Origin of the sequence: Chelatococcus sp. HY11 (assembly GCF_018398335.1) — a bacterium.
Taxonomy (GTDB): Bacteria; Pseudomonadota; Alphaproteobacteria; order Rhizobiales; family Beijerinckiaceae; genus Chelatococcus.
On the sequence record NZ_JAHBRX010000001.1, the window covers coordinates 1,766,680 to 1,824,350 of the forward strand.

At 63.9% G+C, this 57,671-nt stretch carries 49 protein-coding genes and 1 tRNA gene (2 of these 50 only partly in view); 24 read left to right on the plus strand and 26 right to left on the minus strand.

The genetic code is table 11. From position 1 onward, the window contains the following. The 6 genes from KIO74_RS08230 to KIO74_RS08255 all read right to left on the minus strand — a co-directional run. Positions 1 to 655: the beginning of a calcium-binding protein gene (locus KIO74_RS08230; protein ID WP_213331548.1), read on the minus strand. It extends 686 nt beyond the left edge of the window; the window shows 655 of its 1,341 coding nt (coding positions 1-655); it begins with the start codon at positions 653 to 655; the stop codon falls past the left edge of the window. Between the two features lie 154 nt (positions 656 to 809). Beyond that, positions 810 to 2,033: a calcium-binding protein gene (locus KIO74_RS32440; RefSeq protein WP_213331549.1), complete on the minus strand. Its 1,224-nt coding sequence runs from the start codon at positions 2,031 to 2,033 to the stop codon at positions 810 to 812. Positions 2,034 to 2,285: 252 nt separating this feature from the next. Then, on the minus strand, positions 2,286 to 3,551 hold the full coding sequence (locus KIO74_RS08240) for a calcium-binding protein (protein WP_213331550.1): 1,266 nt from the start codon (positions 3,549 to 3,551) through the stop codon (positions 2,286 to 2,288). Between the two features lie 308 nt (positions 3,552 to 3,859). Beyond that, on the minus strand, positions 3,860 to 4,393 hold the full coding sequence (locus KIO74_RS08245; protein ID WP_213331551.1) for a DUF2059 domain-containing protein: 534 nt from the start codon (positions 4,391 to 4,393) through the stop codon (positions 3,860 to 3,862). Positions 4,394 to 4,399: 6 nt separating this feature from the next. Beyond that, positions 4,400 to 5,125: a ribose-5-phosphate isomerase RpiA gene (gene rpiA, locus KIO74_RS08250; protein WP_213331552.1), complete on the minus strand. Its 726-nt coding sequence runs from the start codon at positions 5,123 to 5,125 to the stop codon at positions 4,400 to 4,402. Then, positions 5,122 to 6,570 (minus strand): NAD-dependent succinate-semialdehyde dehydrogenase, encoded by a 1,449-nt coding sequence (locus KIO74_RS08255; protein ID WP_213331553.1) that lies wholly within the window; start codon positions 6,568 to 6,570, stop codon positions 5,122 to 5,124. The genes rpiA and KIO74_RS08255 overlap by 4 nt, the downstream gene beginning before the upstream one ends. 206 nt (positions 6,571 to 6,776) lie before the next feature. On the opposite strand from KIO74_RS08255, the gene KIO74_RS08260 reads away from it, so the two are divergent. Next, positions 6,777 to 7,010, plus strand: coding sequence for a hypothetical protein (locus KIO74_RS08260; RefSeq protein ID WP_213331554.1), 234 nt, complete (start codon positions 6,777 to 6,779; stop codon positions 7,008 to 7,010). A 26-nt stretch (positions 7,011 to 7,036) separates the two neighbouring features. Here the strand turns inward: KIO74_RS08260 and KIO74_RS08265 are convergent, their stop codons facing one another. Then, positions 7,037 to 7,468 (minus strand): hypothetical protein, encoded by a 432-nt coding sequence (locus KIO74_RS08265; RefSeq protein ID WP_213331555.1) that lies wholly within the window; start codon positions 7,466 to 7,468, stop codon positions 7,037 to 7,039. Positions 7,469 to 7,693: 225 nt separating this feature from the next. Between KIO74_RS08265 and gph the strand changes: the two genes are divergently transcribed. Then, positions 7,694 to 8,395, plus strand: a complete 702-nt coding sequence (gene gph / locus KIO74_RS08270) for a phosphoglycolate phosphatase (protein ID WP_213331556.1) — start codon at positions 7,694 to 7,696, stop codon at positions 8,393 to 8,395. A gap of 45 nt (positions 8,396 to 8,440) precedes the next feature. On the opposite strand, the gene KIO74_RS08275 is transcribed toward gph, so the two are convergent. Then, positions 8,441 to 10,468, minus strand: coding sequence for a hypothetical protein (locus KIO74_RS08275; protein WP_213331557.1), 2,028 nt, complete (start codon positions 10,466 to 10,468; stop codon positions 8,441 to 8,443). A gap of 343 nt (positions 10,469 to 10,811) precedes the next feature. On the opposite strand from KIO74_RS08275, the gene KIO74_RS08280 reads away from it, so the two are divergent. After that, positions 10,812 to 10,886, plus strand: a tRNA-Val gene (locus tag KIO74_RS08280). Between the two features lie 559 nt (positions 10,887 to 11,445). On the opposite strand, the gene KIO74_RS08285 is transcribed toward KIO74_RS08280, so the two are convergent. The 4 genes from KIO74_RS08285 to KIO74_RS08300 all read right to left on the minus strand — a co-directional run bounded on the left by KIO74_RS08285 (position 11,446) and on the right by KIO74_RS08300 (position 14,918). Next, a complete protein-coding gene (locus KIO74_RS08285; RefSeq protein ID WP_213331558.1) occupies positions 11,446 to 12,252 on the minus strand; it encodes an NAD-dependent epimerase/dehydratase family protein in 807 nt (268 codons plus the stop codon). 26 nt (positions 12,253 to 12,278) lie between these two features. Then, a complete protein-coding gene (locus KIO74_RS08290; RefSeq protein ID WP_213331559.1) occupies positions 12,279 to 13,175 on the minus strand; it encodes an ABC transporter permease in 897 nt (298 codons plus the stop codon). After that, positions 13,172 to 14,113 carry an ABC transporter permease gene (locus KIO74_RS08295; protein ID WP_213331560.1) on the minus strand — a complete coding sequence of 314 codons (942 nt, stop codon included), beginning with the start codon at positions 14,111 to 14,113 and terminating at the stop codon, positions 13,172 to 13,174. The genes KIO74_RS08290 and KIO74_RS08295 overlap by 4 nt, the downstream gene beginning before the upstream one ends. A 61-nt stretch (positions 14,114 to 14,174) precedes the next feature. Then, entirely contained in the window at positions 14,175 to 14,918 is a 744-nt protein-coding gene (locus KIO74_RS08300) for a FadR/GntR family transcriptional regulator (RefSeq protein ID WP_213331561.1), read from the minus strand. Between the two features lie 184 nt (positions 14,919 to 15,102). Here KIO74_RS08300 and KIO74_RS08305 point away from each other — a divergent pair, with 184 nt between their 5' ends. The 7 genes from KIO74_RS08305 (at position 15,103) to KIO74_RS08335 (ending at position 22,449) form a co-directional block, all read left to right on the plus strand. Beyond that, positions 15,103 to 16,638, plus strand: a complete 1,536-nt coding sequence (locus KIO74_RS08305; RefSeq protein ID WP_213331562.1) for an ABC transporter substrate-binding protein — start codon at positions 15,103 to 15,105, stop codon at positions 16,636 to 16,638. 87 nt (positions 16,639 to 16,725) lie between these two features. Next, positions 16,726 to 17,496, plus strand: a complete 771-nt coding sequence (locus KIO74_RS08310; protein ID WP_213331563.1) for an RraA family protein — start codon at positions 16,726 to 16,728, stop codon at positions 17,494 to 17,496. Beyond that, positions 17,493 to 18,683 (plus strand): enolase C-terminal domain-like protein, encoded by a 1,191-nt coding sequence (locus KIO74_RS08315; RefSeq protein WP_213331564.1) that lies wholly within the window; start codon positions 17,493 to 17,495, stop codon positions 18,681 to 18,683. Before KIO74_RS08310 ends, KIO74_RS08315 begins: the two co-directional genes overlap by 4 nt. Beyond that, complete coding sequence (locus tag KIO74_RS08320; protein ID WP_213331565.1) at positions 18,622 to 19,857, plus strand: AGE family epimerase/isomerase; 1,236 nt, start codon at positions 18,622 to 18,624, stop codon at positions 19,855 to 19,857. Before KIO74_RS08315 ends, KIO74_RS08320 begins: the two co-directional genes overlap by 62 nt. After that, entirely contained in the window at positions 19,854 to 20,912 is a 1,059-nt protein-coding gene (locus KIO74_RS08325; RefSeq protein WP_213331566.1) for an Ldh family oxidoreductase, read from the plus strand. The genes KIO74_RS08320 and KIO74_RS08325 overlap by 4 nt, the downstream gene beginning before the upstream one ends. 111 nt (positions 20,913 to 21,023) lie before the next feature. Next, positions 21,024 to 21,515, plus strand: a complete 492-nt coding sequence (locus KIO74_RS08330) for a hypothetical protein (protein ID WP_213331567.1) — start codon at positions 21,024 to 21,026, stop codon at positions 21,513 to 21,515. A gap of 355 nt (positions 21,516 to 21,870) precedes the next feature. Next, the gene (locus KIO74_RS08335) at positions 21,871 to 22,449 is read left to right on the plus strand and encodes a L,D-transpeptidase family protein (RefSeq protein ID WP_213331568.1); all 579 of its coding nucleotides are present in this window, start codon (positions 21,871 to 21,873) and stop codon (positions 22,447 to 22,449) included. Positions 22,450 to 22,592: 143 nt separating this feature from the next. Here the strand turns inward: KIO74_RS08335 and KIO74_RS08340 are convergent, their stop codons facing one another. Beyond that, positions 22,593 to 22,985, minus strand: coding sequence for a gamma-butyrobetaine hydroxylase family protein (locus KIO74_RS08340; RefSeq protein WP_213331569.1), 393 nt, complete (start codon positions 22,983 to 22,985; stop codon positions 22,593 to 22,595). Between the two features lie 158 nt (positions 22,986 to 23,143). On the opposite strand from KIO74_RS08340, the gene moaA reads away from it, so the two are divergent. The 3 genes from moaA (at position 23,144) to KIO74_RS08355 (ending at position 26,960) form a co-directional block, all read left to right on the plus strand. After that, on the plus strand, positions 23,144 to 24,172 hold the full coding sequence (gene moaA, locus KIO74_RS08345) for a GTP 3',8-cyclase MoaA (protein ID WP_213331570.1): 1,029 nt from the start codon (positions 23,144 to 23,146) through the stop codon (positions 24,170 to 24,172). Positions 24,173 to 24,506: 334 nt separating this feature from the next. Further along, complete coding sequence (locus KIO74_RS08350) at positions 24,507 to 25,103, plus strand: TRAP transporter small permease subunit (RefSeq protein WP_213331571.1); 597 nt, start codon at positions 24,507 to 24,509, stop codon at positions 25,101 to 25,103. A gap of 30 nt (positions 25,104 to 25,133) precedes the next feature. Beyond that, a complete protein-coding gene (locus KIO74_RS08355; RefSeq protein ID WP_213331572.1) occupies positions 25,134 to 26,960 on the plus strand; it encodes a TRAP transporter large permease in 1,827 nt (608 codons plus the stop codon). 192 nt (positions 26,961 to 27,152) lie between these two features. Here KIO74_RS08355 and KIO74_RS08360 read toward each other — a convergent pair whose 3' ends face one another. The 4 genes from KIO74_RS08360 to cobT all read right to left on the minus strand — a co-directional run bounded on the left by KIO74_RS08360 (position 27,153) and on the right by cobT (position 31,431). After that, positions 27,153 to 28,244: a TRAP transporter substrate-binding protein gene (locus KIO74_RS08360; protein WP_213331573.1), complete on the minus strand. Its 1,092-nt coding sequence runs from the start codon at positions 28,242 to 28,244 to the stop codon at positions 27,153 to 27,155. Positions 28,245 to 28,431: 187 nt separating this feature from the next. Then, positions 28,432 to 29,580 carry an Mrp/NBP35 family ATP-binding protein gene (locus tag KIO74_RS08365; RefSeq protein ID WP_213331574.1) on the minus strand — a complete coding sequence of 383 codons (1,149 nt, stop codon included), beginning with the start codon at positions 29,578 to 29,580 and terminating at the stop codon, positions 28,432 to 28,434. A gap of 283 nt (positions 29,581 to 29,863) precedes the next feature. Further along, on the minus strand, positions 29,864 to 30,298 hold the full coding sequence (locus KIO74_RS08370) for a thermonuclease family protein (protein WP_213331575.1): 435 nt from the start codon (positions 30,296 to 30,298) through the stop codon (positions 29,864 to 29,866). 98 nt (positions 30,299 to 30,396) lie between these two features. Beyond that, the gene (cobT, locus tag KIO74_RS08375) at positions 30,397 to 31,431 is read right to left on the minus strand and encodes a nicotinate-nucleotide--dimethylbenzimidazole phosphoribosyltransferase (RefSeq protein ID WP_213331576.1); all 1,035 of its coding nucleotides are present in this window, start codon (positions 31,429 to 31,431) and stop codon (positions 30,397 to 30,399) included. A gap of 134 nt (positions 31,432 to 31,565) precedes the next feature. Here cobT and KIO74_RS08380 point away from each other — a divergent pair, with 134 nt between their 5' ends. Both KIO74_RS08380 and KIO74_RS08385 read left to right on the plus strand, forming a co-directional pair. Continuing rightward, positions 31,566 to 32,411, plus strand: a complete 846-nt coding sequence (locus KIO74_RS08380) for an adenosylcobinamide-GDP ribazoletransferase (protein ID WP_213331577.1) — start codon at positions 31,566 to 31,568, stop codon at positions 32,409 to 32,411. Between the two features lie 63 nt (positions 32,412 to 32,474). Further along, a complete protein-coding gene (locus tag KIO74_RS08385; RefSeq protein WP_213331578.1) occupies positions 32,475 to 33,170 on the plus strand; it encodes a retropepsin-like aspartic protease family protein in 696 nt (231 codons plus the stop codon). A gap of 105 nt (positions 33,171 to 33,275) precedes the next feature. Here the strand turns inward: KIO74_RS08385 and dusA are convergent, their stop codons facing one another. Continuing rightward, positions 33,276 to 34,307 (minus strand): tRNA dihydrouridine(20/20a) synthase DusA, encoded by a 1,032-nt coding sequence (dusA, locus tag KIO74_RS08390; protein WP_213334586.1) that lies wholly within the window; start codon positions 34,305 to 34,307, stop codon positions 33,276 to 33,278. 220 nt (positions 34,308 to 34,527) lie between these two features. Between dusA and KIO74_RS08395 the strand changes: the two genes are divergently transcribed. Then, positions 34,528 to 35,271, plus strand: a complete 744-nt coding sequence (locus KIO74_RS08395) for an SDR family oxidoreductase (RefSeq protein ID WP_213331579.1) — start codon at positions 34,528 to 34,530, stop codon at positions 35,269 to 35,271. Positions 35,272 to 35,322: 51 nt separating this feature from the next. Beyond that, complete coding sequence (locus tag KIO74_RS08400; RefSeq protein WP_213334588.1) at positions 35,323 to 36,162, plus strand: aminoglycoside phosphotransferase family protein; 840 nt, start codon at positions 35,323 to 35,325, stop codon at positions 36,160 to 36,162. 13 nt (positions 36,163 to 36,175) lie between these two features. On the opposite strand, the gene KIO74_RS08405 is transcribed toward KIO74_RS08400, so the two are convergent. From KIO74_RS08405 to KIO74_RS08420, 4 genes are all read right to left on the minus strand, one after another. After that, positions 36,176 to 37,165, minus strand: coding sequence for an LLM class flavin-dependent oxidoreductase (locus KIO74_RS08405; RefSeq protein ID WP_213331580.1), 990 nt, complete (start codon positions 37,163 to 37,165; stop codon positions 36,176 to 36,178). A gap of 252 nt (positions 37,166 to 37,417) precedes the next feature. Next, on the minus strand, positions 37,418 to 38,020 hold the full coding sequence (locus tag KIO74_RS08410; protein ID WP_213331581.1) for a Dps family protein: 603 nt from the start codon (positions 38,018 to 38,020) through the stop codon (positions 37,418 to 37,420). Between the two features lie 319 nt (positions 38,021 to 38,339). Next, complete coding sequence (locus KIO74_RS08415; RefSeq protein ID WP_213331582.1) at positions 38,340 to 39,149, minus strand: LOG family protein; 810 nt, start codon at positions 39,147 to 39,149, stop codon at positions 38,340 to 38,342. A gap of 12 nt (positions 39,150 to 39,161) precedes the next feature. Continuing rightward, complete coding sequence (locus KIO74_RS08420; RefSeq protein ID WP_213331583.1) at positions 39,162 to 39,734, minus strand: GNAT family N-acetyltransferase; 573 nt, start codon at positions 39,732 to 39,734, stop codon at positions 39,162 to 39,164. Positions 39,735 to 40,063: 329 nt separating this feature from the next. Here KIO74_RS08420 and KIO74_RS08425 point away from each other — a divergent pair, with 329 nt between their 5' ends. Continuing rightward, the gene (locus tag KIO74_RS08425) at positions 40,064 to 40,696 is read left to right on the plus strand and encodes an energy transducer TonB (protein WP_213331584.1); all 633 of its coding nucleotides are present in this window, start codon (positions 40,064 to 40,066) and stop codon (positions 40,694 to 40,696) included. A gap of 211 nt (positions 40,697 to 40,907) precedes the next feature. Here KIO74_RS08425 and putA read toward each other — a convergent pair whose 3' ends face one another. After that, entirely contained in the window at positions 40,908 to 44,807 is a 3,900-nt protein-coding gene (gene putA, locus KIO74_RS08430) for a trifunctional transcriptional regulator/proline dehydrogenase/L-glutamate gamma-semialdehyde dehydrogenase (RefSeq protein ID WP_213331585.1), read from the minus strand. Positions 44,808 to 45,010: 203 nt separating this feature from the next. Here putA and KIO74_RS08435 point away from each other — a divergent pair, with 203 nt between their 5' ends. From KIO74_RS08435 to KIO74_RS08450, 4 genes are read left to right on the plus strand one after another with little or no spacing between them, the layout of a single operon-like run. Further along, complete coding sequence (locus KIO74_RS08435; RefSeq protein WP_249730907.1) at positions 45,011 to 45,745, plus strand: SDR family NAD(P)-dependent oxidoreductase; 735 nt, start codon at positions 45,011 to 45,013, stop codon at positions 45,743 to 45,745. Beyond that, a complete protein-coding gene (locus KIO74_RS08440; protein WP_213331587.1) occupies positions 45,742 to 46,260 on the plus strand; it encodes a MarR family winged helix-turn-helix transcriptional regulator in 519 nt (172 codons plus the stop codon). Before KIO74_RS08435 ends, KIO74_RS08440 begins: the two co-directional genes overlap by 4 nt. Continuing rightward, on the plus strand, positions 46,257 to 47,108 hold the full coding sequence (locus tag KIO74_RS08445) for an enoyl-CoA hydratase family protein (protein ID WP_213331588.1): 852 nt from the start codon (positions 46,257 to 46,259) through the stop codon (positions 47,106 to 47,108). The genes KIO74_RS08440 and KIO74_RS08445 overlap by 4 nt, the downstream gene beginning before the upstream one ends. Before the next feature lies 1 nt (position 47,109). Further along, positions 47,110 to 48,285, plus strand: a complete 1,176-nt coding sequence (locus KIO74_RS08450) for an acyl-CoA dehydrogenase family protein (protein ID WP_213331589.1) — start codon at positions 47,110 to 47,112, stop codon at positions 48,283 to 48,285. A 159-nt stretch (positions 48,286 to 48,444) separates the two neighbouring features. Here KIO74_RS08450 and KIO74_RS08455 read toward each other — a convergent pair whose 3' ends face one another. After that, positions 48,445 to 50,814, minus strand: a complete 2,370-nt coding sequence (locus KIO74_RS08455; protein WP_213331590.1) for an oxidoreductase — start codon at positions 50,812 to 50,814, stop codon at positions 48,445 to 48,447. Between the two features lie 366 nt (positions 50,815 to 51,180). Between KIO74_RS08455 and KIO74_RS08460 the strand changes: the two genes are divergently transcribed. Beyond that, on the plus strand, positions 51,181 to 52,677 hold the full coding sequence (locus KIO74_RS08460) for a cryptochrome/photolyase family protein (RefSeq protein WP_213331591.1): 1,497 nt from the start codon (positions 51,181 to 51,183) through the stop codon (positions 52,675 to 52,677). On the opposite strand, the gene KIO74_RS08465 is transcribed toward KIO74_RS08460, so the two are convergent. Continuing rightward, positions 52,674 to 53,555 (minus strand): LysR family transcriptional regulator, encoded by an 882-nt coding sequence (locus KIO74_RS08465; protein ID WP_213331592.1) that lies wholly within the window; start codon positions 53,553 to 53,555, stop codon positions 52,674 to 52,676. The genes KIO74_RS08460 and KIO74_RS08465 overlap by 4 nt on opposite strands. A gap of 307 nt (positions 53,556 to 53,862) precedes the next feature. Here KIO74_RS08465 and KIO74_RS08470 point away from each other — a divergent pair, with 307 nt between their 5' ends. Continuing rightward, positions 53,863 to 55,359: a CoA-acylating methylmalonate-semialdehyde dehydrogenase gene (locus KIO74_RS08470; protein ID WP_213331593.1), complete on the plus strand. Its 1,497-nt coding sequence runs from the start codon at positions 53,863 to 53,865 to the stop codon at positions 55,357 to 55,359. Between the two features lie 325 nt (positions 55,360 to 55,684). Here the strand turns inward: KIO74_RS08470 and gcvP are convergent, their stop codons facing one another. Next, on the minus strand, positions 55,685 to 57,671 hold the 3' portion of the coding sequence (gene gcvP, locus KIO74_RS08475; protein WP_213331594.1) for an aminomethyl-transferring glycine dehydrogenase. The gene runs 887 nt beyond the window's last position; the window shows 1,987 of its 2,874 coding nt (coding positions 888-2,874); its start codon lies beyond the right edge, outside the window; it ends in the stop codon at positions 55,685 to 55,687.

Consider the following 57,671-nt stretch of genomic DNA (forward strand, 5'->3'; position numbering starts at 1 on the left):
TCAGCGAGTCACCGCTCAGAATGACGCTGCCCGAGATTGAGGTCTTCACCTCGAGGTGCTCGATGTCGTTGATTACGAAGCGGCTATTACTGTTTGCGATGTCCACTTCGGCATGGTCGTCCGGTCCCGACATATCGTTGAATTTGACGGTCGTGGGGTGTGCCGTGCCGTATAAGGCCAGATTCAGTCCCTTGGGGATATTTTCGAAGGTGACTGGCGCCGCGATTTCATCGACGGAGAGCCGGTCCGCATCCCGCATGTCGGCAAAATCGACGATGACTTCGCCAGGCCGCGACGCCTGATTGTCCGCCGGCACCGCGGCCGTTGACACCCTGATGAACTCGCACTGCTCGCTGCGCGGCTTGGCCTTGTTGCCACGGATCGTGAGTTCAAGCGTGTCGAATGTGCTCTCGGTGCAGGTAATCGCCTCTTCACGCGCCGCAGCGTCCGATGGCACGGTGGCGGCGAAGATCTGTCCCATCAACATCAAGGGTTTGCTTTCGTCAATGGCAGGGCCGTCATCGCGACTATTGCCGCGTCCCGCCCAACGCTCCTCTTCCGAGGGGGCCTGATCGGCCGAGCTTCCCAAATTTACCGTGTCATGTCCGCCTGAGGCCATTTCACTGTCAAGCAGTTCTCGAAGTGTTTCGCTCATAGCGTTACTCCTTGCCGGATACAATTTCATGGATCCACAACAATGGAATTAACGCGTGTATCAGTCCGCGTGGAACATTAATACCAGCATATACGCCTATAATATATCAAATCATGCCAAATATTATAATCTCGAAATTCGGGAAATATAATCATCAAAACTGAATGTTATTTTCCGTCAATTCAACGACACCAAGCAAGCGAACTACCGTCTGATCGGTGTTGTTGATGATAACGTAGGTATCGGATTCCCAGTGGAGCGCTGTCACTGCGTCGATTGCCATCACCGAACGTAGGGCAGCGGCAGCACTTTCGAGTGAAACGACGCTGACGCCCGTCTCGCCTACCCGTTTCAACATATCATCCACATCGACCAATCGCCCGCGCTGCGGGAATGCGAGCCGTAGACAATCGCCGGCCTCGGGGTCGAAGTCGAAGACGGTTGTCATACTGTATGGACGCTGCGATGGCAGGACCGAATCGCCAGGTTTTTGAATAACGACACTGTCGCGACCGGCGCCCGTCGTGATCACGTTGCGCCCAGCGCCAGCGACGATAACATCGTTGCCGGCACCCGCATCGACGATATCATTGCCCGCTCCCAGCACGATAATGTCGGATGCGGGACCGGTCGCGATGGCGACATCTCCCGGTCCCGTGAGCGTGAAACTGTTACCCGCGTAGCCTCCGAGCACCCCAATGGGACGCTGTTGTTCCGCTGACACCGAGATCGGACCGACGGCTCGCGATGCGAAAATGGCGTCAAGATGCTCCATCGCGCGGTCGGTGATGGAGAGATCCAGCTCCCGGCTGCCTTCGATCGTCAGGCTCCTGATACCGTCGCCGTCGAGCCTCAGTAACGAGGGCCCTTCGGCATGAAGTCGGACATCCGAAGCCCCATCTATCGCAATAGGGGCACGGATCAGCGAGACGACGATCGCGAGCTCGCGTTGTTGTTCCTCTGGCTTCAACGTCACATGAACCGGCTGGTTCGTGCCATCGAACACGAGGCGAACGCCTGGTGGCACATTGGCCAGTGACAAGGCGCTTGGGAACCGTCCAACCTTGAGCGTGAAGTCGCCGTCGCTGCCGCCCAGGTCCAGCGTCGTTTCTTTTTCTCTGTTCTTGAACCAGAAGAAGAGAAATTTCTTACCCTGGTAGATCCCGGTGCCGTACAGATTGACTTCTCGGCACCCTTCGATTGCCGGCTTCACGTATCCAAAAGGCAATCGCAGATCGAGATCGTCGTAGAGCCCAGGGACGCAAGCCAGGCGTACTGGGGGCCCGGGCATTTCGTTCTGAAACACGGCAGTGTAGGGACTTCCGCGGTAGAAATGATTCACATCGAATATTTTCAGGCTTTCGCTGTTCCCGAACACAACGTCCTCGCATCCATATTTTACTTGACCCCCCCCCCCCCGCCGTACGCACTCATCGCCACCATCCCTCCCTTCATGCTGAACGACCTATGCCGTTTCGGCTGCTTGGGATTGAAGGCGAGATGCGCGTGACCGCGAGCCGCCGGGCCCCGCAGAGAAATGCAAGCCCGAGCGGAGCGACAATAAGACGATCTTCAGATGTGAGACATTCCGACGGCAGTGGCTTGGCAATCAGCCGCCAGGGGATAACGACTATCCGAAGCTTATCGCCTCAGGTTGTATCTCGACTATACCGACCATCTGAACAACCGTCTGCTCTGGATCCTTGACGATAACGTAGGTCATATCCCCCCAGACGAGAGTCGTGACTTCATTAATTTCCATATGCGCGCGCATGGCCGCGACAGCGTTGTCGAGCGTTCCAGCCAAACCGGCACCGGCTTTTTCGCGAAGCCGCAAATTCGCCTGCTCATCGAGCAGACGCCCGCCAGGCAGGAAAGCTAAACGCAAGCTGTCATCGGCCGGATCAAAATCCATGACTGTGGTGAGCATTTTCGCCTTGACGCTGGCGAGTACAGAGTTCTCAGGCCGCTCGATCAGGACGAGATCGTTGCCTTTACCCGTCCACACGAAATTGCGGCCGGCACCGAGTGAGACAACGTCGTCGCCGCCACCAGTCCAAATGTAGTCATTACCGGCGCCCGTGCGGATGACATCATCGGCATCCCCGGTTTCGAGGGTGACATTGCCCTCCCCGCGAAGACCTATCGTATTCGGGCCTAGCGAGCCCGCCATCGTCAGAGGTCGCGTCTGCTCCCAGGAGAATCTGAGCGGACCCGAGAAGCGAGCGGCCGAGATGCCCTCGAGCCACTCCATTCCCTCTTTGTGGATTGAAAGATCCAGATCTCTGGCACCGTCAATCGAGAGGAAATTCAAACTGCCCCCATCCAGCGTGATTCTGGACGGGGACAACACGAGCATGCGCGCGTCGCGAATACCACCTAGAGCGACGGTTTGGTTTATGCCCGCGACCACAATATCGAGCACATTATCCGCGTCTCCGGCTTTTACCTGCACGTTTACTCGCTGCGTTGTGCCGGCAAGCGCAATCCGTGTAGAGGTCGATACATTCTGAAGTGTCAACTCGCTCGGATAATGCGCAACCTTGAGAGTTTCCACTCCCATGCTTGCTCCAAGATCGAGGGTTGTCGATTTCTTCGGAGGAGCAGCCCAGAAATAGGGCTGGTCTCCCGACAGCGACCAAAATAGAGGGCGACCCGCATTTTGCTCACGCCCCGTGCCCGCGACGCTAACTTCCCTACATCCAGAAATGACCGGTTTGACGACACCATATGGCAGATGAACATCAACATCTGTATATAAGCCGGCCATACAGGTGATATTCGCAGGAAATCTCTGATATTCGCTACTAATGACCGAAACTAATCGACCATATTTTGCGCCATATCCTTGATTATATACTTTTGAATTCACGCTACCCTCGAGCGAATAGAGCATATATCAGCACGATATACCAATACAGCTACCATCGCAGCCTCACATGGCGCGCTTCCGGGTGCAGCAAAAGACAGGCAAACAACGCAAACGGTCAATGCATGAAGCGCGAGCAGCCGCGCGAAGGCGCGGCTGCGGCGATTTCAACTCTGTCGCGACAAACAGCATCATCCTGCAAGGCGCCGGTTGTCATACCCAACACGCCTTGCCCGATAAAGCATCACCTGCAAACCGGAGGATGCAGTTATGCCAGGTCGCCTTATTCTACTTAACTCTTGACACGGAAGCCCCGCATCTCCGGCTGAATTACTTCAGAGCGCGTGCCCCTTCTTCTGCAGCTCCGCGCGGACGCGCTCCAGCACGAAATCTGCGGTATCGTTGGCCCATTCACGCATGGCATCGAAAATGTCGTTGAGCAGCAAAGGCTGCACCTCGACATATTTCTTACCCGCGGGAGAGGCGAAGAAGGTGTTGATCTGCTGCAGGTCGGCCTCGCCAAGACGTGTCGCCAGCATCCGTGCGGAATTCGTGATCAGCTCCTGCTTGCGAGCCTCGATCTCGGGCCTGATCTGCACAAGCGCGGCATCGATATCCTTAGCCAGTTCAGGCCGTGTCACGAACAGCTGCTTGATCTGCTCGCCAAAGGTCGGCACGAGCGCTTCGAACGAGCGCGCCATGCCCGAACCGATGATAACCTCTTGCGCGACGGCAATCTGGCTTGCCGTTGGTTGCGGGGCAGACTGGGCGGGGGCCTGCTGTCCCGGTTGCTGGGCGACAGCCGCCGTGGCGGTTGTCAGCGCCAAGGCCAGCGCGGCGAACGAAATGCGGCTGAAAGCGCGTATCATGATTGTCTAACTCCTTGGCACCATGCGCGTTTTTGTGAGATCCCCATAAGTGGAGATGCCGTTGGGCGACGCAACGATCGCGCCAGTCGCCAAGCCCAGGAACAGCCCGTGGTCCACAACACCAGGAACGACGAGCAAAGCTTGGCTAAGTCTCTCGGGCTCGGAAATGGCGCCGAATGACCCGTCAAGGATATAATGCCCGCCATCCGTGATGAAGGGAGATCCATCGGCCTGCTTGCGCAGCCGAAGATCGCCACGACAACCGGCACCGGCCGCGGCATCACGGACGGCTGCTGTCGTTGAAACGAGCCCGAATGGCACGACCTCGATCGGCAGCGGGAAGCGGCCAAGCACGGCAACGCGCTTGCTATCATCGGCGATCACGATCATGCGCGCGCTTGCCGCCGCCACGATCTTTTCGCGCAGCAGAGCGCCGCCACCGCCTTTGATCAGGCGCAGATCCTCGTCGATCTCGTCGGCACCATCGACGGTCAGGTCGAGCTCAGGCGTCGCATCGAGATCCGACAAGTGGATGCCTTCAGCCTCGGCTTGAACGCGCGTGCGCTCCGAAGTCGGCACGCCGATCACCTTCAAGCCGCCGCGCACCCGCTCTCCCAGAAGAGCGACAAAGTGCTTCGCCGTGGAACCTGTGCCGAGGCCGAGGCGCATGCCGTCCTCCACCAGGGCGACAGCCTGCGCCGCGGCCTGCCGCTTGGCGTCCTCGGTGCTCACTTGTCGAGCCCCGCGAGCAGCATGTATTTCAGCTCGGTGTATTCCTCGATGCCGTGGCGCGAGCCTTCACGGCCGATCCCGGATTCCTTGACACCCCCGAACGGGGCGACTTCGGTTGAGATGAGGCCCGAATTCACGCCGACGATGCCGTATTCCAAGGCCTCCGCGACACGGAAGATGCGGCCGATGTCGCGCGAGAAGAAATAGGCGGCAAGGCCGAACTCGGTATCGTTGGACTGTGCGATCACGTCCGCCTCCGTCTCGAAGCGGAAGACCGGCGCAAGCGGACCGAAGGTCTCTTCGCGCGCGATTACCATGTCCTTCTTCACATTGGTGAGCACCGTCGGCTCGAAGAAGGTATGCCCCAGCGCGTGGCGCTTGCCGCCGACGCGGACCTCCGCGCCCTTGGACAAGGCATCGGCGATATGCTCCTCGACCTTTGAGACGGCCGCGGCGGTGATCAGCGGGCCCTGCTCGATGCCGCCCTGAGTGCCGTCGCCCACTTTGAGCGCGCCGACGCGCGCCGTGAGCTTTTCCACGAAGGCGTCATGAATACCCGCCTGCACATAGAGCCGGTTCGCGCAGACGCAGGTCTGGCCCATGTTGCGGAACTTCGAGGCCATGGCTCCCTCGACGGCTGCATCGACATCCGCGTCGTCGAAGACGATGAAGGGGGCATTGCCGCCGAGTTCCAGGCCCACCTTCTTCACGGTGGAGGCCGCCTGACGCATCAGGAGCTTGCCCACCTCCGTGGAACCGGTGAAGCTGATGAGCTTCACCAGCGGATGCTCGGTCATCACCTTGCCGATGTCCCGCGCGGAACCCGTGACGATGTTGAGAACGCCGGCGGGCAGGCCCGCGCGTTCGGCGAGGACGCCAAGCGCCAGCGCGGTCAGCGGCGTCTCGCCAGCGGGCTTGACCACGGCCGTGCAGCCGGCGGCCAGCGCCGGGCCAACCTTGCGGGTGATCATGGCCGCCGGGAAATTCCACGGTGTAATCGCCGCGATGACGCCGACCGGCTGGCGGATGACGACCATGCGCGCATTCGGCCACGGCGAGGGAATGGTCTCGCCATAGAGGCGCTTGGCCTCTTCGGCGTAAAATTCGATGAAAGCTGCGGCGTAGTCGATCTCGCCGCGCGCCTCCGCAAGGGGCTTGCCCTGCTCGGAGGTCATGATGAGCGCGAGATCGTCGCGGTTGGCGATGATGAGATCGAACCAGCGACGCAGGATGCCGGCCCGCTCCTTGGCGGTGCGCTTGGCCCATCCTGCCTGCGCTGCGCCAGCTGCCTCGACGGCCTTTGTCGTCTCCTCAGCCCCGAAATGCGGCACCTTGGCGATGGTGGTGCCGTTTACCGGATTGGTAACGGGAGTTTGCGCCTCACCGACCCAGGCACCGTTGATGAAACAGGCTTCGACAAGAAGGGATGAATCTTTGAGCTGCATGGCGAAGCCTCCCTGATCTTCAGAAAACGAGCCCGTCCTCTAGCATGCGCTGTCCGGCACGCAAAGCGCCGCCGTTGCTTCTCGAGCGGGAGAACAGAAATGAGAAGCCTTCCCACAGGCCGTCTCCTCGGCTCTCGGGAACCAACGCGGCCCTGGGCGGTTACCGTGGCATCAGTCAACACGGACCAGCACAACGGACCTGAACGATGAGCGGCTTTGCCCTGACGTCAAACTACGCCTGCGAAACCTGCGATTGTTCAGCCATCATGCTCCCCGAAAACCTAACCGACCACAGCGCCGTCAGGTGTTCGGGCTGCGGTGAGGAGCTTGGCGAATGGGGCGCGTTCAAGGCGATGACGCGCCGGATCATCATGGACGAAGTCGAGCGTGGGGCTTGCGACCCACGGGCCGCCGGCGTCGATATGGCAATGAAAATCTGAGCTCGCCGACCACCGGCCGCGCGCGATCAGCGTGGGCTCTGCCCCTCGGATTGGGAAGACGGGGGAGCGATAGCCGGACCGCTTGTCGTTGTGGCCTGAGGCGTACAGACCACCTGCTCGTTGAACACGTAGCAGACGCTCATCTCTCCCGTGCGGAAATTGACCCGGAAGACGCCGCCTTCGCGCTCGTGCCGTGACGAAACCAGGCCGTATTCGCCCGGAGCCTGCTTGCCAGCGCCTTCACCGGGAGCATAGCAGAAGGTTACGCCGATTGTACCTTCCTTCAGGCCGTACTGGCAGGCGCCGACCTCCCCCGTGACACGATCGATCCGATAGACGCGGTTGAGATCGGTCTGCGGCGCCGGGACGAATTCAAAGGGAGCCGCGCCCGCCAAGGCGATCCCGGCGAAAAGGCCGACGCCGATGCGCTTCGCAAGCAAGAACGGTGATGTGATCATAGGCGCTTCCTGACGCGTGCAGTCCAATTTCAGTTGAGACAATGGCGTTCCGATCACCGGCACCGGAGCCGAATCGCTTCGCCCACTGTATCATTCTCCGCTCGACCATTCCCATGACCATCGGCATCGATCCAGCCGCCAGGCCATCGCATGGCCGGCCCCGTTCGTCCTTGTCCGACACATGCGCCCTTGCACGAGGCCTCTGTTTTCGGCTAGCTGCGCGGCATGCACACGCTCACGCCCCGCGTTCTGGCTTTCGACCTCGACGGCACGTTGGCCGACACCGCGCCCGACCTCATCGGGACGCTCAATGTCATCCTCGCCCGAGAGGGCTTACCGCCCCTGCCCCTCGAACAGGCGCGCGATCTCATCGGCGCCGGCGCGCGCGCGCTGCTCGAGCGCGGCCTTGCGGCCAGCGGCCGCACCGCGAGCCCGCAGGAACTCGAGCGGCTTTTCTCGAATTTCGTCGCCCACTACAGCGAGCATATCGCCGATATGAGTCATCTGTTCCCCGGCGTCGAGGCATCTCTCAAGCGCTTCAGCGACGCGGGCTGGGTGCTCGCGGTCTGCACCAACAAGTTCGAGTCGCAATCCATCAAGCTTCTGGAGTTGCTTGGTGTGGCTGATCGCTTTGCCGCTATCTGCGGGCGGGATACGTTCGACGTGTTCAAGCCAGACCCCCGCCACCTGACCGAGACCATCGCGCGGGCCGGCGGCGACCCGGCGACGGCGGTGATGGTCGGCGACTCGCTCACCGACATCAGAACCGCCAGAGCCGCGGGCATTCCCGTCATCGCCGTTCCCTTCGGATATACCGAGGTGCCTGTCGACCAGCTCGGCCCCGATCGCATCATCCACCATTTCGATGAGCTCTGGGACGCGGTCGCCAGCCTGCCGGCGCGGGTGAACCCGTCTCCTATCGCCTGACTGTCGGCAGAGCGGACCGACCAGGGCCACACAATGTACGCCTCGTCACTGGCCTGATGTCGCCGCCGCTCCCGGCGGCGCCAGCTCGAACCGCACATTGCGCAGAAACATGCCGAGCTCGCGGGTGTCGGTATTGCTGCGGTCGAAGACCAGTGGGATGCGTGGATTGGCGATCGCCAAACGGACGATGACATTGCCATCCGGCCGCAAGAGACGTGCCGGCACATCGACGGAGAACCATCGCGGGTCGCCACGGTCGATCGCCCAGTGCGCCAAGGCCTCACCGTTGACCGTGACCGCGACGGAAGTGGGCGGTTGCCCCGCAGGTACAAAGGCCTGACTTTCCATCTCGACCCTGAGGCCTTGCCCCTCGGGCACATTGACGTTGAAGGCAAGAGATGCTTGTCCGCCGTTCGTCCATCGTCCGGTCAGCTCAGCCTCATCCCAGGAATCGAAGGTGAAGAAGCGCCCCCTGGATTCGACAACAGATAGAGTCTCGCCGATTTGCGTCGCCTCGGGCACGAGGGGCAGCGCCAGTGTGCACGCATGCGACCATCGGCCGAACCAACACGGCAAGCCAAAGTTGAGATGTTGGCTCACCTTAACCGCTGCGCGTTCAAGCAAGGTGACATCCACCGCGAAGTGCATGAAGGCGGGCCCGGAGGGAAAATGACGCAGCGGGAGGATCACGAAGCCACCCGGATAGGGCATCGCCTTGTAGTCACCGAACACCCAATAGCGCTTCCCCTGATAGATGGCATGCGGCCCGTTGTAGAAGCTAAGCCATGTGCCAATGGCCGGAACCGCCAGTCCCTCATGAATGCCGACCAGCCCCTCGGGAAAGTCGATCAAACGCGGCTCCCGGACCGAGGCCTCGAAGTTGCCTACGGCTTGGATGGAGGCGCGCCAACCGAAAAGAAACACGACCAATATGGCGGCCATCGCTCCAACCGCCAGACTTTGTCGCATTGGTTTCGCGAAGAGTTCACGAAACAGCATCACACTGTATATACCAAATATAACTAGCGTCCATTTAAAATAATGATAGTTTCCATAGTGCCATAGCCCACCCGGAAGCAGGTCCCTGTATGTCAAGTACAGAATAAAGTATGCGACAGTCGCACTGACGACAATCAGGTGGCGGAATCTCGCAGCCGCCCCTGCCGCCACCATGACGCAGGCGGCCATGCCGGCAAAACCGGAGATGATCCAGGGAAAACGTTCCGCCAGCCCCCTTCCGAGGGCGTCGGGAAAGAGCGGGTACGGGCTGATGACCAAGGTGACCCAACGCATGGGCAAAAGGCGCCATTCAAAGCCTATGCGGTCGCTCATCTTCACATAGTCGCTCAGGTAAAATCCGTGGATCAGCAGATAGGGGGTCGCAAGGAGCACAACGGCTAGAAGGCTCCCCACAACGCCCCCAAGAACAAAGTTGATCACTGAACGGAAAGGCCTGCGCTGCCATAGGAGGCTGACACATGCGGTCGCGCCGGCCATACCCAGCACAACGAGCGCATCGACAGGACGCGCGGCGGCGATCAGGGAGCCGGCAGTTCCCGCGATAGCACCGAGAACGAAGGGATGCTCCCCACTCACGACTTTCACGACGGCCCACAGGCACAGCAGCACCAGCGGCACCGCGAGCGTTGTCGTCCAAGGTATCACCCAGGCATTAAGGCTGATGGAATACGCAACGTTCGTTGCAAAGAAAGTCAGCCATCCGGCGATACGCGCCCAGCGCCAGTTCGGCACGAGGGCGGCAAGCAAGGCTCCGGACAGCCAAAGCGCCGCGAGCAAGCAAAGCAAATTGGGGATCAGAAAAGGATTTGCCGGCGTCAGATGGACGAATGGCACGCCAACCAGCGAGTAGCCTGGCAAATACCAATGATTTCCAGCCTCCAGATTGCCCTGCGAAAATGCGAGGGTGGACTGCAGATACTTCCACTGATCATGCCAGGCCCACCAGCCACTTCCCTCCACAGGCAGGCGCGGCTTTATCGGGCTGTGGCGGTAGGCAGCGAGATAAATGAAGACGGTCGCGAATGCCGATAGCGTGAAAACAGCAATATCCATCCGCCGGGCATCTCGAAATATCCACCCGCCGAAACGAGCCAATTTTCGAACGGTCTCGCGAAATTCCACGATGCATCCTTAGAATATGATCGGCGCGCCTGGCCGCCCGCGCGCCAACGCCTCCCGTCTCAATGCTTCAAAGATCGATCGGATGGCAAGATGCATTGAACCGAATAACGATACTCCGCGTTGCGCGCGGGTCGAACCGCAAACTTGGCCATAGCGCTGACCCTACCACTTGCCGCGCCCCACCGGCATGTGAGCGCCCTCATCTTTTTGTCACGCGTCGGATCATAGGGCTTGCCTTCGGCCTGCGCCTGTGCTTTTGGTGTCGCCTATTGATGGGTGCGTAGCTCAGCGGGAGAGCACTGCCTTCACACGGCAGGGGTCACAGGTTCAATCCCTGTCGCACCCACCATCAAAATCAATGACTTAAAAAGAAACAGACAGTGATCTTTGTGCAAATTGCACACGAGGTTCACGACTTCATACTACATGCTCCCTTTCCGTTCACGGCATGACCCTTCAGGTGGGCGAAGGGGAGCTGGATGACGCGGGGGGATCGGCTTGCGAGACGATTTCTCCCGCGCAACGCGCATGACCGACCGTATCCAAGTGGTCGCCGAGATTGTAAGAGCCGCTCTACGTCCGTGCCAGTTTCATAGAATCAGACGGGCTTTTCGCCGGGACTGATCGGATACGACTTCAGCAAGGATTCTTGGTTGCTGGAAGCGTTGCGGCCATGGCCGAGCAGTGGGGCGCCGCGATACACGATACGGCCGCCAGGCCGGGCCGGACCTGTCCCATCGCCTGCGCGCGCTCATCACGGCAAGCTTCACGCCGCCGGGGTGCATCCAGGAAACTATGGCGGTCCGGGTCACATTCGCCGGCACGGCAGGCTGGTCGCCGCCGCTAGCCGCCCTCTATCGCGCGTGCGACTAGCGGACCGGCGTCAGACGTCCTGTCGCGGACCTGCCCTAGCGCTCCCTGAACTCGCTTGCGGCGAAGCTCGCGCCCTGGAAGCGTCGCGCAATGGCTTCCTCCTCATCAGGCTGCGCGAGGATCGCCTCGGCGAAAACGTCGGCGCTGTCCTGCGGGCGATAGCCGAGGGCCTCAGCGCGATCATTGCGCCACCAGCTGCGCGCGTTGGCCGACACCCCGTAGACAATCTCATAGCCGAGATCGGACGCCTCGAGCGCCAGCGCCGTAAGCTGGACCATGTCGCGCGGGCTGATCCAGGTGGACAAGGTGCGCCGGTCGTAGGGGGCCTCGCTCATGGTGCCGATGCGCAGGCACATGGCTTCAAGCCCGAATTTGTCGTGGTAGAGCCGGCAGGCCGCCTCGCCGAAGGCCTTGCTGAGGCCATAGCCGCAATCGGGCCGCGGCAAGACCGTCTCGTCGATGACGTCATCGCGGCCGTAGAAGCCGACCGCATGATGGCTGGACGCATAGACGAAGCGCCTCACGCCATGCCGGCGGGCCGCCTCCAGAAGATCATGGGTCGCGGCGATATTCGCGGGGAGGATCGCCTGCCAGTCACCAATGCGCGCGACGCCCGCGAGATGAACGATGGCGTCGATGCCGCGCACCGCCGCATCGACGGCGGCGTGATCGCAGATATCGGCCTGGACCAGCGTCTCGCCCGATCGGGCAACGCCGAGATCGGCGCGGTCGAGCAGGCGCAGCCCGTAGCGTCCGGCCAGTCCCTCCCGCAGCACGCGCCCGATCTTGCCGGCCGCCCCCGTGATGAGCACCTCGCGCGGTCGCGCAACAGCCGTGGTCATGTCTCGCAATCCCCGTCGGGCAAGGGTCAATCGTTCAGCCGCTCGTCGAGCGCGTCGCGCAGGGCATCGCCGAGAAAATTCAGCGCCAGCACGGTGAAGAAGATGGCGAGGCCGGGAAAGACGCCCATCCACCAAGCGTCCCAGTACTGCATCGACATGGCGAGCATCGAGCCCCAGGTCGGGGTCGGCGGCTGCACGCCGAGCCCGAGAAATGAAAGGGCGCTTTCGGTCACAAGCGCGGCGGACGCCTTGAGCGAGGCATAGACGATGACGTTGCTCTGAACGTTCGGCCAGATGTGGCGGGCCAGAACACGCAGGTTGGACATGCCGATCGATTCCGCCGCTTGGACGAATTCCGCGTCGCGCAGCACGAGCACCTGCCCTCGCACCAGCCGCGCGAAACCCGGCACATTGACGATGGCGATGGCGATGACCGCGTTGATCAGGTCCGGTCCGAGCGTCGCGACGATGGCGAGCGCCAGGATCATCATGGGGAAGGCCAGCAGGCCGTCCATGATCCGCATGACCATGTCGTCGTACCAGCCGCCGAAATAGCCAGTCGTCAGGCCGATGACGACGCCGAACACCAGCGCCAGGGCGATCGACAGGCCCATGACCTGGAGCGAGGCCGTCGCGCCATAGATGATCCGCGACAGGATATCGCGGCCGAGCTCGTCGGTGCCGAACCAATGCGCTGCGCTCGGCGGCTCGAGCAAGGCTTCATAGTCGATCGCGGTGGGATCATAAGGGCTGATCCATGGCGCGCTGACGGCGCAGACCAGGAGCACGGTCAGCAGCACCACGGCGACGCGCCCGAGGCGATGGCGCCAGATGGTGCGCAGCGTATGGAGGAAAAAGCCGCGGGAGGCGCCGGGCGCCGAAGACGCGAGGCTGTTCGGCGAAGCCGTGGTGATGGCGCTCATAGCTGCACCCGCTTGTCGAGCAGGGCGTAGCTCAGGTCCGTCAGGATATTGATGACCAGCACGCCCACAACCACCACGAGAATGGCCCCCTGCACGACCGGGAAGTCGCGCTCGAAAATGCCGTCGACGATCATCCGTCCAAGCCCCGGCAGCGAGAAGACCGTTTCCGTGACCACCGCCCCGCCGATCAAGGCGCCCATCTGCAGGCCGATGACGGTGACGACAGGCATCATGGCGTTGCGCAGGGCGTGGCGAACGATGACGCGCCGCTCTCCGGCGCCCTTGGCGCGCGCCGTGCGAATGAAGTCCTGAAGCAGGACACCCAGCATGGCGGCGCGCGTCTGCCGCATCACCAGTGCAGCCTGTGCCGTACCGATGGTGATCGCCGGCATGAGCATGAGCTTGAGATTGGCGAGGGGATCGACGTGAAACGGCACGTAACCCGACGGAGGCAGCCAGCCAAGGCGGATGGAAAAGAACATGATGAGCAGGATTCCGACCCAGAAATAAGGAATCGCCATGCTCGACATGGCCACCGCGCTGACCGCGGTGTCGATCCAGCTGTTGCGTTTCAAGGCGGCGAGGATGCCGAGGGGGACACCGATGACGAGCGACAGCGCGACGGCGAGAAGCGTCAGCTCGAAGGTCACCGGGATGCGGGCGGCCAACATCTGCGCGACAGGCTCCCGCGTCTTGAGCGAGCGGCCGAGATCACCTGTCGCGGCGCGGCCGAGCCATTTGGCGAACTGCACGACAACGGGCTGGTCAAGACCGAGCTCGCTGCGCAGCTCCGCACGCTCCTTGGCGGTGGCATGCTCGCCCAGCATGCTCGCTGTCGGATCGCCCGGGAGCATCAGGGTCGTGGAAAATACGACGATGCACATGACGAGCAGGACCGGCACGAGCTGGACGAGACGCCGCACGATGAATGAAGACATGAGCGTTTCCCATCAAACGGCGGCTTATGCCTGCCGAATTATTCTAGATGCCGAAGCAGCCTCAGGCGGCGGAACCAGCCTTGTCCGCCTCCTCGCGCGCCAGCACGGAGAGGATGGCGGGTTCGGTCGCATCAAAATGCTTCTGCATGGCCTCGGCAGCCGCCCTCGGGTCCCGCGTCTCCATCGCTTCCAATATGGCGGCATGGCGACGGAAGGTCTCGTCCGGCTCACGGACATGCCGCTGGCTGTGCAGCTTGCGCATGCTTTCCTCGATCGGCACGCCGAGCGCCTGGAACAGGTTCGTGACGAGCGTGTTGCGGCTGGCCCGCACGAGAAGCAGATGGAACCGCGCATTGGCGGGAATCCAGACCTCTGAATTCGTACGGTTCTTGTCCATCACCGCCACGATGCCGCGCAACTCATCCAGTTCCTCGTCGCTGATGAACTGCGCGGCCAAGCTCGCCGTATAGGTCTCAAGCGCGCGGCGCAGGCCGACCACCTCGCGCAAGCCGCCCGACATGGTCCTGACGGCGAAGAGAAAATACTGGGCCAACGGTTCCGGCCCCTGCTCGCGGATCGTTGTCGGACGGCCATGCCGGATATCGACAACGCCCATCTCCGCGAGGCGCTGCAAAGCTTCCCGAACGACCGACTTGCTGACGGAAAAGCGGCGCGCCAGCTCCGCCTCCGATGGCAGCTCGTCGCCGGGCTTCAATTCGCCGTTGTAGATCAACCCTGTGATGCGATCGACAAGAACGGCTGAAAGCCGCGGCCGCAAAAGGCTCTCCCCAACAAAATCAACCATTCGCACCGTCTTCCCAGGATCGATCCGCAAGAGATCTGATGAGTTGATGTCTGAACTCCGTTGACAGAAATATGCTGAGCATCTTACTAAAGGTCAACGCAAAAAATGGACCGCAGACAAGCGGGCGTGACGGCTCCCTGGCATGGGAACCGATGTCATTCCTTTGAGAAGTGGGGAGGAGCGCATGGAGCGCGTAAAAACGATTGTGCTTTCAACGGCCTTGGCGTGTGTTCTGGCAATGCCGGCGCTGGCTGACGATACGCCGAAGCGGGGTGGAACGCTGACGCAGGCCGTCGACCTGGAGCCCGCGACGCTTGACCCGATCTACGGCAACGCGCCGGGCAAGGATCGGGCCGTCTACACGCAAATGCTGGAAAATCTGTTTGTTCAGGATGATGCCGGCAACTTCGTCCCCCAGCTGGCGACGAGCTGGGAGATTGCGCCTGACCAGAAGTCCATCATTTTCAAGCTGCGCGATGGTGTCGTCTTCCACGACGGAACGCCCTTCAACGCCGAGGCGGTGAAATTTAACCTCGACCGTGTGATCGACCCCGCGCAGAAGGCGCGCGCGCGGCAATTCGTAGGCGACATGGCGTCCATCGAGGTGATTGATCCGCTCACGGTGAAGGTGAATTTCTCCGCGCCGTCCGGCTCGGTCCTGGCCGGCCTCGCCAATGAAGCTGGCATGATCTCCTCACCGACTGCGGTGAAGGCCAAGGGGGCCGACTACGCCCGCAGCCCGGTCGGCACAGGCCCCTTCCGCTTCGTGAGCTGGACAGGCGGTGATCGTATCGCGGTCGAGCGCTTCGACAAATACTGGGGCAAGGACGACAAGGGCCAGCAACTGCCTTATCTCGACGCCGTCGTTACCCGCTTCATTCCCAACACGACGGTCAAGATCGTCGAACTGCGCTCCGGCAACGTGCAGCTGGGCGACCTCGTCCAGGTAAAGGACTACGGGCAGATCGAGCGTGACGGCAATACGGAGCTCGTCCCGAACCACGTCGGTACGGCGCAGTATATGTCGTTCAACCTGACGAAGCCGCCCTTCAACAATCCCGACCTGCGCCGCGCGGTTGCCCATGGCATCAATCGCCAGACCATGGAGCGCGTGGTCTCGCGCGGGGAAGGCGTCATCGCGCCCACCTTCGAGCCGCCGAGCTCATGGGCCTTCCCGGCCGAGTTGCAGCCCCACGCCCACGATCTCGCCAAGGCCAAGGAATACTATAAGAAATCCGGACATAGCGGCCCGATTACGCTTGCCATCATCCAACGCGACCCCGACACGCAGATCGCGCAGATCATCCAGTCGCAGCTCAAGGATGTGGGCATCACCGTGAATATCGAGACGATGGAACGGCAGGCCTGGCTCGACAAGATCCTGAGCTACAACTACGACATGGCCTTGCAGCGGGCCAATACGCCACGCGTCGATCCCGACATGAGCTTCAGCACCTATTACAGCCGCAATGCCGGGTCGAACTATGCCGGCATCAAGGATGAGAAGGTCTTCAATGATGTCGCCGCCGCGCGCGGGACGACGAATCTTGAAGAACGCAAGAAGCTTTACAGCGATATCCAGAAGCAGTTGTTGGATGAGTATTACCAGACATTCTTCTTCTGGCGCGCCAACAAGGACGTAAAGCGCAAGAATATCAAGGGCGTGCGGCGCGAGCTCAGCGGCAACTGGCTGGTTGATCGCGCCTGGATCGCCAACTGACAACCGTTTCGTGGCCGGCGGTGTCGCTCCCCGCGCCGCCGCCCTCCAATCTTCAAACAAGGCTCTCCAGAACAAAGCGAGTAACGCATGGATAGCACCACCTCCCCCGGTGGCCTCGACCTGGCTACACGAGAGCGGCTGTCGCAGGTAACGACCGCAACCTTGACGACGCTGCTGCTGAGGCGCGGCTTCAGGAACACGTTCATGCGCAAGGTGCAGCCCGTCGCGCCCGGCAAGCCACGCATGGTCGGGCTCGCATCGACCATGCGCCTCATCCCCAATCGGGAAGACCTGACCAATATCTTCGACCGCGATAACCGGCGCGACCTGCAGCGGGTGATGGTGGAAACCATTCCGGCCGGGCATGTGCTGGTCGTCGATTCGCGCGGCGATGCGGAGGCGGCATCCTGCGGCGAGATCCTGATGATGCGCATGATGGTGCGTGGTGTCGCGGGCGTCGTCACCGATGGCGGCTTCCGCGACTCGCCCTCCATCGGCCAGCTCGCGATCCCGACATTCCACGCCGCGCCCGCCGCGCCACCCATCATGGTCAAGCACCATCCGGTGGAGATCAATTGTCCCATCGCCTGCGGCGGCGTCAGCGTCTTTCCCGGTGATGTGATCGTCGGTGACGACGAAGGCGTCGTGGTCTTGCCCCGCGCAGAGGCCGATCAGATCGCGATCGAAGCAGTCGAGAAGGAAGCCGTCGAGGAGTTCATCGCCATGTGCGTGCTCGCGGGTGAGCCGATCGTCGACATTTACCCGCCGACATCGGCCGTCCACGAACGTTTCAACCGTTGGGTCGCAGCGGGCCGCCCCGCTGAAGGCCATGCCATAGTCACGGAGCCTGCCGAATGAAGATCGTCGACCTCAAGGCGCGATGCGTCGCCATTCCGACCAATGCCCAGCTCAGGAGCAACACGGGGGTTCATCCCGGATACTTCATGCGCACGATCATCGAGCTCGTCACCGATGAGGGCATCGTCGGGCTCGGCGAAGTTGGCGGCGGCGACCAGCGCGGCGCGCTCGCCAAGCTGAAGGACAGGCTCATCGGCCTCAACCCGTTCAATACAGAGTTGATCAAGGCCAAGATCCTGCGCAATACCTACTTCCAATCGAACGCCCGCATCTATGCGGCGATCGAGATCGCCTGCCTCGACATCCAGGGCAAGGTCGCCGGAGTGCCCGTGCACGACCTGATGGGCGGGCGCGTCCGCGACGCGGTGCCCTTCATCGGCTATCTGTTCTGGCGCTACGACAGGCCAGGCGGCGGCGACGACACGACGGCGGAGGACGTGGCGGCCCATTGCGTTGAGCTCGCCGAGACGCTCGGCGTGCGCGCCATGAAGCTGAAGGCCGGCGTGATGGAACCACGCGAGGAAGCGCGCGTGCTGGAACTCTGCCGCGACAGGCTTGGCGACGAGTTCGGCCTGCGGATCGACCCCAACGGCACCTGGTCGGTGGGCACCGCCGTGCGCATCGGCAAACGCCTGGAAGCGCTCGATATAGAATATTTCGAGGACCCTTCCTGGGGGCTCGAGGGCAATGCGGCCGTCCGCAAACAGATCCGCGTACCGATCGGCACCAACATGTATCCCGCGCGCTTCGATGACCTCGGGCCGGGCATCCGCATGGGCGCCGCGGATGTCATCCTCACCGACCTGCACTATTGGGAGGGGCCGCGCGGCGTGAAGGATCTCTGCGCCGTGTGCAAGGCCTTCAGCCTCGGCGTGGCCATGCACAGCGGCTGCGAATTCGGCATCGAGCTCGCCGCCATGCTGCACACCGCGGCCACGATCCCCGAGATGATCTACGCCGGGGATGCGCATTATCACTATCTCACCGACGACATCATCGCAGGTGGGTTGATGCCATACAGGAACGGATCCATCGCGGTTCCAACCGGTCCTGGGCTCGGTGTGGAACTTGATCCGGAGAAAATGGACAAGTACGAGCGCTATTACGAAGAAAAAGGCGACTACTATGCCCGTTTCCGCACCGATCCACGCCGTCCCGACTGGCACCCCGTCATCGGAGGACGTTGATACCGCCCTTGCTCGCCTGCGGGACTGGGCCTTCGAGGTGCTTATCCCATTCTGGAGCGAAGCCGGCGTCACGGATGCCGGCTATTTCTTTGAAGATCTGGACTTTTCCGGACGCCCCTGCCCCATCGAAGCGCTCCATACGCGCGTCCAGGCCCGGCAGGTCTATACCTTCGCGCATGCGGCGCTCCTCACGGGCAATGATCACTATCGCCACCTTGCCGTCAGGGGTTTCGAGGCCACGGCCGGCCTGCTCTGGGACAAAGACCATGGGGGATGGCTGCGTAGCGTGACGCCAGGCGGCCGCCCGATCGATCCGCGCTGTGACGCCTATGACCAGTGTTTTGCCCTGCTCGCGCTTGCATGGTTGCACCGTCTCGGCGAGCCGAGGGCCGAAGAATGGATCGAGAAGTCTCTCGCCGCACTCCACCAGCGCCTGTCGGCGCCGCGTCATGGCGGCTACTCTGAGTTCGCGCCGAGCCCCACCGGCGCGCCCTTGCCTCGGCGCCAGAACCCGCACATGCATCTCATGGAGTCGTTCCTCGCCCTCGAAGAGGCCGGCTTCACTGCCGCAGCTCCCCTGTCCGACGCGATCGTCGACCTGTTCCTGACGCTGATCGAGCGCGATGGCGCCATCGGCGAGTATTTCGCTGAGAATTGGGAGCCCGCGGCTGGAGAGGCAGGCCGCATCCGTGAGCCGGGCCATCAATTCGAATGGGCGTGGCTTCTCATCGTCTACGCAGACATAAGGCATTCGCGACGCGCGGCGGACGGCGCCCATCGCCTCGCTACCTATGGCTGGAGGCACGGCTTCGATGGCGAAGACGGCCATGTTCCGGCTCTCATCGAGGCTCACGACCCGACAGGCGCCCCACTCCGCGACAGCAAGCTGCTCTGGCCACAAACCGAGGCGATCAAATATTTCGTCCGGCGCCGTCAGAACGGCGACGGGGCGATTGACGACAGCGCGCCCGAGCTTGCGAGGCTGGTCACAAGCCTCTTCGATCACTTCGTCATCGCCGATGGTCCACTCTGGCGAAACCAGATCAGTCGTGGTGGCACGCTCCTCGCGCAGACCGTTCCCACACGGCTGCTCTATCACATCATGACCTGTGTCGGTGTCATCTGCGATGCGGCGGCGGCGCGCCATGCCAGAAGCGAAGGTATTGAACGATGACCATGGATACGGCGGCGACGTCAGATCGTTATGACGCGGCAACCCTCGAAAAGGTCGTGAGCCTTCTCCTCACGCGCGGCGGCGCCTCCACGATCAACGCGGAGATGGTCGCGCGTCATCTTGTCGAAGCCGAGTTCATGGGCCATGCCTCCCATGGCATCCGGCTGACGGGCATGTATGTGGAAAGGCTGCTGACAGGCGAGGTCGAGGGCGCGACGAGCCCGCGCATCGCCCACGATGCCGGCGCGGTGGTGCGTATCGACGGCCGGCGGGCGTTCGGACAGGTTGTCGGGGAATTCGCCGCCCATCTCGGCGCGGAGCGCGCCAAGGCCCACGGCATCAGCATGGTTGCCGTGGCCCATTCCGGCCATCTCGGCCGCAACGGACGTTGGCCTGAGATCGCCGCGCGTGCCGGCATCGCCTCGCTGCATTTCGCCCATGGGCGCGGTGGTGCCGCCCCCGTCGCGCCCTTCGGCGCGCGCGAGGGAAAACTCCGGACCAACCCCATCGCCATGGGTGCGCCGTTGCGTCCGGGGGAGGACCTGATCCTAGATTTCGCCGTGGCCGAGGTTTCGGGCAATACTGTCAAGCTCGCGCTGGAACGGGGCGAAAAGCTACCGACGGCCTGCCTCATCGGTCCCGACGGCCTGCCGACCGACGACCCCAGCGTTTTCCAGAAGGCCGGCGCACTGATGGCCTTCGGCGGATTCAAGGGCTACGGTCTCGCCGTTTTCGCCGAAGTCTTCGCCGGCTTCATCGCCGGCGATCCCTCGGATCCCGTGCCCACCAACAGCCTGCTCTCCATCTATTTCGATCCGGCCACGCTGAAGGACGAGGCGACATACCAGTCCGGCCTGGACGAACTCTTCGCCGCGGTGCGCGGCGCGGCGCCGATCGATCCCGATCGGCCTGTCGTTCTGCCCGGCGATCGCAGCCGCGCGCTTCACGCGCGCAACAGCCGGGATGGCATCGGCATTGACGCCGTCCGACCGGTCGTTCTCAAGGTCGCCGACAGGCTCGGCTGCCGTGTCCAGATCGAAGCCCTGCTCGGGTGAGTAAAGCGCCTGGGAGCGAAGATCAGTGGCGGACGCTTTTTCGCCGTGAATATCCCTCACTTTTTCGGGATGGCTCAGGACTGTTTGGGCGAAGGCTGCGGAAAACGTGACATGAAAATCGCTCGCGGAGCGCTGACCGGAATTATTCTGCTTGTTGGGTCCCTCGGCCTTAGCGGCTGCGTGTCCGGGAGCGCGGGCCCCGTCTACTACTCCGGTGGCGCCGGCTATTACAGCGGCTCCTGGGTGGACTATGGCTATGCGCCGCCCCCGGTGGTCTATCCCGTTCGCTATTATCCCCGCTATGCCTATGGCCCACCGCGCGTATATCCCGGCGGGCCGGGCTACGGCCCTTGGGGAGGCTATCGCGGGCCACGCTATGTGGGACCCGGACCAGGGCGTCCACCTGGTTTTCGCGGCCCGGGCTATCGCCCACCCGGCGCATACGGGCGCCCGGTGATGGGCGGTCGCCCACCTATGGCCGGACGGCCTCCCATGGCCGGGAGACCTCCCATGGCTGGCCGCCCTCCGATGGGCGCCAGACCTGCAATGTACGGCCGCCCGCCCATGGGTGGCCAACCACCTTTTCCCGGCGCGCAACCTTGAGGGCAACAGGTAGCTCGCCAACGGAACGGCCGGGTGCGAAGGGGATGTCCACCTAATCGGATCCGCGTCAACTATCCTGATACCGGCCATCGACGATGGCCGGCAGTCGGCGTTAGGAGACTGAAGAAGGGCCCGGCAACACCTCAAGTCGTCGCGATCGACGGGGATCAGGATAAGACCGGTACTGTGGCCCGCCTGTCACGCTCGCGGCGATCACGCTGGTGTGAGCAAAATATACCGCCGATCCCTGTTGCAGCTTACGCATTCTTTAGACAAGTTGCCGCCTGATAATCACCTAAATTGGAACAGGTGGTCGCCGGATTCGTCTCCTGCGACATCGAACTTCGAGGCCAACATGAGTGCGAAGCTTGCAGCTTTCGCGGGCGTTTTTTGTGCCGCCATTCTCGCCACCCCCGCAAGCGCCTACCAAATCGACCCGCTGACGCGGCAGCCACTTGGTGTACAGCCGGAAAGCTTCCGGCCGCAGGCATCGGCGATCCCGCGCGAGATCGTCAGCTATACGGGCCCCCACGGACCGGGCACCATCGTCGTTTCGACGTCGGAACGGCGGCTCTATCTGGTGCAGCCAGGTGGCACCGCGATCCGTTATGGCGTCGGCGTGGGCCGCCCCGGCTTCACCTGGGGTGGAACCAAGACAGTAACCCAGAAGCGCGAATGGCCGGGCTGGACGCCTCCGCCGCAGATGCTGAAGCGGCGCCCGGATCTGCCACGCCACATGGCTGGCGGTCCGGACAACCCGCTTGGCGCGCGCGCGCTCTATCTTGGCTCGACGCTCTACCGCATCCACGGCTCCAACGAGCCCGACTCCATCGGTCAGGCCGTATCGTCCGGATGCTTCCGCATGATGAACGAAGACGTCATCGACCTCTATGGTCGCGTGCGCGTCGGTACGCGCGTCGTCGTTCAGCGTTGACGCAAGGGCGGGGGTCCCCGCTCTCTTCACAATGACAAGCCGGCCAGCTCATCGCTTACGCTCCATCGAGCGGCGCGTCGAGCCGGCCGGCTTTCTCGTTTGATGCATTGAGCTCTCGACCACTCCCTTACCAAGGGAGTGGTCTACCCTCGAACCGTCGGCTCGCGCTTCAGCCCTTTGCTGTCAAGCTCGTCGAGATAAGCTGACCATATCCCGGGCTGTCGGGCGCCAAGCTCGTGCAGGTATCCCCAGGTGTAAATGCCGCTGTCGTGCATGTCGTCAAAGATGGGACGCACGGCATAATGGCCCATCCGCTCGATCGACAGGATGGTGACGTTGATCTTGCCGCCCACCGTTTTACGCTCGCTCGGCGAATGTCCCCGGACTTCGGCCGATGGGCTCTTGACCCTGAGATATTCTGCGCTCAACGCGAATGTCTGGCCGTCGTCAAAGGTGATCGTCAGGGTGCGCCTGTCTGACGAGAGGCGCAATTCCGTGGGCCAGGGGGCCTCATCCTTGGCGTTGTCCAACGTCATCTCCTGCTCGCCTCGACTGTCTCGATAGCTTTTAGGCGGTCGCGACGCAAAGCGTAAGCCTTGTCCTCGCGACCAGTCACACCTTCATATGATTGGCATTCTCGTGCTGAAGAGGCCATGTTACAGCCTATGTATCGTAACCGACTGACGTCTTTGTCATGCTGATGCCGCCACAACGCCTGGATAGCACGGGCCCCTTCATTGACCCCTTCGGGCGCGCGATCACCTATCTCCGGGTATCGGTGACCGACCGTTGCGACTTGCGCTGTGTCTATTGCATGGCGGAGGACATGCATTTCCTGCCGAAGCGCGACTTGCTTTCGCTCGAGGAACTCGACCGGCTGTGCAGCGCCTTTGTGCGGCGTGGCGTACGCAAGCTCCGCATTACGGGCGGCGAACCGCTGGTCAGGCGCGATATTCTCAGCCTGTTCCAGTCGCTCTCGCGCCATCTCGACGCCGGCGATCTCGATGAACTGACACTGACCACCAACGGAACCCAGCTCGCCCGGCATGCCGAGGCTCTGGCGGCCTGCGGTGTGCGGCGGATCAACGTGTCTCTCGACACGCTCGATCCCGCGAAATTCCGCACCATCACGCGTTGGGGCGATCTGAACCGCGTTTTCGAGGGACTGGCGGCGGCGCGCGCCGCGGGCCTCGCGATCAAGATCAACACCGTCGCGCTCAAGGGCGTGAACGATCAGGAAATTCCTGATCTCGTCGCATGGGCCCATGGACAGGGCATGGATCTCACCTTGATCGAGGTGATGCCGCTCGGTGAGATCGAGCCCGGCCGCATTGACCAGTTCCTGCCGCTGTCGCTCGTCAGGGCCGGGCTCAAGCAGCGCTACACCCTGGAGGATCTGGACGATCGCACAGGCGGCCCCGCACGTTACGTCAAACTGCGCGAAACGGGCGGCCGGCTCGGCTTCATCACGCCCATGACGCATAATTTCTGCGAGAGCTGCAACCGTGTGCGCGTCACCTGCACCGGTACGCTCTACATGTGCCTCGGCCAGGAGGATGCCGCCGACCTGCGGGCGCCCTTGCGCGCCAGCGAAAGCGACGCGCTGCTCGAACAGGCGATCGCCGAGGCGATCACACGCAAACCGAAGGGCCACGATTTCGTCATCGACCGCCGGAGCGCCCGCCCAGCCGTCGGCCGCCACATGAGCGTGACAGGCGGCTAAGCGCGCGGTTTACGACCAAAGTCTAGAGAGCCCCACGACGACGGATGCGCTATTCGCCTTCCCGGTCGCCAGAGCGTTGCTTGTCTGCAATCTGGCGATAGGCTACGCACAGTTTCTGGTCATCGGGCTGCATCTCTATGGCATCTAAATTCTGTATTGTCCCGAACCAACGCGGCATCAGCGCCACCTGCTGCAATGCTAGATGCATGCGAGGATGAGCGCTGTGGCATGGATAGTGTCGTCCGGGTCATTGCAACCATGACCCTCACCATGCCAGCATCATTGCAGCAGTAACCGCTGTCCAAGAAGAAACTCGTTTCGAGGGAGGTTGGACGTGTCCGCACTTCTGGCAATCAGCCGGATCATTGACGCCATCAACACACGCATCGGCAAATGGTGCGCGTGGCTCATCCTGGCGGCCATCGTCGTCTCCGCGCTCAACGCCATCGTGCGCAAGCTTTTCGATACGTCATCGAATGCATGGCTCGAACTGCAATGGGTGCTCTTCGGCGTCGTGTTCCTGATGTGCGCGCCTTGGACGTTGATCGCCAACGAACACATCCGCATCGACATCGTCAACGGCCAGCTCTCAAAACGCGCGCGCGACTGGATCGATATCGTCGGCCATGTCTTCTTTCTCTTACCCTTCACGATTGTCATGATCGTCACGACGGCGCCCTTTGCCGAGCGCTCCTGGCTGATCAACGAACAGTCATCGAGTGCAGGCGGCCTGCCCCAGTGGCCGGCGAAATTTCTGATACTGATCGGCTTCGTTCTGCTGTTTTTTCAGGCCATTTCAGAACTCATCAAGCGCATCGCCATCATGCGCGGTCTCATGGACGATCCCCACGCCGGAAGTAGCGGTCAGGCGGAGGCGGAGGTCGAACGTCTCCTTGAGAACGTCGACCCCAATTCCCCATCGCGCCCCTGATCGACGCCAACGCGTTCCGGAGACTGTCTGATGACCGCCTTCATCATCCACAATATGGCGCCGATCATGTTCGCGGCGCTCGTTGTCTTGCTGCTGCTCGGCTATCCCGTCGCTTTCGCGCTGGCCGCCAATGGCCTGATCTTCGGCTTCATCGGCATCGAACTGGGGCTGTTCAACCCCAACTTTCTGCAAGCGCTGCCAGAGCGCATCTATGGCACCATGAACAACGAGGTGCTGCTGGCCATCCCGTTCTTCACCTTCATGGGACTGATCCTTGAACGATCGGGCATGGCGGAAGACCTGCTCGACACGATCGGGCAGTTGTTCGGGAAGATCCGTGGCGGCCTGGCTTACGCGGTGGTCTTCGTTGGAGCGCTTCTCGCCGCGACAACGGGCGTGGTCGCTGCCTCCGTCATCTCGATGGGCCTCATCTCACTCCCCATCATGCTGCGCTACGGCTATGATCGCCGGGTGGCCAGCGGAGTCATCGCCGCATCCGGCACATTGGCGCAGATCATCCCGCCCTCGCTCGTGCTGATCGTGATGGCCGACCAGCTCGGTCGGTCGGTCGGCGACATGTATGAGGGCGCCTTCATCCCCGGCCTCGTCCTGTCACTCCTCTACGCGGGCTACATCTGGCTCGTCTCCATGATTTATCCCAACAGCGCGCCGGGCTTGCCGGACGAGGCCATCGGCCATCGCGAGGACAACGGCGATCGCGGCGTCTGGCAGGTCGGCGCCCTCGTCGCCTTCTCGGGGCTCGCCGCCTATTACGTCATGCGCCAGACGGAGGTTCGCGCCGGCGCCGATTTCGTGGTCCTGACCATGTCGGTCGCGGTCATCGTCGCGTTCCTGTCGGCGCTTTTCAACAGACTGCTCGGCACCCAGCGGATCATCCTGACCGTTCTCATCACGGCGGTTTTCATCGGCATCTATGTCGCCCTCCTGAAGTCGGGGCACAATTATTGGGCGCTTCTCACCGAAGCCTTCATAGCAGGCACGGTCTATGCCCTCATCGCGGCGGCCATCGAGCGGACGACCGGCAAGCGGCTCATCTCCCGCCTGGCGGAACAGGTCACCTTCGTCATGGTGCCGCCGCTCGGCCTCATCTTCCTCGTGCTGGGCACCATCTTCATTGGCGTCGCGACGCCGACCGAAGGTGGCGCCATGGGCGCGGCCGGCGCCGTATTGCTGGCACTCGCCCGTAAGCGCCTCAACTTCGGATTGCTGAAGCAGGCGACTGAATCAACGGCAAAGCTTTCGGCTTTCGTGATCTTCATCCTCATCGGCGCCCGCGTCTTCTCGCTGACCTTCTATGGCGTCGACGGACATAAATGGGTGGAGGAGCTGCTGCTGGCGCTTCCCGGCGGCGAGGTCGGCTTCCTTGTCTTCGTGAACCTGCTGATCTTCATCCTCGCGTTCTTCCTCGATTACTTCGAGCTTGCCTTCATCATCATCCCGCTGCTCGCGCCGGTGGCCGATCACCTCGGGATCGACCTCATCTGGTTCGGCGTGATGCTGGCGGTCAACATGCAGACCAGCTTCATGCACCCGCCGTTCGGCTTCGCCCTGTTCTTCCTGCGTTCGGTGGCGCCGAAGCAAGCTTACATCGACCGTGTCACGAAGAAGCGCACCGCTCCCATCACGACGGGCCAGATCTACTGGGGCGCGGTTCCCTTCGTGTGCATCCAGCTGCTGATGGTCGCCCTGATCATCTTCTTCCCGCAGATGGTGATGCACTACAAGCAGGGTGCCGTGCAGGTCGATCCCGCGCGGGTCGAGGAGCAGCTCAAGGGCCTGGCCCCACCGCCCGGTCTCGGCAACGATCTGCCACCGCCGGCGCTCGACTTCAAATAGAGGCAGTTGCTCGAGAACAAGAAAAACCCCGGAGGTCACTCCGGGGTTTTTGCTTATCCGTTCCCGCTCTACTCATACACCGGCTGCCCAATCTCCTCCGGAGCAGCACGAATCCGGTAGCCCATAACAGAAAGGGGCGGTCATCCCTCGGAATGACCGCCCCTGCACGTCGCAGTGTGTTGAAAGAAGAACTTACCCGCGAGCGCGGGCACGGATCATGAAGTTATCGTAGGTGTATTCAGCCACCTGCCACCAGAGGTATTCCTCATTGCGGTAGGCGATCATGGCGTCGATGATCTTCTTGAAATCCGGGTTCTTCGCGCTGATTTCCGCGTAGAGCTCATTGGTCGACTTGAGGCAGGCCTCCATGACCTCCTGCGGGAAGGGTCGCAGCTGCGTGCCGGCGCCGACGAGGCGCTTGATGGCCGGCGGGTTCACCTTGTCATAGCGCGCCAGCATGATGGTGTTGGCGTAGGTCGCCGCGTTGATCAGCGCTGCCTGATAGGTCTTCGGCAGCTCGTTCCACTTGTCGAGATTGACCATCGCGTGGATGGTCGGCCCACCTTCCCAGAAGCCCGGGTAGTAATAGTAAGGCGCGACCTTGTTGAAGCCGAGCTTCTCGTCGTCATAGGGACCGACCCATTCGGCCGCGTCGATGGTGCCCTTCTCGAGCGCCGGATAGATGTCGCCGCCGGCGATCTGCTGGGGAACAACGCCGAGCTTCTGCATCACCTGCCCGGCGATGCCGGCGATGCGCATCTTGAGGCCGGAGAGATCGGCGACCGTCTTGATTTCCTTGCGGAACCAGCCGCCCATCTGTGTGCCGGTATTACCGGCAGGCATGCCGAATACATTGTACTTCTTGAAGAACTCATTGAAGAGTTCATTGCCGCCGGCCTCGAAGAGCCAAGAATTCTGCATGCGTGCGTTGAGGCCGAAGGGAACCGCCGTGCCGATGGCGAAGGTCGGATCCTTGCCCACATAGTAATAGGAGCACGTATGGCACATTTCCACGGTGCCGTTCTGCGTGGCGTCCAGCGCCTGCAGGCCGGGCACGATTTCGCCGGCCGCGAAGACCTGGATCTGGAACTTGTTGTCGGTCAGTTCGGCGACTTGCTTGGCAAGAACTTCACCACCCGCGTAGATGGTATCCAGCGACTTCGGGAAACTCGATGCGAGACGCCACTTGATTTCGGGCGCGGACTGCGCGATCGCCGGCGCAGCAAGAGCCGCGCCTCCCGCGACCGCAAGACCCGAGCTCGCTAGAAACTGACGACGCTTCATTCTTTCTATCCTCCCGCTTAAACGGACGCCAATACCTCAACGGAAAGGTGGCGCTTGTATGGAGTCACAGAGCCATATTCCGCTAGCGACCGCAACAGTCTCAAGCGCGGCGAAGATTGTCCATTGGTCGAAGACAGCCCAAAAAAGCACCACATCCGCGCATTTCTTGGCCTCCCTCGCGCCCTCGCTATTCGATCACGATTCGCGGCGCGGGCCGCAGGCGTGACGCACCGCCGAGCGCGCCGGTGAGTTGGGCCGCAATATCCATGAAGACACTTGCCTCGGGACCATGGGGATCGCGAACGACAATGGGCTCTCCTTCGTCCGAGGCCGCGCGCAGAGCCATCGTCAGGGGCACTTCGCCAAGGAAAGGAACACCCATGGCCTGCGCCTCGTCACGCGCGCCACCATGACCGAAAATATCGGACCGGCCGCCGCAATGCGGACAGATGAAACTGGACATGTTTTCGACGACACCGAGGATCGGAACCTCGACCCGGCGGAACATGGCGACACCGCGCCGCGCATCGATCAGCGCGAGGTCCTGGGGCGTGGACACGATGACGACGCCCGCCAGAGCCGCGTTCTGCGCCATGGTCAATTGCGCGTCACCCGTTCCCGGCGGCATGTCGACGATCAGCACATCGAGTTCGCCCCATTCGACTTCGCGCAGCATCTGCTGGATGGCGGACATCACCATGGGGCCACGCCAGATCATCGCGGCCTGCTCATCGACGAGGAAGCCTATCGACATGACCTTGAGGCCGTGGGCGACGAGCGGCCGGAGGATGCGGCGGCCGGGGATGACCTCCGGCTTATCCGACAGTGCGAGCAGTTTCGGCAGCGATGGGCCGTAGATATCCGCGTCGAGCAGGCCGACCTTGAGCCCCTGCCGGGCCAGCGCGAGGGCGAGATTGCAGGCGACGGTTGACTTGCCGACGCCGCCCTTGCCGCTTGCCACCGCGACGATGTGCTTGACGCCTGGTATGCCCGCCTTCGTCTGGGACGAGGCCTTGGGCCCGAGAGGACGCTCGCCGCCCACCGGAGCCGCGGGACGCGCGGACGATCGTGGCGCCTCGGCGCGCGATGGAGCCGCCTCCGCCGTCAAAGTCACGATGACGCTCTCGACGCCCGGCATTTCACGCACAAGGCCCTCGGCACGATGACGTAGCGCTTCGAATTCCTGAGAGCGCGCTGGATCGATGGCGATGGAAAAATAAACCTTGCCGCCAGCGATCACCACTTCGGACAGAGCGGCGGAACGACCGAGCGGCGTCGTACCATCGGGCCCGGCTATGGTGTTGAGCCGCGCGACGATTGCATCTCTCGTGATCATTCCATCCTCGCTCGGAAGCGTGGCATCTGGGGTCCGTATCAAGGAGCCCTCGCCGGCCATCGCCTCGCACCTTTGTCGCCACTTCCACTGACCGGGATATGAGCCGCGAGACCGGCAAGGTCAACCATGGCTTCTGGCGCTAGGGAACCCGCAAAAAAAGAAACGCGGCGCCTGCAATCAGGAACCGCGTTGGAAGTCCAGGGTCTCGGAGGTCGTCTATGTAGGTACAGTAGATTAACAACCTGCTCTTGACTGTGTGAAAAAACACATAGCTGCGCTGTTCTCAGCGCGGGTGCGTGCGTCGCCAGTCCGCCGGACGCTCAAAACGTCCTGCCCAGACGCCGCGCCGGCTCGCGCGCGCCTGCCGCTCTTCCGCGTCGAAACGGCCATAGGCGATGGCCTGTCCTTCGCGGACGAGTTCGGCGTTGACGTCCATCTCACCCTGTCGGCAGAGCGCCAGCCCCCGGCCGTAGCGGTCCTGCTCCCTGATGGTACAGGTAATCGGGGCGCGGGCGAGCAGGATCGAGAGATAGTCGCGGGCCTCGCGACCGCAAGGGTAGACGCCAGCGTCATGTTCGCAGGATTGATGGAGCTCCGGCGCGTCGATACCCGCCAGCCGCAGTTCGCGGCCACCGAGGCGCAGGGAATCGCCGTCGATGGCGCGCGCCATGCCCGTCACCGGCTCACCGCTCTGCTGCCAGTAGCCGACGGCGACCATGGCGAGCAAGGCGGCCAGGGAAACGAGCCGCCAGCGGCCCGGCCCCTTACGGCCGCCACCGCTGGTGGGGTAAGACTGGCGGCGGCGGACGCGCGCGGTCAGGGCGCGTCCGGCCGCTGCGAGACCGCCGCTTGAGCAAATGTCGCCATGCCGTTGTGGGCAGCGACGGCCGCCTTGACGATACCGGCCGCGAGCGCGGCGCCAGTGCCCTCGCCAAGCCGCATGCCGAGATCAAGCACCGGCTCGAGACCGAGACGCTCCAGCACCTCGCCGTGGCCGCCTTCGGCCGAGCGGTGACCGGCGATGCAGTGGTCGAGCGCGCCCGGGTCCATGGCTTTCAAAACGGCGGCGGCGGCGCAGACGACATAGCCGTCGAGGATCACCGGGATACGCTGCAGCCGCGCCGCCAGGATCGCGCCGGCGATCGCCGCGACCTCACGTCCGCCGAGCCGGCGCAAGACCTCCAGCGGATCATCGAGATGACCGGCATGGATGGCCAGCGCCTGTTCCACGACAGCACGCTTGCGGGCAAGGCCGGCATCATCGACGCCCGTGCCACGGCCGACCCACTTGGCGACCGGGCCGCCATAGAGCGCCGCGAAGATGGCGGCCGCGCTCGTCGTATTGCCAATGCCCATTTCACCGAGGCATAGAAGGTCCGCGCCGCCGGCTATCGCCTCCATCCCGAAGGCCATCGTCGCCACACAGGACTTCTCGTCGAGCGCGGCACCCTGCGTGAAATCGTCTGTCGGCAGATCGAGCGCCAGGTCGAACACCTTGAAGCCGAGGTCATAGGCGGCGCAGATCTGGTTGATGGCGGCGCCGCCGGCGGCGAAATTCTCCAGCATCTGACGCGTCACGCTTTGCGGATAGGGCGACACGCCGTGCTTGACGACCCCGTGGTTGCCGGCAAAGACGCAGACGATCGGCCGGCGGATCTCCGGCTGGCCCTTGCCCTGCCAGGCGGCCACCCATTCCACGATATCCTCCAGCCGTCCGAGCGCGCCGGCCGGTTTGGTCAATTCCTGGTCACGCGCCTTCACGGTCGCGACCGCATCCTCGTCAGGCCCTGGCATCATCGGGATGAGACGCCGCACGTCGTCGAAAGGCAGGCCTGAAGCCGACATATCCATAACACCCATGCTCCTCGGCCCGACTGTCTGAAGCATACGCCCGCCAAGCGAGCCGGGCTCGCCTGAGCGCGCGGAACATGCTCTAAGGCCTCTTCCGGAGAGCTATACCGGTCGCAGAGCCGCGAGTGAAGCAGATGACTGGGCTGAATGACGATCGAGACGCGCGCCGCGTCGGCGGCTCCGCTGGATGGCGCGGCCTTGTCGCCGATACGGCCGCCTGCCTCGTGTTCTACTCGCGTCTGCCGGTGCCGCAACGCTTCCTTCCCGACGGTGGCAAGGCCGCGCCGGATTTCGGCACCATGATCCGGGCCCTGCCGCTCGCGGGCGCCATCATCGGGCTTGGCGGCGGCCTCGCCATGGCCGCAGGCCTTTCCCTCGGCTTCGGCGCCCTGCCTTCCGCCGTCCTCGCGGTCGCCGCGCTGACTATGATCACCGGAGCACTGCATGAGGACGGCTGGGCGGACACCGCCGATGGCCTCTTCGGCGGACGAACACGTGAGCGACGGCTGGAGATCATGCGCGACAGCCGCATTGGCGCCTTCGGCGCGGCCGCGCTTTGCCTCGGGCTTCTGCTGCGTGTGGCGCTGCTCGCCGAACTCGCCAGCCGCGCGCCAGCCCTGTCGGTCGCCGCCGCCGTCGTGGTCGCGGCGGCAATCTCCCGGACGGCCGGCCTCCTGCCGCTGGCGACCCTGCCGCCAGCGAAGCCGGACGGTGCGGGCGCGAGCGCCGGACGCCCCGACGCGACCGCGCTCAGCATTGCCGCCTTGCTCTGCCTCATGCTGATCATCGCCGCCGGCTTCGGCGCGGACGTCGGGATCGGCTCCGCGACTTTCGGCGCGCTCCTCGCCCTCGCCGCGGCCTGGGGAACAGCGCGGCTTGCCCGCGCCAAGCTCGGCGGGCACACCGGCGACATCGCCGGGGCCGCCCAACAGGCAGCCGAGATGGCCTTTTTCCTTGGTATGCTGGCTATGACTACCTAGATCTTGGACTACCTAGATCTTGGCATATGTGGAGGTAACACGTTCCATGGCCAGAGCCACCCGATGCGTTTGATCGTTCCCCTCGCCATCATTGGCGTTGCGCTCGTACTTCTCGTGCTGTTCAGCGGCGAGGAGACCATCGCCGGCATGGCGCCGGATCAGCTCGCGCGCTTCGCCACCTTGTCTGCTTTCGGAATCGTGATCCTCGGTTCGATGGTGGCCATGTTCCGCTCCAACTGGTCGCGGGCCGCGCAGGCACTCGCCTTCTGGATGGTCGCGCTCGTTGGCCTGGTCGGCCTCTACAGCTACCGCGACGACGTCACCCTGTTTGGCCATCGCATCCTCGGCGAGCTGACGCCTGGCCGGGTCGTCCCCGGGCCCTCGGGCGAGGTCTCCGTCGTGCGGTCGGGGAGCGGCAGCTTCGACCTCGAAGCCGAGGTCAACGGCCGCAGCGCGCGCTTCATCCTCGACACCGGCGCGAGCGTCGTTGTCCTTACGAGCGAAACCGCGGAGCGTATCGGCTTCGATATCGACCAGCTGGCTTTCAACCGTCCCGTCCGCACCGCGAACGGATCAACGATGGCGGCAGCGATCACCATCGACACGCTGGCCGTGGGGCCGATCGTGGAACGCCGCGTCCCGGCCCTCGTCGCCCGCAAGGGAAGCCTGTTCCAGAACCTGCTTGGCATGACGTTTCTGGAACGCCTCGGCTCCTACGAGGTCCGCGGCGACCGGCTGATCATGCGGCCGCAGAGCTAGAAGCAACCGGCCGATCCACGGTGTCATCCCCGGCGGCAGCGGAGCGGCCCGCCGGGGATGACAAAAATCCCTTGGGCCATTCCTGAATGTCGGTGGCCAAAGCCCTCAGACGGCACTTTCGAGCGCGGCGCGCTCGACCTGACGCGCTGAGGCTTCCGTCACATGGGCGACGGCGGCGCGCAGGACATCCACGCCGGCACCGGGCTTGACCGCCTCCGTGGCCAGATGCCGGCGGTAAAGCCTTGCGCCGGGCCGACCTGGAAACAGGCCGAGCAGATGCCGCGTCATCTGGTTGAGGCGATACCCCTCTGCGAGGCGGGCCTCGACATAAGGGATAAAGGCGTCGATCGCTTCTTCCGCCGAGCTGACCGGCGCCGGCTCACCATAAAGCAGCGGATCGACGGCCATCAGGATTTCCGGGTTCTGATAGGCCGCGCGGCCTAGCATCATCCCGTCGAGCTTGATGTCCTCTCCGCCAATCGCGGCAAGCCCCGCTTCCACATCGGCGAGACCGCCGTTGAGCGCGATCGGCAGATCCGGCCAGGATCGTTTCAGGCGATGCACGCGCCCGTAGTCGAGAGGCGGGATCTCCCGATTTTCCTTGGGCGACAAGCCTTGCAGCCACGCCTTGCGCGCGTGGACGACGAGCCCGTCGACGCCAACGGCCACAAGGCCACGGGTCAGGGTGCAGAGGGCCTCTTCCGGATCCTGGTCGTCAACGCCGATACGGCATTTGACCGTGACGGGGATAGCCACGGCCGCCTTCATCGCGGCGACGCAATCCGCCACCAGGGACGGCTCGCGCATCAGGCAGGCGCCGAAGCGGCCGTTCTGCACGCGATCCGAAGGGCAACCGACATTCAGGTTGATCTCGTCATAGCCGAAGTCTGCGCCGATGCGCGCGGCGGCGGCGAGTTCCACCGGGTCACTCCCGCCGAGCTGCAGCGCAACCGGATGCTCTTCCGGGCTGAAGCCGATGAGCCGCTTGCGATCGCCATGGATGACGGCGCCTGTGGTCACCATCTCCGTGTAGAGCAGTGCCCGGCGCGTCAGAATGCGATGGAAGAACCGGCAGTGCCGGTCCGTCCAGTCCATGAGGGGGGCAACGGCGAAAGGGGCAGCGCGATAGGGCTTCATCATCTCGTAACGGCATTCGGATGGGCGCCTTATAGCAAAGGATTGTGGTGATCGCCATGCGGGGTCGCCGGCTTCTCCTCTCGCAGCTGTCAAGGTATCCGAAATGATCACTTCCGGCGGAAACCGGTATCCATCCCGCACCCTGATGCTCTAAATAGCACCCTGCACATGCAGCATATCCACCGGCGTCCTTAAGCCGGCAGAGAAGGAGTGAGTTGGTATGGCGTTCGATCTCACCGGCAAGACCGCGCTCATCACGGCGGCGGGTCAGGGTATCGGCTTTGCTTCGGCGGTGGCATTGGCCGAAGCGGGTGCCAAAGTCTTCGCCACGGATATCAACGAGACCACCTTCGCGGCGCTTGAAAAGGCCCATCCGGGCATCGAACCTTTCCGGCTCAATGTTCTCGACGACGCCGATGTGCAGGCCGCCGCAGAACGCACGGGCCCGATCGACATTCTCTTCAACTGCGCCGGCGTCGTGCACAACGGCACGATCCTGGAATGCCCGCCCGAGGACATCACCTTCGCGCTGCAACTCAACGTGATGGCCGCATACCGCGCCATCCGCGCCTATCTGCCCGCCATGCTGGACAAGGGCGGCGGGTCGATCATCAACATGTCGTCGGTGGCCTCCAGCGTGAAGGGCGTGCCCAACCGTTTCGCCTACAGCGCCTCCAAGGCCGGCACCATCGGCCTGACGAAATCCGTCGCGGCGGATTATGTGGCGCGTGGCATCCGCTGCAACGCGATCTGCCCCGGCACGGTCCAGTCTCCCTCACTCGACGACCGCCTACGCGCGCAGGGCGACTACGAGGCCGCGCGCAAGGCCTTCATCGCGCGCCAGCCGATCGGCCGTATCGGCAAGCCGGAGGAAATCGCCGCGCTGGTGCTGTATCTCGCAAGCGACGAGGCGTCCTATACGACCGGCCAGATCCACGTCATCGACGGCGGCTGGACGGCCTGACAGCGTGGTGGGCCGCCTATGAACAGCCAAGCCTGCGCGGAAGGGGCCGATATCTTCGCCCCCTTCCTCACGCGCTGGAATCTGGCAGCGGATGGCAATCCGGTCGCGACCCATTCAAGCCGCCTCCTGCCCGTGCGCCAGGGGACGACCCCGGCGATGCTGAAAATTGCGCTGGAACCGGAGGAACAGGCCGGCTGCGCGGTCATGGCTTGGTGGAATGGCCGGGGCGCGGCGCCTGTGCTGGCCTATGATCCATCCGGCGCGCTCCTCATGGAACGGGCCGGCGGCGCCCGTTCCCTCGCGCAATTCGCAAGGACCCGCCGCGATGCGGAAGCGACCCGCATCCTGTGCGGAGCGGTGGCAAGGCTCCATCGCCTTTCCCTTGGCCATTCCACTGGCGGGTTATCGAGACCGTCCCGCCCGCAGAACCTCGTGCCGCTGGACATCTGGTTTCAGGATCTCGCCCCGATCGCCCGCATGCAAGGCGGCATTCTCGGCGAATGCCAGCGGGTCGCGGACAGGATATTGCCCGTCCAACGGGATATCGTCGTCCTGCACGGCGACATTCACCACGACAATGTGCTTGATTTCGAGGCGCGCGGCTGGCTGGCGATCGATCCGAAACGCCTGATCGGCGAGCGCGCCTTCGACTATGCCAATATCTTCTGCAATCCCGATCCTGATTGGGATATCGAGACCGCCCCCAGGCTGTTTGACCAACGCCTGGAGATCGTCCTCGATGAGACGGACCTCGATCGCCGCTGGCTGGTATCCTGGATCATGGCCTGGGCCGGCCTCTCCGCAGCCTGGTTCATCGGCGACAACCAATCCGGCGCGGTCGACCTGGCGATCGCCCGATTGGCGGCAGCGGAACTTGCACGCCTGAGCTGAGGCGGCAGCGTCCTCACGCCAGATCGCGCGCGATCTCCGACAGGATCTCGTAGGATTTCAGCCGCGCACCGTGGTCATAGATCATGGCGGCAACCATCACCTCGTCCGCGCGGGTTTTCTCGAGGAACTCACCGAGCGCACGGCGGACGGTTTCCCGAGAGCCGACGAAGGAGCAGGCGAGCATGCGCGAGGCCTGCACCTTCTCGCTCGGGCTCCAGTAGGCCTCGATATCATCGATCGGCGGCGGCAACAGGCCACGCGTGCCACGGAAGATATCCGCGAAGCGCTGTTGGGCGGAGCTGAAGAGCCGGCGCGCTTCCTCATCCGTGTTGGCGACGAAGACATTGGCTCCGACCATCGCATAGGGCTTCGGGTTACGCGCCGAGGGCTCGTAGCGCTCGCGATAGACGGCGAGCGCATCCATCAGCGCATCCGGGGCGAAATGCGAGGCAAAGCCATAGGGAAGCCCAAGCATGGCAGCGAGTTGCGCGCCGAAAAGGCTGGAGCCAAGGATCCACAACGGCACGTTCAGGCCCGTTCCGGGCACCGCCTGCACGACCTGTCCCGGCTGCAGCGGGCCGAGCAGCGCCTGCAGTTCCAGCACGTCCTGCGGAAAATTCTCAGCGGAAGAATAGTCACGGCGCAAGGCGCGCAACGTGCGCTGGTCCGTTCCGGGCGCACGGCCGAGGCCGAGGTCGATGCGGCCGGGATAAAGCGTCTCGAGCGTGCCGAACTGCTCGGCGATCACCATCGGCGAATGGTTCGGCAACATGATGCCACCGGCGCCGACGCGGATGCTCTGTGTGCCTCCCGCGATATAGCCGATGACGACCGATGTCGCGGCGCTCGCGATACCGGTCATATTGTGATGCTCGGCCACCCAGAAGCGCTTGTAGCCCCAGCGCTCCGCATGCTGCGCCAGATCAAGCGAGTGGTGCAGCGCGTCGGCGGGAGACGAGCCCTCCGTCACAGGCGCGAGATCGAGGACAGAGAACACCGGCATCACCCAACTCCCAGCACGAACCGTCATGCGTCAGATGGGGATGAGGTGGTACGCTTGGGGGCCATGCGCAAGCGCAGAGCTCGCGCTCCATCCATGCCGTGGATGCAACGCCCAGACTCCACCCCTGATCAGGCGAACCGGATCAGGGGCTCAACGTGTTGTTTTGACGCGACATTCCTTCAACGCGGCGTGGCATCTTCGCGAACAATGCAACGGCGTGCTGTTTCTACCCGACAGGCAGCCGCGCGAGGGTCAGTGACCGGTGCTGTCGCCCGACCGGCTCGCCTCGAATAGGAACCATACGCGCTTCTCGGTCGCGTCGATGACGTTCTCGAGCAGGCTCGCGGTCGCGACATCCTTGTATTCGTCGGCGACGTCATGCGCCTTGCGCAACGTCGTGACCATGGCCTTGTTGTCCGCCACGAGCTCGCGCAGCATGTCGGCGGCCGAGACGAACGGCGCGTCGTTGTCGGCGATGCTCTGCAGCTTCGCGATATGTCCGATGGACCGCAGCGTGGTGCCACCGATCTTGCGGACGCGCTCGGCCACGTCGTCGGTCACGCCGATGATGTCGGCGCCCTGATCATCGAACAGGAGATGATAGTCACGGAAATGCGGGCCGCTGACGTGCCAATGGAAGTTCTTCGTCTTCAAGTAGAGCGCGAAAGCATCCGCGAGAACAGCATTGAGCGCCTCTGAAATGGCTGCGACAGCGCCCTGCGAGAGGTCTGTCGGTGTGTGCAGCACGGGCGTCGTGGCGGCAGCGGCGCTCCGCGCGGGCGCCGGTTTGGCCTTCGGCTTGGCGGCCGTCTTTTCTGATGCTTTCGGGGAGGCTTTGGCAGTTGCTCGGGCCATTGCACGGCTCCTTCTCGGTATCGCATCGCGACCATCGGCCTGGACCGGCTTCCCGTGGGGCCCGTGGGGGGTCCGCAGGACGACGGCCAAAGTATCAAGATCCGTAAGTTTAGACGCCAGGTCGGACGCGCGATGTCAGGTCAGAGAGATAGAACAGCGACAGATCTTGCTTCAACCGGTGCCGTTCTACCACAGACCACGCTGCTGGTCAGCGCAATCGACGGCGATGTCTCAAGATGCTTAATGTCGCGATCCCCGTGGCTCCGTCACACGTCAAGTGTGGCGGAGGGGGCGGTTCTCACATACCGCGGACGGGGTTTCAGCCTTGTCGCGCCGCGGTCACGACATTCAGCCCGAGCCGCAGCAGCTCGGACCAAGTCGCCTCCGCCGTGTCCGCAAAGCCGAACAGCTCGCAGTCAGCAGCACTGATCATGCCCTCGTCCACCATCGCCTGGAAATTGATGACGGACGTCCAGTAAGCCTTGTCGTACAGGACGATTGGCACCGGGGGCGCCTTGTGCGTCTGCCGCAATGTCAGGATCTCGAAGAGTTCGTCGAACGTGCCGAAGCCGCCGGGAAAAACAACGAGGCCGTTGGCGCGCATCGCCAGATGCATCTTGCGCATCGCAAAATAGTGGAAGCGGAAGGTCAGATCCGGTGTCGAATAGGCATTCGGCTCCTGCTCATGCGGCAGGGTGATGTTGAAGCCGATCGAGGGGGCACCGGCGTCAAGGGCGCCGCGATTGGCGGCCTCCATGATGCCGGGGCCGCCACCGGTGGCGATGACATTGTCGCGCTCATTATCATTGGGGCAAAGCGCGCCGCCGCGCTCGGACGCGATCCTTCCGAATTCACGCGCCGCGGCATACCAGTCGGCATGGCGCCCGCCGCCATTCTCGCCCACGCGTGCGCTGCCGAAGACGACGATCGTCGAGCGGACGCCCCAAGCGCGCAGCGCTTCCTCCGCCTTTGCGTATTCCAGGAGGAAGCGCACCCCGCGCATGGAATCGCCGAGCAGGAAATCCTGATCCAGCGCGGGAAGGCGGTAGGAGGGCGAAGCGGACTGAGCCGCATTGGGAGCGGCGGGAACGGTCGTTGCGCGGGTGGGCGTGGACGGTGAAGCAGCCATGATATCCAAAAATCAGCGGTGAATGGTCTGTGGCAACGTCGTCTGACCTTCGCCAAGCGAACGCTGCATGAGCACGCTATCCACCCAGCCGCCAAATTTGAAGCCGACGGCAGGCAATGTACCTATGAACGTGAAGCCAAGGCTCGTGTGGAGCCCGATGGAGCCCGCGTTGCGGGAATCGCCGATCACCGCCAGCATCTGGCGCCATTGTCCGGCCTCGCAGCGCGTGATCAGCTCACGCAGCAGCGCGCGGCCAATGCCCTTGCCGCCGAGCCCGTCGGCGACATAGATCGAATCCTCGACAGTGAAGCGATAAGCGACGCGCGGGCGATAGGTCGTCGCATAACTGTAGCCGACCACCTTGCCCGCGCTCTCCGCGACGAGATAAGGCAAGCCGAGCTTAAGAACCTCCTGCCGTCGCCGCTGCATTTCCGCGACGTCGGGCGGCACCTCCTCGAATGTGGCGAGCCCCTTGAGGACATGATGCTCATAAATCGCCTGCACGGCGGCCATGTCGGCCTCCTCCGCGTCACGCACGCCGGGGGCCTCCACCCCGACTATGCTGGCCATGCCCCGGTCGTCCATCCCATGCTCCTCTCTTGACCGCGTCGAGAAACGCCCTTTTTGCCCGTGCGGCAAGCGGCGGTTTCGACGCAGGCGCGGGATTCATTTGGCGTAGGATGGCTTGCCACGCGATGGAATAGCATGGGATCGGCTGGCATGAAGACAGGCCAACCCAAGGTGCGCGAAACACATCCCGTGGCATTGATGGAGATGACCCCAGTTTTAAATTCTTCTATTTAAGAACAGATCGTCCTGACGGTAATATTCGACATTCCACCACAGAGGTCTATTTCCTGAAAATCAGGCTAATGCCCTCGACCTGCGCCGGCGTTCGGTATATTCATGCCTACATGATACCTTACCGCGCACCTCACGTCCTTATCGGGTTACTCGTACTCGGCTTTGCGGCAGCAAACGCATCCGGCGTTAAGGCACAGCAGCCCCAGGCCGGTGCGGGCGCCGCTCAGGCGGCCGTGGCACCTATCGTCCCGCCTCGCCCCAACCCCAGCGACGTGATGAAGAACTGGCCAGCCTATCCGGAAACCTTGCGCCAGACCGGCCAGCAAGGCACGGTCCTGCTGCAGGTGAGGGTCGACGAAGGCGGTATCCCGCGGCAGATCGGCATTGCGCGCAGCAGCAATGTCGCCCTGCTCGACGAGGCGGCGGTACTCGCAGTGCGCCGCTGGCGCTTCTCGCCGGCGAGCCAGGACGGCAAGCCGATCGCCGCCACCGTAACCCTGCCCATCAATTTCCGGCTGAAGGATCCTGAACCCGTGCCGGCAGCGCCATCACCTGCCGCCGCGCCAGGAAAGCCCGCCGTCAAACAGCCAGCGAAGCCCGCGCCTGCGCCCCGCCGCCAACAGACCGAACGCACGGAGCCGCGTCGCCCGGCGGCGGCACGTCCCGCGCCCCAGCAGCGGCAGCCTGCGGCCCGGGAGGCACTTCAGACGCCGCCCTCGCTGACCCTGCCACCGCCCCAATAATTATTCTCTGGTATCCGGAAGACGTACTGAGGTCTTCCGCACCTCCCGGCCTCGCTCGTCCCAGGAATGGAGCGCCGGAGCGCGAGCCATGCTTGCGGAAAGTGCAGACGCAATCGCCGTCGGCCCAGATCTACTCAGGATCGTTCCAACGCAAAAGCCTGGGTTGGCCGATGGCCCACCCAGGCTCTCCCAATCAGGACCTTGAGAACGGTCAGCCGATCGTCATGAGGCTCGCGTTGCCGCCGGCAGCCGCCGTATTGGTGCTGATGGACACTTCCTCCATCAACCAATCCAGACAGTAGTCCTCTGCGCCTGAGGCGAGCCCCGCCGTCGATGCGCCCTGGAGGCCGACGATCGCGCCGGCACGGGCCGCGAGCTCGCGGTTGACGGCCTGCAAGGCGTCGCTGTCGCCCTCGAACAGCATCGCCGCCATTTCGGCTCCCGCGAGGTCATCCGCGAGAAACACGCGGCGCTTCAGAGCCTCCGGCAAGGCGGCGATGCGCTTGATCCCCTCGCCTGAGTTGGCGCCCTCACCTGATTTCGCGATGACAGCGCTGCTGCCCGTCGCCAGTATGGCCCCAAGCTGCAGCATGAGCCCGCTCTCGGTCTGCGCGCGCGCCGCAATGCGTCCGCGCGGCTTCAGCTTATAGACATTACGCTCCCCGACCGGGCCGCGGAGCTCGATGGATCCGCCGACCTGCGCCTGCTGGATATAGGCCGTGACGCGCGCGGCCTCCGTATTCAGGCCCTCGCTGGCCAACCAGTCCCGATAGCTGATCGCCCCCGCGTCCGGCTCACGCGTGCGCAGGATGGGCTGCGGCTCCGCCGGCCGAACGGCGAGCAGGCGGCCGAGATAGAGCGGGCCGCCGGCCTTCGGGCCGGTGCCGGAAAGACCGCATCCGCCGAACGGCTGCACACCCACCACCGCGCCGATGATGTTGCGGTTGATATAGAGGTTGCCCGCCTCGATGCGGCTCGTCACCTGGGCGATCGTTTCATCGATGCGGGTGTGCAGGCCGAAGGTGAGACCATAGCCGGTGGCGTTGATGTCCGCGATGAGCCGGTCGATGTCGTCGCGCTTGTAGCGCAGCACGTGCAGCACGGGACCGAACACCTCACGCTCGCAATCGGCGATGCTGTCGATCTCGATCAGTGTCGGCGCCACGAACGTGCCATGCTTGGCCTCGTCCGAGAGCGCGCTCTCCTCGACGCGCCGGCCACGCTGCCGCATGGTGTCGACATGGGCGAGGATGTTGTCGCGCGCCTCCGCCGTGATCACCGGCCCGACATCCGTGGAGAGATTGTCGGGGTTGCCGATGGTGAGCTCCTTCAGCGCGCCCTTCAGCATGGTCAGGGTCCGGTCGGCGCCATCCTCCTGCAGGCAGAGAATGCGCAGCGCCGAGCAGCGCTGGCCGGCACTGTCGAAGGCGGACTGGATAACGTCGGTCACCACCTGCTCGGCGAGCGCGGAGGAATCGACGATCAGCGCGTTCTGGCCGCCGGTCTCGGCGATCAGCGGTACTGGCCGGCCATCGGGCAGCAGGCGCTCGGCCAATTGCCCCTGGATAAGCCGCGCCACCTCGGTCGATCCGGTGAACATGACGCCGCGCACATGGCTGTCGCCAACTAGCGCCGCGCCCACCTTGCCATCGCCCGGCAGAAGCTGCAGCGCCGCTTCAGGGATACCCGCCGCGCGCAGGATGCGAATGGCTTCAGCGGCGATCAGAGGCGTTTCCTCGGCGGGCTTCGCCAGCACCGGATTGCCGGCCGCGAGGGCGGCGGCGACCTGGCCGGTGAAAATGGCGAGCGGGAAGTTCCAGGGGCTGATGCAGACGATCGGCCCGAGCGGGCGATAGTGGTTGCCATTCAGCCGGCTGCGGGCCTCGACGGCGTAGTAGCGCAGGAAATCCACCGCCTCACGGACCTCGGCGATCGAATTGGCGAAGGACTTGCCGGCCTCACGGACAATGAGGCCGATCAGCGTAGGCATCCGGCTTTCCATGATGTCGGCCGCCCGTTCAAGGCATGCGGCGCGCTCGTCGGTCTGGGTCGCCTCCCAGATCGGCGCAGCCGCGGCCGCGAGTGCAGCGGCGCGTGCCGCCGTGGCGGCGTCCGCGTCGATCACCGTGCCGACCTGGTCGCGCCGGTCGGCTGGATTGAGCACCGGCTGTGCCACGCCATCCACCGGACCGTCGCCGAGCATCGGCCGGGCGGTCCAGGCTGCCTCGGCACTGGAAAGGAGCGCCGCCGACAGAGAGGCAAGCCGCTGTTCGTTGGCGATGTCGAGGCCGGCCGAATTCGGACGCTCGCGGCCATAGAGCTCACGCGGCGCCGCTATCTTGGCATGAGGCGCGCCAATCGGCTCGATGGCGCGCGCCTCCTCGACCGGATCGACGATGAGCTCATCCACAGGTACCGCCTTGTCCGCTATGCGGTGCACGAAGGAGGTATTGGCGCCGTTCTCCAGAAGACGCCGGACGAGATAGGCGAGCAGCGTCTCGTGCGTGCCGACCGGCGCATAGATACGGCATGGCCGGTTGAGCTTCGCAGGGCCGACCACCTCGTCATAGAGGGGCTCGCCCATGCCGTGCAGGCACTGAAACTCGTACTGGCCGGCATAATAGTTCTCGCCGGCCATCGCCATGATGGTCGCCAGCGTGCGGGCGTTATGTGTCGCGAACTGCGGGAAGACAGCATCCGGCGCGGCCAGAAGCTTCTTCGCGCAGGCGACGTAGGACACGTCCGTGTGCACCTTGCGCGTGAAGACAGGGAACCCTTCCAGGCCGTTGACCTGGGCCGCCTTGATCTCGCTGTCCCAATAGGCGCCCTTCACCAGACGTACCATGATGCGGTGGCGGCTGCGGCGGGCGAGATCGATGAGATAGTCGATCACGAAGGGGCAGCGCTTCTGGTAGGCCTGCACCACGAAGCCGATGCCGTTCCAGCCGGCGAGATCAGGATCGAAGCAGAGCGATTCCAGGAGGTCGAGCGACAGCTCCAGCCGGTCGGCCTCCTCCGCGTCGATATTGAGGCCGATGTCGTAGCCGCGCGCCAGCACCGCCAGCGCCTTCACGCGCGGCAGAAGCTCGGTCATCACACGGTCGGCCTGCGCGCGGCTATAGCGCGGGTGCAGGGCGGACAGCTTGATCGAAATGCCCGGCCCCTCATAGATGCCGCGCCGGTTGGAGGCCTTGCCGATGGCGTGGATCGCCTGCTCGTAGTCGGCGTAGTAGCGGGCCGCGTCCTCAGCCGTCGTCGCCGCCTCGCCCAGCATGTCGTAGGAATAGCGGAAGCCGCGCGCCTCCAGCGAGCGGCTGTTGGCCAGCGCCTCGCCGATAGTCTGGCCCGTGACGAACTGCTCGCCCATCAGGCGCATCGCCATGTCCACGCCCTTGCGGATCAGGGGTTCGCCGCCCCGGCCGATCAGACGGGTGAGCGCCGCCGACAATCCGCCCTCGCTGGTGGTCGACGTAAGCTTGCCGGTGACGACAAGGCCCCAGGTCGCGGCATTGACGAACATCGAAGGGCTCTGGCCGACATGGGTCTGCCAGTCGCCGGACGCGATCTTGTCGCGGATCAGCGCGTCGCGCGTCGGCTTGTCGGGAATACGCAGCAATGCTTCGGCCAGGCACATGAGGGCGACGCCCTCCTGGCTCGACAGCGAATATTCGTTGATGAGCCCCTTGACGCCGCCGCCGTCATTCTTGGCGCGCAATGCCAGCACCAGATCGCGGGCGCGTCCACGAGCGAGTTCGGCCGCCTGCGGCGACAAGGTGGCGCCGGCAATCAGCGCCGGCAGACATTCCGGCTCCGGCCGGCGATAGGCCGAGGTGATGGCGGCTCGCAGCACGCTTTGCGGCTGGATCGACTGCGCGAAGGCGATGAACGGGCGCGGGCCCTGCTCCGGCTCCTCAGGCGTATCCAACACATCAAGCGCGAAGGGGGCCTCCGCGCCGAAATCGCGCAATTCCCCACGCTCGATGCGCTCGATCGTGGCGACCAGAGACTGCTTGATGAGCCAATGAGGAGAACGGCCAACCTGCTCGGCGGCGGCCTTGAGCCGCGACTTCAACTCGTCGCTGACCTTCACGCCTATGGTCGTATTCTGCATGCTCTCACCCCAGGGAAGCGCAACCCAATTTTTCGATACGGGTTATACCCTCATGGCAGTCACGGTGCAACCCTAGTGCAACCCCAAGCGGCAAGGCTATAGTGCCGGCCCGGCGCCAGGGCGCAGCCAATTATTTTGAGCTTGAACTATTCAGATGCCGGTCTACACTTCGCGCCAATCAGCCGATAAACATTGGATGCATGATGGCAAAGCGGCGCGCGCTGGTAACGGGGGGAAGTCGGGGCATCGGGCGAGCCATCGCCGCGGCGCTGACGGCGGCCGGCCACGAGGTCACCATTGTCGGACGCAACCGCGAGACACTGGACGCGGCCGTCGCCGAAGGTATCGCCGCGCGAGGCGAGACCCTTGACGTCACCGACGCGACACAGCTCGCCGCGATCGCCGGGAGCGGCTTCGATATTCTCGTCAACAATGCCGGCGGCGCCGGCACCGCACCTTTCCTGAAAAGCGACCGCGAACTCTTCCGGCGCATGATGGCGCTCAATGTGGAGAGCGCCGCCGAGGCGATGCGCGCCGCGATGCCCGGGATGGTGGAGCGCGGCTTTGGGCGCGTGATCAATGTCGCCTCCACGGCGGGCGTGAAGGGCTATGCCTATGTGTCCGCCTATGTGGCGGCCAAGCACGCCGTCGTCGGGCTGACACGCGCGGTTGCACTGGAAATGGCGAAGTCCGGAGTCACCGTGAATGCCGTCTGCCCCGGCTATACGGATACGGATCTGGTAGCCGACAGCGTCAAAAGCATCGTTGCCAAGACAAATCGCTCGCCCGAGGAGGCCAAGGCGCATTTCACGGCTTCCAATCCGATGGGACGTCTGATCAAACCTGAAGAGGTCGCGAGCGCCGCTGTCTGGCTCGCGAGTGACGGCGCGGCGGCCGTCACCGGGCAGTGCATCATGATTGCCGGAGGTGAAGTGTGAGCACAACCGATGTCGAGCCCTGGATCGATGCCGAGACCAAGGTCGCGGAGGCCCCTGCCGACCATCGTGCCGAACTTCGCCTGTGGCTTCGCCTCCTGACCTGCACGACCCTGATCGAGAACGAAATCCGCAGGAAGCTGCGTGACGATTTCGACTTCACGCTGCCCCGCTTCGATCTGCTCGCCCAGCTTGAAAAGGCTGAGGACGGACTGGTTCTCGGGGAGGTTTCCAAACGCCTCATGGTGTCAGCCGGCAATGTCACGGCTATCGTCGAGCGCCTGCTCGCCAGCGGCCACGTGACCCGCACGGCCCTGCCGCAGGACAGGCGCACGCAGATCGTGCGCATGACCGAGGAGGGACGCAGCACCTTCAAGGCCATGGCGGATGAACACGGTGAATGGATCGGCCGGATGTTCGATGATCTCGACCCGGCCGAGATCGATCAGTTGATGAACCTGCTCGGCAAGCTGAAGACATCGGTCCGGGCGGGTATCAAGCGGGGAGAGGAACAATGACGGCGAGCGGTATAAGGCTTGGAGGTGCTGTTGTCGCAGGCCCCCTCTCCGCCTATCAGGCGGAGCATGTCTTGCTGAGCGTATCCGGTGGCATCGCGCGGGTCACGCTCAACCGGCCCGAGCGCAAGAACCCGCTGACCTTCGAGTCCTATGCCGAATTGACGGCGATCTTCCGTGCCGCGCGCACGGACGACGAAGTCAAGGTCTTCATCGTCAGTGGCGAGGGTGGCAATTTCTCGTCCGGGGGTGACGTGCATGACATCATCGGGCCGCTTGTCGCGATGAAGGCCGTGGATCTCCTGCGCTTCACGGAGATGACCGGCGATCTCGTCAAGGCCATGCGCGCCTGCCCGCAGCCGATCATCGCCGCGGTCGATGGCATCTGCGTCGGGGCTGGAGCCATCATGGCGATGGCCTCGGATCTGCGCCTCGCGGCACCCGAAGCCAAGGTTGCCTTCCTGTTCAACCGCGTTGGCCTTGCCGGCTGCGATATGGGCGCCTGTGCCATTCTTCCCCGCATCATCGGCCAGAGCCGCGCCGCGGAGCTCCTGTTCACCGGCCGTGCCATGGGCGCGGACGAGGGTGAGCGCTGGGGCTTCTTCAGCCGCATCGTGCCGGCGGAAGAGCTCGACGATGCAGCGGCCCTGCTCGCGCAACGCCTCGTCGAAGGCCCCACCTTCGCCAATGGCATCACCAAGCGGATGTTGCATATGGAGTGGGCGATGAGTGTGGACGACGCCATCGAGGCGGAAGCGGTCGCCCAGGCGCTCTGCATGAAGACCGAGGATTTCGCCCGCGCCTATCACGCCTTCGTCGCGAAGGAAAAGCCGATCTTCAAGGGCGATTGAGATGGTCGATACGCGTTTTCTCGACTGGCCGTTCTTCACGCCCTCCCACCGTGCGCTTCGGGATGAGATCGCGACCTTCGCCAGGGAGACCGTGCCCGGCCTCGTCGATCACCACGAGGTGGATGGCTCCTGCCGCCGGCTGGTGGATGCGCTCGGCCGCGCCGGCATCCTGCGCCATGCCGTCATCGCCCCACATGGCGGCAAGGCCGAGACGCTCGACGTGCGTTCGCTCTGTCTCATCCGCGAAACGCTGGGCCATGCCGATGGCCTCGCGGACTTCGCCTTCGCCATGCAGGGCCTCGGCTCAGGCCCCATCTGCCTGTTCGGCACCGATGAGCAGAAATCCCGCTACCTTCCGCGCGTCGCCGCCGGCGAGGCGATCGCCGCCTTCGCGCTGACCGAGCCGGTCGCCGGCTCCGACGTCGCGGCGCTGGCTACGACCGCCGAGCCGGACGGCCCCGACCATGTGCGGATCACCGGCGAGAAGACCTGGATTTCCAACGGCGGGATCGCCGACCAGTATGTCGTCTTCTGTCGCACCGGCGAAGGCCCTGGTACGAAGGGTATGTCGGCTTTCGTGGTGGAAGCGGGCACGCCGGGCTTCACCATCGCCGAGCGGCTGGACACCATAGCTCCCCATCCTCTCGCTCGCCTCGCCTTCGACGGCTGCCGCGTGCCGGTGGCCAATCGCATCGGCAAGCCGGGCGAGGGCTTCAAGATCGCCATGGCAACGCTCGACGTGTTCCGTTCGACAGTCGGTGCCGCGGCGCTCGGCTTCGCACGCCGGGCACTCGACGAGACGCTGCAGCGGGTGACGACACGCCAGCTCTTCGGCGGCCCGCTCGCGGATCTGCAGATGGTGCAAGGCACGATCGCCGATATGGTGACGGATGTGGAAGCGGCCGCGCTGATGGTCTATCGCGCCGCCTGGACCAAGGACAACGGCGCCGCGCGCATCACCCGCGAGGCCTCCCTCGCCAAGCTCGTCGCGACCGAGAACGCTCAGCGCGTCATCGACGCGGCCGTGCAGCTGCATGGCGGTGACGGCGTGCGGGTGGGCTCGAAGGTCGAGGAACTCTACCGCGACATCCGCGCGCTGCGCATCTACGAGGGCGCGAGCGACGTGCAGAAAGTCATCATCGCTCGCCAGACGCTGGCAGATTTCGCGGCGGGATAGGCCTGACATCCCTGCCGTCCGGATCCCCGCGACAGCTCTCGTGAGCGTCCCTTCTCCCCGGCGGGGAGAAGGACAGGATGAGGGGGGACGGCAGTCACCATCCCCCCTCCCGGCCCTGCGTGCCGACCTCTCCCCGCCGGGGAGAGGTGAAACCGCGCCCTACTCCGCGGCGAGCGACCGCTCCTCGCTCTCCGGCCGCGCATGGCGGGCGGGCCGCGCCTTGATCTGGAGAGCGATCTGCTTCTCGCGGGTTTTCTCCATCTCGCGATGGGCCTGGTTGCGGCCGGCGAGATAGGGCTTCGGCCAGAACTGGTTGCGCGCGGCGTACCAGGCCTCGGCCTGATGGGTGAAGTAGGGGTTCCACAAATGCGGGCGCGCCAGCGCCACGAGGTCGGCCCGCCTGGTGTGGAGAATGGTATTGATCTGGCCCGGCTCGGTGATCGCGCCGACCGCCATGGTCGCCATCTGCGGCACATTGCGGATCGCCTCCGCGAACTGCACCTGGAACATGCGGCCGTAGACCGGCTCCTGGTCCGGCACCGTCTGGCCGGCAGAGACGTCGATCAGATCACAGCCGGCGTCGCGGAAGCCCTCGGCGATCGCGAAGGTGTCCGCCTCCGAGATGCCCCCGTCCTTCCAGTCGGACGCGGAGATCCTCACCGACATCGGCCGATCCTCCGGCCAGACGGCCCGCATGGCAGCAAAGACCTCCAGCGGATAGCGCAGGCGGTTTTCGATGGAACCGCCATATTCGTCCGTGCGGTGGTTGGTCAACGGCGACAGGAAGGACGCGAAGAGATAGCCGTGAGCACAGTGCAGCTCCAGCATGTCGAAGCCCGCGCGCGCCGCGCGCTCGGCGCCCTGCACGAAATCCGCCTTGATACGGTCCATTGTGGCACGGTCCAGCGCCTCCGGCGCCTGGCTGATCCCATCGAACCACGGCAGCGCTGAAGCGGAGTAGAGTGGCCAGTTGCCCTCGGCCAGCGGATAATCGGGCTTTTCCCAGCCGAGCTGGGTCGAGCCCTTGCGGCCGGCATGGCCGAGCTGCATCACGATCTTGGCGGCGGAATGCGCGTGGACGAAATCAGCGATGCGCTTCCACTGCGCCTCGTGCTCATCCGTCCACAGCCCGGGACAGCCAGGGGTGATGCGCGCGTCCGGCGACGGACAGGTCATCTCCACGAAGATCAGCCCCATGCCACCCAGCGCGTGTGACGTGTAGTGGACGAGATGCCAGTCGGTGAGATTCCCGTCTACATCGGCCGAATATTGCGCCATCGGCGCCATGACCGCGCGGTTGGGCACTTCCATGCCGCGTAGGCGGAATTTGGTGAACATCGGCGTGGGGCGGCTCTTGCGATAATCGTCACCGGTCTCGCGATAGAGCCGCTCGTAGAACTCGGTGTCAGCCTTCTCCACGAAGGTGGGGTCGCGCACGATGAGGTTGTCGTAGGTGATCGATTTCGCCCGGCACATCACCACCATGGCGAACTGCATCGGCTCCATGTCGAACGCGCGGTTCATATGCTCGAACCAGGCGAGCGACACATCGGCGTTGTGCTGCACGATCTGGCAAGGGGTGCGCCGCGTCGCGTCATAGGCCTTGAAAGCCTTTTCCACGCTTTCCTCGGCATGGGCGAGAATGGCATCCGACAGGCCGATGGCGCATTCCATGGCGAGCTTGGTGCCGGAGCCGATGGAGAAATGGGCCGAGGCCTTGGCATCGCCGAGGATGACGATGTTATCGTGCCACCAATTCTCGCAGAAGATGCGCGGAAAGCGCCGCCAGTTCGAGCGGTTGAGCAGGAGCGGATGGCCCTGGAGTTCCTCGGCGTAGATGGCCTCGAGCTTCGCCTTTGACCCCTCCTCGTCGAATTCCGAGAAGCCGTGCCCCTGCCAGCAGGCCTCGTCCATCTCGAACACCCAGGTCGAGCGGCCCGCCTCATACTGGTAGGTGTGGGCGCAGATGACGCCGTGCTCGGTTTCCCGGAAGAAATAGTTGAACTCGTCCATGGGACGCGTCGAGCCCATCCAGCAGAAGCGGTTGGATTTCAGCGTCGTGCTGGGCTGGAAGGAATCGCGGAAATGCTCGCGGATCGGCGAATTGATGCCGTCGGCCGCGATGATGATGTCAGAGCCCGCGAAACGTGTCTTGAGATCGGCCGGATCGATGCGTTCGGAGAAGGTGAGCGCGATGCCTTCCTCGCGGCAGCGCTGCTGTAGAAGGGAGAGCAGTTCCTGGCGCGAGATGCCGCAGAATCCGTTGCCGGCGCAGCGAATCTCGTTCCCTTTGTAGTGGATGGCGACGTCGTCCCAATAGGCGAAATGGTCCCGGATCCGCTCATAGGACTGCGGATCGCGCGAGAGGAATTCCTCCAGCGTGTCATCCGAGAACACCACGCCGAAGCCGAAGGTGTCATCCGCGCGGTTCTGCTCGAAGACCTCGATGGTCCAATCCGGCCGTGCCTTCTTGGTCAGAAGCGCACTGTACAGGCCACCCGGCCCGCCCCCCACTACCGTGATCTTCATGGCTGATGCCCCGCGTTCAAGCTGCGACGTCAATTATTTTATACTTAAAGTATCTCGCTGACAACGACCATCGATGGAGAAGGCACGCCAAAGCCGGCTAACTTCAGATTTTGATTCAACCATGGCAGATTGCGGAATCAGTGGAGTCGGTTGGCGCCGCATGTTCAGATTCCGATTCAGCACCTCGCCTGCGCCCACAATGATTCAACCTTCTCTTTCACGTCATTGAAACAAATGCCGATTTCGACCGTTACCCAGCGCGGGTCCGGCTGTTGCGCACCGGCCGGTTCACGAAAATGGGCTCGCGAAGACAAGCCTTTTCGGCGAAGCATTGCCCTCAGCCGGAAGACCCGTATTGATTGATCCATGTCATCCAACACGCCGTCATCCAGCAAAAAGCCCCCTGCCCTTCTGTGGTTCCGCAACGATCTGCGCCTCGCAGACAATCCGGCCCTGCGCAAGGCGCTCGATACGGGCGCGCCCGTCATCGCGCTCTATATTCTGGAAGAGGGCCTGGACGGACCGCGCCTGCCCGGCGCCGCCGCCCGCTGGTGGCTTCATCACAGCCTCGCGGCCCTCGCGGCTGCCATCGCCGACAAGGGGGGGCGTCTCATCCTGCGGCGTGGACCGGCGCGCGACGTTCTGACCGAACTCTGCGTGAAGGCGGGGGTGGCGTCCGTTTTCTGGAACAGGCGCTACGAGCCGACTGCGGTGGCCGTCGACACCGCCATCAAGGCCGCGCTCACCGCGTTCGGCATCGAGGTCAGCAGCCTGCAGGCCAATCTTCTTGCGGAGCCCTTCGCCCTCAAGAACAAGTCCGGCTCGCCCTTCAAGGTCTACACCCCCTTCGCGAAAGCCCTCCGTGCCATGGGGCCGCCGAGGGCGCCGCTGCCGGCGCCCCGCCAGCTGTCGCCCGGGCCTGGTGGGATTGCCTCCGACCGCCTGGAGGACTGGGGCCTTATGCCTGGCCAAAAGCCCAATCCGGAGCCGGACTGGGCCCGCGGGCTGCGTGACGCCTGGTCTCCCGGTGAGGGAGGTGCGATCGCGCGTCTCAGCGACTTCATCGATGAAGGCCTCAGGGGCTATGCCGAGGGACGGGATTTTCCGGCCAAGAGTCACGTCTCCGGATTGTCCCCGCATCTCAGATCGGGCGAGATAAGCCCCTTCCAGATCTGGCATGCGACGGCTCATGCGCTTGAAGCCGGCACGGTGCCGGGACGCGATATCGAGAAGTTTCTCTCGGAGCTGATATGGCGGGAATTCTGCGCCAGTCTTGCTTTTCACCAGCCGGATATCGCGAGCCGGCCTCTTGATGCCGCGTTCAACGCGATGCCATGGCGGCACGATGCCAAGGGCGAGGCGGCATGGCGGCGCGGACAGACCGGCTACCCCCTCGTCGACGCTGGCATGCGCCAGCTTTGGCATGAGGGGATCGTCCATAACCGCGTGCGGATGGTGATCGCGTCTTTCCTCATCAAGCATCTTGGTATCGATTGGCGGCGGGGGGAGGAATGGCTTTGGGATACCCTCGTGGATGCGGACGCGGCGTCCAATCCCGCCAACTGGCAATGGGTGGCCGGTTGCGGCGCCGACGCGGCCCCCTATGTGCGCGTGTTCAACCCGACGCTTCAGGGTGAACGTTTCGACGCCCGCGGGGCCTATGTCAGGCGCTGGGTGCCGGAGCTCGCGGACCTCCCCGACACATGGCTGCACAAGCCCTGGGCGGCGCCGGCGGCAGTGCTGGAGAAGGCGGGCGTCGTCCTTGGTGAGAGTTATCCGCGCCCTATCGTCGACCACGATGCCGCGCGCAGGCGCGCGCTCGACGCCTATGAGCATGTGCGTGCGGAGAGAACCGGAGCCTAAGCGAACAGCCGTCGATTCGCCTTGACCTCGGCCGCGATAAAGTCCGCCACGGCGGCGACCCGGCGGAGTTTCTGGCCCTCGGCATGCATCACGAGCCAGTAGCTGCGGGAGAAGCGGATATCCGGCAGGACCCGCACCAGTTCGGGGTAGCGACGGGCCGCGTAGTCGTGAAGCACCCCGATGCCGACGCCCGCGCGGACGGCTTCCATCTGCCCGGTAACGCTCGCGCATTCGAAACGCCGTGAGGTAGCGGCGGCGAGGTCGGCGGAATAGTCCAGGGCGCGACTGAACATGAGGTCATCGACATAGGTGATCAGCGTATGGGCGGCGAGGTCCCCCTCGGCCGCGAGCGGTGGCGCCTTGTCCAAATAGCTGCGCGCTGCATAGACGCTAAGGCCGTAGTCGGTCAGGCTGCGCGATACGAGGCGGCCCTTCTCGGGGCGCTCGAGCGTAACCGCGATATCCGCCTCGCGCTTCGACAGGGAGAAGGTGCGCGGCAGCGGCACGAGCTGGATGATGAGATCCGGATGGCGCGCGATGAAGGGGCCGAAGCGCTCGGCGAGAAAATAGGTGCCGAAGCCGTCTGGAGCGCCGACGCGCACGGCGCCCGCCAGCGCGAGATCCGCGTTGGCGAGCGCTGCCTGCGCGTCCGCCATCTCATGTTCGACGCGCTCGGCCACGGTGAGGAAATGTTCGCCAGCCGGCGTCAGCACGCAGCCGAGCGTGCTGCGCTCGACGAGTTTCGTCTTCAAGGCCGTCTCGAGAGCCGCCAGCCGGCGGCTGACGGTGGCGTGGTCAAGCCCCAGCCGCCGGGCGGCGCCCAGCATCTGGCCCGACCGCGCCACAGCGAGAAACACCCGTGCGTGGTCCCAATCCAATCACCTGTCTCCTGAAGGTGTCACACATGTCCACCCCCCTCACCCGGCTCACGAGCCGACCTCTCCCCACCCGGGAGGGGTGACCCGCGCCCTACGATGCTCTCCGCTTAATGACTGGCGTCCCTCTCCCCGAGGGAGAGGGGGAGGGGAATCCCACCTTACGCCAAATTCTGCAATTTGAATGCGGAATATTCGCCATTGCTGTGCATGACTAGAGAGAGCAAGCTCCGATGCACGATTGGTGGCAGACTGGCGCGCTAGCGCCGTTCTGCCGGACGGATCTGGACAAATGATCGGGAGGAAACCTATGCGCATGATCGGACATTTCATCGGCGGGAAAAACGTGGCCGGCACGTCGGGGCGGACCGCCGACGTCTACGAGCCGATGACCGGCGAGGTGCAGGCCAAGGTCGCGCTCGCCTCCAAGGCTGAACTCCGGGTCGCTGTCGAGAACGCCAAGGCCGCCCAGCCGGCGTGGGCCGCCACCAATCCGCAGCGCCGCGCCCGGGTGCTGATGAAATTCCTGGAACTTGCGCAGGCCGAATACGACAGCCTGGCGGAACTGCTGGCGCGTGAGCACGGCAAGACCATTCCCGATGCCAAGGGCGACATCCAGCGGGGCCTCGAGGTGGTGGAATTCGCCATCGGCATCCCGCATCTGATGAAGGGCGAATATACGGAGGGCGCCGGCCCCTCCATCGACATCTATTCGATGCGCCAAGCGCTCGGCGTCGTGGCCGGGATCACGCCCTTCAACTTCCCGGCGATGATCCCGATGTGGAAATTCGCCCCGGCCATCGCCTGCGGCAACGCCTTCATCCTGAAGCCGTCAGAGCGTGATCCGGGCGTCCCGATGCGGCTCGCCGAACTGATGATCGAGGCCGGCCTGCCGGCCGGCATCCTCAATGTGGTTAACGGCGACAAGGAGGCGGTCGACGCCATCCTCGACGATCCCGATATCAAGGCCGTCGGATTCGTCGGCTCGTCCTCGATCGCCGAATATATCTACCAGCGCTCGGCCGCGACCGGAAAGCGCGCCCAGTGCTTCGGCGGCGCCAAGAACCATGCCATCATCATGCCGGACGCGGACATGGACCAGACGGTCGATGCACTGATCGGCGCGGGCTATGGCTCGGCCGGCGAGCGCTGTATGGCGATCTCGGTTGCCGTGCCCGTGGGCAAGGCAACCGCCGACCGCCTCATGGACAAGCTGATCCCGCGCGTCGAGGCCCTGAAGATCGGCCCCTCGACCGACCTCTCCGCCGACTACGGCCCGCTCGTCACCCGCGAGGCCCTGGAGCGCGTCAAGAACTACGTCGACATCGGGCTGAAGGAAGGCGCCACGCTCGCGGTCGACGGCCGCGACTTCAAGATGCAGGGCTACGAGAACGGCTTCTACATGGGCGGCTGCCTCTTCGACAACGTCACCGAGGACATGCGCATCTACAAGGAAGAGATCTTCGGCCCGGTGCTCTCGGTGGTGCGGGCTAAGGACTATGCCGAGGCGCTGCGCCTGCCGTCCGAGCACGAATACGGCAACGGTGTCGCCATCTTCACCCGTGACGGCGACGCGGCTCGTGATTTCGCGGCAAAGGTCAATGTCGGCATGGTCGGCATCAACGTGCCGATCCCCGTTCCGATCGCCTATTACACCTTCGGCGGCTGGAAGCGCTCGGGCTTCGGCGATCTCAACCAGCACGGCCCGGATTCGGTCCGCTTCTACACGAAGACAAAGACCGTGACCTCGCGCTGGCCGTCCGGCGTCAAGGAAGGCGCGGAATTCTCCATTCCGACGATGGGGTGAAGGCATCCCCCGCCTCACGGCGGGGGTGACAACGCAAACCACGCTGGTCATCCCGGGGCTGCCAAAGGCCGGACCCGGGATCCATGATCACTGTATTGATCGACAGGCTAGCGCGATGTTCATGGATCCCCTTCCCGACCGGCTTCGCCGGTCGCCGGGGATGAGACGGAAGCGCAGGTGGATCAGCAGGGTGTCATTCCCGGCGGCGCGTAGCGCCGGGAAGGGAATCCATAAGCCCTACGCGCTATCGAGCACAGTGACATAATTCTCCCGGCGCGGCCTTCGACCGCGCCGGCATGGCGCCGTGGCGCCGAACGTCCAACCCCTACTCCGCCGCCTGCTGGTAGTCCTCCATCGGAGGGCACGAGCAGACGAGGTTGCGGTCGCCATAGGCGTTGTCGACGCGGTTGACCGGCGACCAGTACTTGTCCTGACGCTGGGTGCCCATCGGGAACACGCCTTCCGTCCGGCTGTAGGGACGGTTCCAGTTGTCGTCGGCGAGGTCGTGCACCGTATGCGGGGCATTGCGCAGCGGGCTCTCCGCCACCGGCCAGCGGCCCTCCTCCACAGCGCGAATCTCGCCGCGAATGGCGATCATCGCATCGATGAACCGGTCGAGCTCGTATTTCGATTCCGATTCCGTCGGCTCGATCATCAGCGTGCCCGGTACGGGGAAGCTCATGGTCGGCGCGTGGAAGCCGAAGTCGATCAGACGCTTGGCGACGTCGTCGACGGTAACGCCCGATGTCTCCTTAAGCGGGCGCAGGTCGAGGATGCATTCATGCGCGACCCGGCCGTTGTTGCCCGCGTAGAGCACGGGATAATACGCGCCGAGGCGCGAGGCGATGTAATTGGCGTTAAGGATCGCGACCGACGTCGCCAGTTCGAGCCCCTCGCCGCCCATCATCAGCATATAGGTCCAGGAGATCGGCAGGATCGACGCCGAGCCGAAGGGTGCTGCCGAGACCGGTCCGACAACCCCGCCGAGATCGGCGCGCTCGGGATGGCCCGGCAGGAACGGCGCCAGATGCGCCTTCACGCCAATGGGGCCGACGCCGGGGCCGCCGCCGCCATGCGGGATGCAGAAGGTCTTGTGCAGGTTGAGGTGGCTGACATCGGCGCCATACTTACCCGGCTGCGACAGTCCGACCTGCGCGTTGAGATTGGCGCCATCGAGATAGACCTGACCGCCGTTGGCATGCACCACGTCGCAGATATCGCGAATATGCTCCTCGAACACGCCGTGCGTCGAAGGATAAGTGATCATGATCGCGGCAAGGTCGGTGCGATGCGCCTCGGCCTTGGCGGTGAGATCGGCGAGATCCACATTGCCGGAGGCGTCACAGGCGACGACCACGACCTCCATGCCGACCATCTGCGCAGAGGCCGGATTGGTGCCATGGGCGGATGACGGGATGAGGCAGACGCGGCGGTGTCCCTCGCCCCGGCTTTGGTGGTAGGCGCGGATGGCGAGAAGCCCCGCATATTCGCCGTTCGCGCCGGAATTCGGCTGCAGCGAAACCGCGTCATAACCCGTCACCTCGGCGAGCTTGGCCTCGAGGTCGCGGATCATCGCGGCATACCCTTTCGCCTGCTCGGCCGGCACGAAGGGATGGAGCGAGGAAAAGCCCGGCCAGGTGATCGGGATCATCTCCGCCGTGGCGTTCAGCTTCATGGTGCAGGACCCGAGGGGAATCATGGCGCGGTCGAGCGCGAGATCCCTGTCGGAGAGCTTGCGCATGTAGCGCAGAAGCTCCGTCTCGGAGCGATAACGATGGAACACCGGATGCGTCAGATAAGGCGACTGGCGCAGCAGGGCCTGCGGCAGCTTGGCCTCGGAAAGCACGCTGCCGTAGCTCATGGTGCCGCCGAAGGCAGCCCATACGGCCTCGACCGTCGCATCGGTCGTGGTCTCGTCGAGGCTGATGCCGATGCGTCCCTCTTCACCGGGATAGACGCGTAGATTGATCCGGGCCTCGCGGGCGCGGGCGATGATCTCGTCCCGCCGGCTGCCGGCCCGGACGGTGACCGTGTCGAAAAAGGCGCCCTGCTCGACCGCATGCCCGATCTGCGACAGGCCCGCCGCCAGGCGCGCGGCCTTGGCGTGGACGCTCTCAGCGATCGCCTTCAGGCCCTCGGGGCCGTGATAGACGGCATACATGGAGGCGATGACGGCGAGCAGAACCTGCGCCGTGCAGATATTGGACGTCGCCTTCTCACGGCGGATGTGCTGCTCGCGCGTCTGCAGTGCCAGACGATAGGCCGGCGCGCCGCGCGCATCCACGGATACGCCGACAAGGCGGCCGGGCAAC

Bases quoted from the DNA above. Each gene is read 5' to 3' on its own strand.
- KIO74_RS08240 (WP_213331550.1), bottom strand. From the start codon at position 3,551: ATGCTCTATTCGCTCGAGGGTAGCGTGAATTCAAAAGTATATAATCAA.
- KIO74_RS08245 (WP_213331551.1), bottom strand. From the start codon at position 4,393: ATGATACGCGCTTTCAGCCGCATTTCGTTCGCCGCGCTGGCCTTGGCG.
- KIO74_RS08255 (WP_213331553.1), bottom strand. From the start codon at position 6,570: ATGCAGCTCAAAGATTCATCCCTTCTTGTCGAAGCCTGTTTCATCAAC.
- KIO74_RS08260 (WP_213331554.1), top strand. From the start codon at position 6,777: ATGAGCGGCTTTGCCCTGACGTCAAACTACGCCTGCGAAACCTGCGAT.
- KIO74_RS08265 (WP_213331555.1), bottom strand. From the start codon at position 7,468: ATGATCACATCACCGTTCTTGCTTGCGAAGCGCATCGGCGTCGGCCTT.
- gph (WP_213331556.1), top strand. From the start codon at position 7,694: ATGCACACGCTCACGCCCCGCGTTCTGGCTTTCGACCTCGACGGCACG.
- KIO74_RS08275 (WP_213331557.1), bottom strand. From the start codon at position 10,468: ATGGATATTGCTGTTTTCACGCTATCGGCATTCGCGACCGTCTTCATT.
- KIO74_RS08285 (WP_213331558.1), bottom strand. From the start codon at position 12,252: ATGACCACGGCTGTTGCGCGACCGCGCGAGGTGCTCATCACGGGGGCG.
- KIO74_RS08290 (WP_213331559.1), bottom strand. From the start codon at position 13,175: ATGAGCGCCATCACCACGGCTTCGCCGAACAGCCTCGCGTCTTCGGCG.
- KIO74_RS08295 (WP_213331560.1), bottom strand. From the start codon at position 14,113: ATGTCTTCATTCATCGTGCGGCGTCTCGTCCAGCTCGTGCCGGTCCTG.
- KIO74_RS08300 (WP_213331561.1), bottom strand. From the start codon at position 14,918: ATGGTTGATTTTGTTGGGGAGAGCCTTTTGCGGCCGCGGCTTTCAGCC.
- KIO74_RS08305 (WP_213331562.1), top strand. From the start codon at position 15,103: ATGGAGCGCGTAAAAACGATTGTGCTTTCAACGGCCTTGGCGTGTGTT.
- KIO74_RS08310 (WP_213331563.1), top strand. From the start codon at position 16,726: ATGGATAGCACCACCTCCCCCGGTGGCCTCGACCTGGCTACACGAGAG.
- KIO74_RS08315 (WP_213331564.1), top strand. From the start codon at position 17,493: ATGAAGATCGTCGACCTCAAGGCGCGATGCGTCGCCATTCCGACCAAT.
- KIO74_RS08320 (WP_213331565.1), top strand. From the start codon at position 18,622: ATGCCCGTTTCCGCACCGATCCACGCCGTCCCGACTGGCACCCCGTCA.
- KIO74_RS08325 (WP_213331566.1), top strand. From the start codon at position 19,854: ATGACCATGGATACGGCGGCGACGTCAGATCGTTATGACGCGGCAACC.
- KIO74_RS08330 (WP_213331567.1), top strand. From the start codon at position 21,024: ATGAAAATCGCTCGCGGAGCGCTGACCGGAATTATTCTGCTTGTTGGG.
- KIO74_RS08335 (WP_213331568.1), top strand. From the start codon at position 21,871: ATGAGTGCGAAGCTTGCAGCTTTCGCGGGCGTTTTTTGTGCCGCCATT.
- KIO74_RS08340 (WP_213331569.1), bottom strand. From the start codon at position 22,985: ATGACGTTGGACAACGCCAAGGATGAGGCCCCCTGGCCCACGGAATTG.
- moaA (WP_213331570.1), top strand. From the start codon at position 23,144: ATGCTGATGCCGCCACAACGCCTGGATAGCACGGGCCCCTTCATTGAC.
- KIO74_RS08355 (WP_213331572.1), top strand. From the start codon at position 25,134: ATGACCGCCTTCATCATCCACAATATGGCGCCGATCATGTTCGCGGCG.
- KIO74_RS08360 (WP_213331573.1), bottom strand. From the start codon at position 28,244: ATGAAGCGTCGTCAGTTTCTAGCGAGCTCGGGTCTTGCGGTCGCGGGA.
- KIO74_RS08365 (WP_213331574.1), bottom strand. From the start codon at position 29,580: ATGATCACGAGAGATGCAATCGTCGCGCGGCTCAACACCATAGCCGGG.
- KIO74_RS08370 (WP_213331575.1), bottom strand. From the start codon at position 30,298: ATGGTCGCCGTCGGCTACTGGCAGCAGAGCGGTGAGCCGGTGACGGGC.
- cobT (WP_213331576.1), bottom strand. From the start codon at position 31,431: ATGGATATGTCGGCTTCAGGCCTGCCTTTCGACGACGTGCGGCGTCTC.
- KIO74_RS08380 (WP_213331577.1), top strand. From the start codon at position 31,566: ATGACTGGGCTGAATGACGATCGAGACGCGCGCCGCGTCGGCGGCTCC.
- KIO74_RS08385 (WP_213331578.1), top strand. From the start codon at position 32,475: ATGCGTTTGATCGTTCCCCTCGCCATCATTGGCGTTGCGCTCGTACTT.
- dusA (WP_213334586.1), bottom strand. From the start codon at position 34,307: ATGAAGCCCTATCGCGCTGCCCCTTTCGCCGTTGCCCCCCTCATGGAC.
- KIO74_RS08395 (WP_213331579.1), top strand. From the start codon at position 34,528: ATGGCGTTCGATCTCACCGGCAAGACCGCGCTCATCACGGCGGCGGGT.
- KIO74_RS08405 (WP_213331580.1), bottom strand. From the start codon at position 37,165: ATGCCGGTGTTCTCTGTCCTCGATCTCGCGCCTGTGACGGAGGGCTCG.
- KIO74_RS08410 (WP_213331581.1), bottom strand. From the start codon at position 38,020: ATGGCCCGAGCAACTGCCAAAGCCTCCCCGAAAGCATCAGAAAAGACG.
- KIO74_RS08415 (WP_213331582.1), bottom strand. From the start codon at position 39,149: ATGGCTGCTTCACCGTCCACGCCCACCCGCGCAACGACCGTTCCCGCC.
- KIO74_RS08420 (WP_213331583.1), bottom strand. From the start codon at position 39,734: ATGGACGACCGGGGCATGGCCAGCATAGTCGGGGTGGAGGCCCCCGGC.
- KIO74_RS08425 (WP_213331584.1), top strand. From the start codon at position 40,064: ATGATACCTTACCGCGCACCTCACGTCCTTATCGGGTTACTCGTACTC.
- putA (WP_213331585.1), bottom strand. From the start codon at position 44,807: ATGCAGAATACGACCATAGGCGTGAAGGTCAGCGACGAGTTGAAGTCG.
- KIO74_RS08435 (WP_249730907.1), top strand. From the start codon at position 45,011: ATGGCAAAGCGGCGCGCGCTGGTAACGGGGGGAAGTCGGGGCATCGGG.
- KIO74_RS08445 (WP_213331588.1), top strand. From the start codon at position 46,257: ATGACGGCGAGCGGTATAAGGCTTGGAGGTGCTGTTGTCGCAGGCCCC.
- KIO74_RS08450 (WP_213331589.1), top strand. From the start codon at position 47,110: ATGGTCGATACGCGTTTTCTCGACTGGCCGTTCTTCACGCCCTCCCAC.
- KIO74_RS08455 (WP_213331590.1), bottom strand. From the start codon at position 50,814: ATGAAGATCACGGTAGTGGGGGGCGGGCCGGGTGGCCTGTACAGTGCG.
- KIO74_RS08460 (WP_213331591.1), top strand. From the start codon at position 51,181: ATGTCATCCAACACGCCGTCATCCAGCAAAAAGCCCCCTGCCCTTCTG.
- KIO74_RS08470 (WP_213331593.1), top strand. From the start codon at position 53,863: ATGCGCATGATCGGACATTTCATCGGCGGGAAAAACGTGGCCGGCACG.